The sequence below is a fragment of the Acidobacteriota bacterium genome, from assembly GCA_016716905.1.
Classification (GTDB): Bacteria; Acidobacteriota; Vicinamibacteria; order Vicinamibacterales; family SCN-69-37; genus SYFT01.
On the sequence record JADJUS010000004.1, the window covers coordinates 1729444 to 1786197 of the forward strand.

Sequence of the window (56754 nt, forward strand, 5' to 3'; positions counted from 1 at the left end):
ACATCGAAATCGACGACCGCTGCTTCAAGCTGCTGGCGCTGCATCAACCCATGGCGGGCGACCTCCGCTCCATCGTCGCCGCCGTCAAGATCAACACCGACCTTGAACGCGTGGGCGACCTGGCGGTCAACATCGCCGAGGCGGTGCGTCGCTACCTGCAGCACCCGCCGGTCAAGGAACTGATCGACATCCCGAAGATGGCCGAACTGGCGCAGGTGATGCTGCGCGACTCGCTGGACGCCTACGTCCGCCACGACCTTGGCCTGGCCCGGAAGGTGCTGGGGCAGGATGACGAGCTGGATGCACTCAAGACCCATGTGTTCCGCGACCTGCTGGCCTGCATGCTGCGCGACGCCGCCACAATCGAACCCAGTCTGGACCTGATCCTCATTTCGCGTCACCTCGAGCGGATTGGCGACCACGCCACGAACATCGCCGAGGACGTCATTTTCATGGTCTCGGCGAAGGACGTCAGGCACCAGTAGTCGGCAGCAGGCGGCATTTCGCGCATAATACCCCCTGATGTCGGCCCGGCCTGTGTGCGTGCAATGCCGCCTGCAGCCTGCGGATCCCCGGTGGCGGCCCTTTTGCAGTGAACGTTGTCAGTTGGCGGACTTGAACCGCTGGCTGCAGGGCGACTACCGGGTTCCTGGGCCGGCTATCGATTCCATCCCCGACTCGCCCGACAATGATCCGTCCACGTGAATTGTTTTTATGGCCGACACGCTCACCATCACCGACAACCGCACCGGCAAGCGATGCGAAGTTCCCATCGCTGAGGGCACCATCCGCGCGATGGACCTGAGGAAGATCAAGGCATCACCCGAAGACTTCGGGCTGATGACATATGACCCGGCGTTCCAGAACACCGCGTCCTGCCGCAGCAGCATCACGTTCATCGACGGCGACAAGGGCATCCTCGAATATCGCGGCTACCCCATCGACCAGCTCGCCGAGCACAGCTCCTACCTGGAGACGGCGTACCTGATTCTGTTTGGCGAACTGCCCACCACCCCGCAGCTCGATGCCTGGAGCCATGAGATCACGCTCCACACCATGCTGCACGAGAACATCAAGAAGTTCATGGACGGGTTTCAGCACGACGCCCACCCGATGGGCATCTTCCTCTCCACGGTCGGCGCGCTGTCCACCATTTATCCCGACGCCAAGGAAGTGGGCGACGCGGACGGAAGGCGGCTGCAGATCCTGCGCCTGATCGCCAAGGTGCCCAGCATTGCGACGTATGCCTTCCGGCACTCCATCGGGCGGCCCTACGTCTACCCCGACAACGACCTGAGCTTCACCGGCAACTTCCTGAACATGCTGTTCAAGATGACCGAGCTGAAATTACCGTCCGCACCCGGTGCTGGAGCGCGCGCTGGACGTGTTGTTCATCCTGCACGCCGACCACGAACAGAACTGCAGCACCAGCGCGATGCGCGGCATCGGCAGCTCGCAGGCCGACCCCTACTCCTCGCTCGCGGGCGCCGCGGCCGCGTTGTATGGCCCGCTGCACGGCGGCGCCAATGAAGCCGTCCTGCACATGCTCAAGGAAATCGGGTCGGTCAACAACGTGCCGGCGTTCATCAAACGCGTCAAGGGCGGCGAGGGCCGGCTGATGGGCTTCGGCCACCGCGTCTACAAGTCCTACGACCCCCGGGCCAGAATCATCAAGCAAACCGCCGACCTGGTCTTTGAGGTCACCGGACGCAACCCGCTGACCGACATCGCCCTGGAGCTCGAACGTATCGCCCTCGAGGACGAGTACGTTGTGAGCCGGAAGCTGCACTGAACGTGGATTTCTACTCGGGTCTGATTTACCAGGCGATGGGATTCCCGCTCGACATGTTCCCCGTGCTGTTTGCCATTCCGCGCACCGCGGGCTGGCTGGCCCAGTGGGACGAAATGCTGCGGGATTCCGACCAGAAGATCGCCCGCCCGCGTCAAATCTACATTGGCGCGAGCCGTCGCGACTACGTCCCGCGCGAGGCGCGCGGATAACCGGGGCGCTTGCCGCCCATCGCACAGGAGCCTGGATGCTGCTTCGTCTTCTCGGGTCGGTCGGCGTCATCAGTCTGGCAGCGGCCGCTGTCGTGGCCGCAGGACACGTGAGCGTGCCTGACCAGGCCAAGGGCCCAACATTCGACTCCGCGCGCTCCTGGGAGCATCTGAAGGCCATGGTGGACCTCGGCCCGCGGCCGTCGGGCTCGGCCGCGCTGCGCCAGACCCGGGCCTACATCACCCGCCAGGTCGCGGCGATGAACCTGACGGTCCAGGAACAGACATTTACCGCCACCACCCCGGCCGGGTCGGTGGAAATGACGAACCTGATCGTCACCCTTCCGGGTCAACGGACCGACCGCATCCTCTTCACCGGCCACTACGACACCAAGCTGTTCAAGGACTTCCGGTTTGTCGGCGCGAGTGACGGCGGCTCAAGCGGGGCTTTCCTTATCGAACTGCTGAGGTCACTGAAAGACCAGCCCCGCGAGTTCACCTACGAGTTCGTCTGGTTCGACGGCGAAGAGGCCGTGGCCGCCTGGGACCCGAACACCGACTCCACCTACGGCAGCCGCTTCTACGCACAGCAGGGTCGGAAGGCCGGCACCCTCTCGCAAATCAAGGCACTCATCCTGGTGGACATGATCGGCAGCAAGTCGCTGAAGATTGAGCGCGACAGCTACTCCGCCGGCTGGCTCAACGCCATTGTCTGGGCCACCGCCAAGCGGCTGGGCCATTCGTCGAAGTTCGTGGACGTGGACACCACGATCGAAGACGACCACCTGCACTTCGTGCGCGCCGGCATTCCGTCGATCGACCTGATTGACCTGAACAACTTCAACGCGCTCGGGCACTGGCATACGGCGAGCGACACGCTCGAAAACGTCTCTGCCGCGTCGCTCCAGGTCGTGGGCGACGTGCTCCTCGCCGCGCTCCCCGACATCGTCAACTACCTGCGGAAGTAGAAGGCGTCGGGGTCCTGGAGTCCAGAAGTCCCGGGGTCGCCAGCAACGCGGTTTCGCCGGACGACAGCCCCACGGGAACCATCAATGCGGCAGCGACATCATTGGGCGACAACATATTGCGTCCGGCTGACGCCAGCCGTCAGTCGCGCCGACGCCAAACATTTTACGCGTCGGCGCCGGCTGCACGGCGTGTTAGCTGGCCCCTATGCCACGACTACCACCGGGGCTTGACAAGTTCAGAGCATTGAATGCGCCGCGGGAATAACGAATAACTTCTAGTGCTTCGGAAGTCGATACCTCAAGTCCATGCACAGCGCGATTGCAGACGTCGATGACGTACCGCAAGGACTTCCAAGCCTCATCGGTCCCAACTTCGTGTCGCCGGAGCAGTTCGATGAGCCTCGATGCCCCTGGGCGTTCCGGCACCGCTAAATTGCGCTGCATCGCCAAATGTCGTAACCGCTGCTCGATTACCCGCCTGAGGTGTGCGAGTCCATCCCAAACGGCCCCATCGAGAACTTTATATTCGATCGCTAGGAGATCGGCGTCGGGCGAGGCATCTCGCGGGAAAAGATTGACGGGGGGCGGCGCGGGATCGACAGCGATCCGAACCCCATCCGCCTTGCCAACAAACTCCTCTACGCAAGCGAGAAACATATTCACTCGACGCCGCACTTTGTCGTTCTGTCCATATTCGGCGACGGAGAACTGGCCGACTGCGTTATCCAAGTAGTCACCGAGATCCGTCAGGGAGTCGGACGACAGAACACGCAGGAACTGTGCCTCCTCGGCGGACTGCAGCTTCTGCCTCGCTCGGTACCAAGTGAACAATTCCCTAAGCGCGACTGTGAAGAGACTGGTAAATGCTCCAGCCAGCAGACCAATGAGGTCGATCATTTCCGCTCCAGTTCCTGCCGGTACTTGTCAAGAAAGGGTGCGATCTTTCGAATTTCGCCGAGCAGGGACTGCGCCGCCAAGTAGGACCGATACGCACGGCCGGTCAGTATTAGCATGGTGATTCCAAGCACCGCCAAAGCAGCGGCTGCCACCATTGCGCCAAGAGCCCACCAGGCAGGAATCGTCTTGCCAAATTCTTCGCGGAAGTACCCTACTGCCAGAGGCACGAAAAGAGCGATTGCTGCCGCCAGAATCCACTTAACTAGTTCAAGTCGCCGCGCATGAGACCATTCGTACGCCTTCTCAAGTCGTGCCTCTGGATTCGGCACGCCCGAGGCGACAAGGTCGATTAAGTCGCGAATTGACAGCTTAACCATCGTATTCCTTGGGTCAGCGCCCGGCTTCAGCCGCGGCGGAATTGAATGCTCGCACCCTCCGCCGGCGGCTGCAAGCCGATGATTCTCATACAGCCCTCCTCCTGCTCCACCGTGACGGTAGGCTCGTAGCAGGGTGAATGCGCAGAGCGCGCAGAAGGAGGACCAAATGCGATTCTACAACCAGACACACGAGCACTATTGCGGGATCGATCTCCACGTGAAGACCATGTACGTGTGCATCCTCGATGCGGCCGGCAAGGTCTTGGTGCACCGGAACATGCCATCGACGCCGGAGGCGTTCCGCGACGTCGTCGCGCCCTATCGCCAGGGCCTGGTCGTCGCGGTCGAGTGCATGTTCACGTGGCACTGGCTGGCCGATGTCTGTGCGGACGACGGCATCGCGTTCGTGCTGGGGCACGCCCTGGCGATGAAGGCCATCCACGGCGGCAAGGCCAAGAACGACAAGATCGATTCCCACAAGATTGCCGTCCTGCTGCGAGGCGGCCTGCTGCCGCAAGCGTACGTCTACCCCGCCACGATGCGATCGACCCGCGACCTGCTTCGCCGGCGGCTCCACCTCGTGCGGAAGCGAGGCGAGCTCCTCGCGCACATTCAGAACACCCGCGCCCAATACAATCTGCCCGTGTTCGAGAAGCGCCTGGCCTACGCGGCCAATCGCGACGGAGTCCCGGACCACTTCCCGGATCCCAGCGTGCGCAAGAGTGTCGAGGTCGACCTGTCGCTGATCGATCATTACGATGAACTCATCACGGATCTGGAACTGACCATCGTCCGCGAAGCGAAGCGGCACGATGCCGACGCGTTTCACCGGTTGCGGTCCGTGCCGGGCATCGGCAAGATCCTCGCGCTGACCATCCTCTACGAGATTCATGACATCACGCGCTTCGACCGCGTGCAGGAGTTCGCCTCGTATGCCCGCCTGGTGAAGGGCCGCCACGAATCGGCGGGCAAAGTCGTCGGGGGTGGAGGCGCGAAGCAGGGCAATGTCCATCTCAAGTGGGCGTTTTCAGAAGCGGCCGTCACGTTTCTGCGTCAGAACCGGGAGGGCCAACGGCTCAAGGCGCGGCTCGAACGGCGCCACGGCAAGGGGAAAGCGCTCTCGATCCTCGCGCACAAGATCGGACGCGCGGTCTACTACATGCTCGCGCGCCACACCGTCTTCTCGATGGAGAAGTTCCTCGCGGCGTAGCGAGGCGAGGGTGGGACGAACCAGACGTCTAAGTGGAGCCACTCGGGACTGAGTCCCTCAGGATCGTGCACTCGTGCGTCCGAGCGCCGCCGCATGATCATGGACCCCAAGTCCGGCAGCCCCCGCCGATGATGAGACGCTCACCTTCGCCTCGCTGCATCGCGCGGCCCCGATTGCCGCGGCCCCTTCCCCGAGCCTGGAGATAACGGACGCACCGCACGGTGACGTCGCCCGTCATGAGGAGGCCGGTACAAGGGCACGACTGAGTTTCTAGGCCGCGAGCGCGCGCGCTCGCACTCCGCCACGCGGAGGCTGAGCCTCAATAGGTGTTGGGTGCCGTCGCAATCTGACGCACCAGTGTGAGAAACGAAGACCGCGACGACGGACGGCCGCGACCGTAACGACCTACTTCACTGGGACACGCGACGCACCCGGTGACGATACGGGTCTGTCGTCTTGACAACCGGAGGGCTGATAGGTGTTAGGTCGTCTTCCCAGCCTTCTGAGGGGCCCTGCCTTCGCTATCGCGCTTCCAACAGTTCGCCTAGGACCACCCGAACGAGATCCCGGAGGCGCAAAACTTCGTCGATATCGGTGGGCGTGTGGGTGGAGACCGAAGACCGTGTATAGACCGAACGAACAAACGTACCCAGCGCTTCATCGATGGCTGCAGTCGCATCTTCCGTGGTGGCTGCCGTCGCTTTCGATTGGCCACGATTCCGGAGCATGTACCGCACCTTCTGCTTCATCGTGGGGCCGTTTGTATTCGGTTCCTGTTTGTAGCCAGCCGCCCCCAACACGTCGTTGTCAGGCGCGAGATGGTCCAAAGTTTCTCGCAAGGCTTCACGGAGATCTGTTGCCGGTCCTCTCCAAGAGAGCCTCTCGCCCGCGGACAGGTCCAGAAGTGCCTGTTCGTACGACAGACCCGCGCTAGGAAGCAGCGCCCTCAGGGTAGTCACAATGCGAATGTCCTGGTTGTTTCGGTCGTCTCCGCCCTGCCTGCCCGCCCGAGCGACAATACCAGAATCCAAATGGATGAGGTGGCCCTTGGCTTGCCGGAGAAGGTCCCTGTATTTCTGGACACTTCCCTTCTTGTGGCACAGTGACAAGAGCGCCTGCATTGCTGCGTCCACCCCTTCGATATGCTGAGAAGTCGTTGGATCTCCTGCGACGGAGGGGCGCACCTCATTGAAATATCGTTCGACAATACCTCGCAAGGACTCGCGGGCCCTTGCTGAGTGCAGTTGGGGATTCTTGACTCGATTCAGCGCAGAGCGCTCCCTCTCCACGTCTGCAATCAACGACGTGACATGAGACGGCATCTATGCGGTCTCTGGCTTAGGGGGAAGGCTATGGGCAACCAAGTTGTAACCGACCGCGTTCAGCTTGTACTCGCCTCTGGCGGCAGAATCGAAATACCCAGAGCCTTTGGCATCTGGAAGAACCTGCGCCATGCGCTCGGGCAGCTTGAACTGAGCGTGCTTAAAGTACTTGTCAAGATCGGCAGATGAGACGGCATCTTTGCGCTCTCCGTCAGCAGCTAGTTCCTTGAGAAAAAAGGCTACGACGCAGGCCATCTCTTTCGCGCTGCGCGGCTTCTTCTCGTTGCGAAACGATCGGATATCCCCGCCTGATCGAGGGGATGCTAGAGGAGCGGGCGAGCTGGCCGGCGGCCGAGCCTGAACCGCCGCCCGCTCCTCTCGATTCGGTGAACCTGGCGGCTGCACCTGTCCTGTCGAGGCAACCGGAATCTTCAGGTGTGAGCAGGCGGTTGCCACAACGGTCGCGCGGGCGTCCCCATCAAGGGGTTCCAGCGCTGCGATGACCTTATCGATGGCCTGTCCGAGTGTCAGTTTCTGGTCTGCCATTGCGTGTCCTTCTCGAACCTCTAATCGACCTAACGCCAGCGTTCACCAGCGACGGCCCATCCTTGCACCGGCCGCCGTCGGTGCAACGCGATGTTAGACGGCAACATGACCAGTTTACTCAAAAGCCAAAAGGCGGCCCCGGCGCACCCTCACTCACCAAGAACCAGATTGCCATTGCAATCATGATCGGACCCTGGAGGAAGGTGAACCAGTCCGAGGGCCGCATCTTCTGACCTCTCCTACGCTTTCTGAGGATCATCCATGGCCCCATAACGGTCATGACTGCGCCAATCCCGCCCATCATGTACGTTGGAAGCTGACCCTGCCAAGTCAGTCTGCGCGAATACTGTTCGTCCGGAGTCGAAATCTGCCTCGCATATTCCAGTTGTACAAGTTGTGGCTGGCCTTCCAAGACAGCCCGCGCCTCCAGTTCAACAGCTTCGTTGCCAGCGTAGACCAGCTGCAGAACGCCACCATCGTTCTGCTCCAGGATGCTCCAACGTATCTCGACTTCTCCAGAAGCCATTCGGGACGAATCAAGCACAACCCCCGCAACATCGCGGCTAGTCTTTCTAATTCTGGCTTCAAGAATTCGCTCGCCGTTGCCAGTTCGAATGACGAGGGGGCTCAAGATCGCGCTGCCGCGGATAGGCCGTCGACCAGCGTTCCAAAATGCGATTTGTGTGGCGGTTATGTCGCTGCGCAGAACTTGCCCGTCGAACTGCACCGACAGACCTGATGCCTGACCGGTACGAACAACCGCGGCTTTCACGGGATGCACAAAATAAGTGAGCTCAGGGGTCTCGCTAGATGCCAGGAAGAAGTAGACAGAGAGACCGATGCTAATGATGCTGGCGACCGATCCTGCGATGCCAACCTCTGGCCGGCGGAAGAAATCCATGATTGCCGAGGAACCGCTGTCGTTCTCGTTGCTCATCTCAACTGACCTCGATGCCACTGCCGTCTAACTTCAATATGGGTGGAACGCGCCAATCGCAGACTGGCAACCTTGGCTGTCGGGCTTGGGCTCGGAACCACCCCCAACTCGCGGGCATTATCTGTCCCCATCTGGTCCCGGCGCAAATTCCTCTGCCCACGCGACTCGCCTCAGCTCAACACCACCTGAACACCGCATTGGCGCGTGCGCCAAGTTGACCCCGCCGACCGACTTGGGCGGAATGAGCTAATCGTCGATCCGCCCGACCGCCGTTGCCAGCTGTCAGCTGGCCCTCGTTGTGACTCGGACAGACACCAGGCATGCAGTTGTGTCTTGCGGTGGTCTGCTGATGCAGACTCCCCTGGCCGCCCGTGAGGGGACCGGGTGGAGCCGACTCGGAGTGTCGCGACACGCGTGAGCGCGAAACCGTCGCGAGGGGAGCGCGGCCTGCGAGGGCCGGCTCCGCCGTGTGCGGAGCGGCCCGTGGGCGAAAGGTCGCAGGCAGCGCGGACGCAGCGAACGGTTTCACGCGGCAGCTCCGCGGAGGCTCCACACGGTCCCCTCACGGGCAGCCAGGGTTCCACGGTCCATAGGGCGGACCGTATGTTTCGCCTTACGCGGATACGACGGCATGCGCCGGATAGACCTCGGGCTCGCCGTCGATTCCAATGGCCTTCATGATCGGCATCAGCACCTCACCAAACCGCTGAAATGCCTCCTCCGACTCCCACACATCGACGACCCGGAATCCGTTGGGGCCTTGCCCTGCCACATGAACGAGCAGCCCCTTGACCGGCCAATCAGCCAGCTTATCCATGCGCGAGCGGCCACCCGAGAGTAGCCGAACGGATTCTTCGTACGAGGCCTGGGTGAGAGTGGGCGACTGAAACACTGCGACAATGGCCATTGCAATCTCCTTTTAGGTTGGGGCGGACGATCAATTGCGAATTGCCGGCGGGCATTATGCTGCCCCACTGGTCCCGGCGCAACTTGCTGGTGTCTGCTGAGGAAGACCGCCCTGGCCGCACGTGAGGGGACCGTGTGGAGCCGACTCGGAGTGCCGCGACACGCGTGAGCGCGAAACCGTCGCGAAGGGAGCGCGGCCTGCAAGGGGCCGGCTCCGCCGTGTGCGGAGCGGCCCGTGGGCGATAGGTCGCAGGCCGCGCGGACGCAGCGAACGGTTTCACGCGGCAGCTCCGCGGAGGCTCCACACGGTCCCCTCACGGGCGGCCAGGGTTCCAGACTAAGACGGCGCGGCTGACCGCCTCTGCCAAGGCTACGGCGAGTCCGCCGAAGCGTTCGCGGAGGCGGAAGCCACGCCCTACGGACCGGGGAACGGCGCGGGAAGCTCCGCAAAAACAAGCGGCGACTGCAGGTGCAGCCGCCGCGAGTTTTCGTGAATTCGATCCGATCTACTTCAGGTGCTTGCTGACCAGCTTGGTCATCTCGAACATGTTGACCGTCGCCTTGCCACCGAACACGACCTTCAGCTTGTCGTCCGCCTTGATCATCCGCTTGTTCTTCTGGTCCTGCAGGCCGTTCTTCTTGATGTACGACCACAGACGCTTCGTCACCTCGGTGCGCGGAATCGGCTTGTCACCCACGACCGGCGCGAGGGCCGCACCGATGCTGACCGGACGCATGAACGCCGCGTTCGCCTTGCGCGCGGTCTTCTTCTTCGCCGCCGGCTTCTTCGCCTTCTTCACGATTTTCTTCGCGACTTTCTTTGCAGCCTTCTTCTTCGCCATCTCGTCTCCTTGGAAGACGCACAACGCGTCGCGGGTTAGTTTCGCACAATTGCGCTCATTTTCAGAGGAGAAAACGCATCCGTCCCCTCTGGGACGCGTCGGGGCGCCCTGCTACGGCTCGACGAGCGCTCGGATCTCTGCCTCGCCGAGCACGCTGGGCGCGTGTTTCGCCGCTGCGAAGATCCGCTCCACACGCCCCTCGGTGGCCTCGATACCGCGTCGCTCAAGCCAGTAGACGACGTTGGATTTGCCCGACATCGGCCCCACCTCGATGACCTGCTCGCGCCCCACGAGGCTGGCCGGCACGCCTGAGTAGACGGCATCCATCAGCTCTGCCTCATTCTTGCGGGCGGCCTTGATGACGGCGGCGGCGTGGACGCCGGTGGCCGTCCGGAAGGCGTCACGCCCCACCACCGGGTAGTTGGGCGGCATGGGCACCCCGCACGTGCGCGCCACCAGTTCGCAATACTCGCCCAGACGCAGGAGGCTGTCCTTCCGCTGGCCCATGAGCACCAGGTTCACCAGCAGCAGATCCATGGGTGTGTTCCCCACCCGTTCCCCGATACCCAGCGCTGCGCCGTGGAGGCGCGTGGCCCCCGCTTCCCAGGCCGCCAGCGAGTTGATCACGGCCAGATCGCGGTCACGGTGGCCATGCCAGTCGATGCCGACGCCACCCCCGCAGTCATCCACAATCGACTGCACAAACCGGACGACCGCAGCCGCGCCAGTGGGCGTGGCGTGCCCCACGGTGTCTGCGACACACACCCGCGTCGCCCCGGCCCGAATGGCCGCCGAGTAGAGCCGCCGGAGTGACTCGGGGTCGGCGCGCGTGGTGTCTTCGGTGACATACATCACCGACAGGCCCTCCTTCACCGCAAACCCCACGGCTTCCTCGGTGAGCGCGACGAGACGGTCGAGCGTCCAATCCTCCGCATACTGCCGGATGGGGCTGGACCCGATGAACGTGCAGCATTCAATCGAAAGGCCGACCCGCTGGGAGATTCGGGCGATCGGGATGATGTCGGCGAGCACGGTGCGCGCGGCGCAGTTGGCCTGCACCCGCAGTCCACTCGTCACGATTTCGCGCGCCAGCCGCTCGACATCGCCCGCCACCTGCGCCCCGGCGCCGGGCAACCCGATATCGGCGGTTTCGATCCCCAGCGAATCGATCAAGTGCAGGATGCGAATCTTGTCGTCAATTGAGGGCGTGGTCACCGACGGGGATTGCAACCCATCCCGCAACGTCTCATCGTCGAGCATTACGGGACGGTCCGGCGGGGCGGGGCCCCGACCTGGTTCCAGTCGTAAATCAGGGGGTGCATTACTTCCTCGCGCGCAGGGTGAGCAAACCTGCGCCAACAATCACGGCGGTCCAGGCCGACGCGCGAAGTGCGCCATCACGGACCGCGTCGCTCATCATCTCGGCCATGACCGGCTGGGGCCCGCGGCCCAGTTCCCACGCTGCCTCGCGGACGAGGTAATCACGCTGCGCAAGCACCACCCACTGGTCGAAGGCCGTATTCCACACGAGCACCGCCAGGCACAGCCAGAGCAGCAGCAGCGCGCGGGTGCGGGTCATGCCGCATCCGCGCCGCGATACCGGATGACCATCGCGGTGATGTCGTCTCCCTGCGCCGTGCCGTGGGTAAACTCGCTGACGGCGGCAAAGATGTGCGCGACCAGGTCTTCAGCGGTCGTCGAGGGCGCGGCCTGAATCGCGGCCAGCAGCCGATCGTCACCCAATTCGTCGCCTTCCGCGTTCATCGCCTCAGACACACCGTCGCTGAAGACCACCACGGTGTCGCCTGGCTGCAGCTTCAGGGTCTCCTGGCCGTACGGCGCGAACTCCAGGAGGCCCACCACCGGACCGCCGTCTTCGAGACGACGCACACCGGAGGGCCCCACCACAAAGGGCGGGTTGTGCCCGGCGTTGGTGTACGTGAGTGTGCCGTCCGAGCCGAGAATGCCGAACATCAGCGTGACGAAACGCGACTCGATCCCGCGCTTGCACAGCACCTGGTTCGCGATCGTGACGAGCTTCGCCGTCCCATCCACGCCAGTCACATGCGAGGCGAACATCCCCTGCATCAGCGCGCTCAGCAGCGCCGCGGGCGGGCCCTTGCCCGCCACATCGCCCAGGGTGAAACCCAGGGCCTTGCCGCCGAAGTCGAGGTAGTCAAAGAAGTCGCCGCCGATTGATCGACAGGCGATGGACGCCGCCGCCGCTTCGGCAAACCGCAGGTTCGCCAGCGGCTTCGGCATCAGCGCCTGCTGAATCTCGGCCGCGATCTTCATCTCGTGCTCCATCCGCGACTTCTCCACCTTCTCGCGGTAGAGCTGGGCGTTCTGGATGGCAGACGACGCCTCGGACGCCATGGTGGCCAGCGCCTTGCGCGTGGACGTGGACAGCAGCGTGCCCTTCTCACGGCTGTCGAGATACAACACGCCGATGCGGCGATCCTCGGTGTTGGCGTCGGCCGAGTCCACATACAACACGGCGTTGAGCGGCACGCAGACAACGTTGCGAATGCCGAGGGCCACCGTGCCCTGGTGCACGTCGGCCAGCGCGCCGTCGAGCAGGTCCGCCATCACCTGTGTCTGACCGAGGCGGAATACTTCCTCGGGAATTTTCCGGCTGATGCTGAACGTGGCGTCGTTGAGCGTGACCTTCCCGCGCCCTCGACCGAGTTTGAATTCCAGCACGTCACCCGCGCCGGCCAGCATGATGAACGCGCGTTCGGCTCCCGAGACTTCCACAGCCGCGTCAAGGACGAGCGTGAGCACTTCCTGGAGCACGCGGCCCGAGCCAAGCGATCGGAAGTCTTCGAGCAGCGCGGTAATCTGCCGCAGATCGTCTCGCGCCCCGGTCATCGAACGCGACGAGGCTGAGGTCGCGTCGCCGAAGTGGCACACCATGTCGGCGCCACCGCCCCTGCCAAGACGGATGCGATCGCCCGACTTCAGCGGCTGCGACGTGAGCGGCTGATCGTTGACCGACGTGCCGTATCTGGATTGCAGGTCCCGAATCGTCCACACCCCGTCGACGCGCTCGATCACGATGTGTTCACGCGACACTTCGCTGCCGCCAAGCCGGAGATCGTTGTTTTCACGACGGCCGATAGTGAAGGGCGAACTGTCAACGACCACGGTGCGCTCGCCTTGAGCGTCCGTGACTTCCAGTCTGAGGGGTTCGAGGGGGGGCTGTCCGGTGCTCATCTCCGAAGCATCTTACCGGAACCGGAGCCGCGAATCAGCCGAACCGTGACGTAGGTCACGACCGGCAGCGCCGCCCACGCCGCCCACCGCATCCAGGTGCCCTCCGGCGTCATCGGCACGAGCCAGGCACCAAGGGCGGTGATGACCACGGCGGCCAGGCCGACCGCCACCCGCGACCGCGGCCGCAGTCGCACCCGGGTAGCGACCTCCGGCTGTTCCATGGTCGCCATTCCGCACTTGTAACAGACGATGGCCTTGTCAGCGATGAGGGTTCCACACGATCGACACGTCACGCGAGATTCTCCGTTACGATACTTGCCGTCTCAGTATGCTCTTTCCGCTTCGCGACGTCATACCGTCGCGCACCACTCCGCTGGTCACATGGCTCCTGGTCGGGTCCAATGTGCTGCTGCACGTCTGGCTGTGGCTGGTGCCGGGCGGCGCAGACACACGGGACGCCACTTTCGCCACCTGGGGCGTCATCCCGGCGTCCTTTTCGTGGGTGTCTGCCGTGACGTCGATGTTCCTGCATGGCGACCTGCTGCACCTGGGCAGCAACATGGTCTGCCTGTGGATCTTCGGCGATAACGTCGAAGACCAGATGGGGCACGGCCGCTTCCTGGCCTTTTACCTGCTGTGCGGCGTCGTGGCGGCCCTGGCCGAGACCTGGGCGAGCCCGTTGTCGCTGCTCCCGATGGTGGGCGCCAGCGGTGCCATTGCCGGTGTGATGGGCGCGTACTTCGTCATGTTCCCGGGCTCACGGGTGCTGGTGCTGCTCTTCCTCGTGGTCTACATCAACGTGATCGAAGTGCCGGCCCTGTTCTTCCTGGCGTTCTGGTTCCTGCTGCAAGTGCTCGGAGGCCTGGGACGTTCCGCCGAGACCGCCTCCACGGGCGGGGTCGCGTTTTGGGCACACGCCGGGGGATTCCTCGCCGGGGCGCTCGGCGCGCGGCTCTTGCGCCGCCGCGAACGCGCCAATTGGGACTGGCGCGATGGCGGAACCGCGTAATGGCGAAATGTCACAAATGTCCGAAATGGCGAACTGCGGACAAACCAATGACGGCAGAATGTCGGAATGATCAAGGCGCACAATGATCGAATGACCTTGGAGCTGCAGATTCAACCATTAGTCACCAAGGACATTCGACCATTCTTCCCTGCAATGGTTGTCCGCATTGGTTTGTCCGCAGTTCGCCATTTCGGACATTTGTGACATTTCGCCATTAACAGTGTTCAGAATGCGCCGCCGCCTTTCGCGCGAATCTCGGCCCCGATAGTCGCGAGCTCGATCATGAGCTTTTCCCAGGCGGCGGTGTACTCCGCTTCAGGCATGGTGGCCTTCTTACGCTTGAGCTCGTCAATCTGTAGCGTCAGGAGTTCCTGCTTCTGAAACAACATCTGCAGGGCGGGGTCGGTGGCTTTGGTTTCGACGCCTGCATCCAGGTACGTCATGGTTGCGAGCGTGCCGTCTTCGCCCGTGGCTGACATCGCCTCGCGTCCCACACCATCGCCGTTGTCTTCAAGCAACGCGCGTTCGGTGACCAGCAGCCCCTTTTGCTCGAAGTACTGCTTCACCACTCTCGAGGCGAAGAAGAAGGCCTCCCACATCGAAACCCGCGTGTTTTTGTCAAGGTCGGCGGCCGGGGCATTCAGCGCCTGCACGAACCCATCAGCGAACACCGTGGCGTACTTCTGCGCGGGCGTGCTGGTGGACGTGATGATGATCCGCCGGTCGCCGGTGAGCCCGGCGGCGAACGGAAAACTCGCGCTGGAGCTGTTGACGAAGACCACCCGTGACCGGATGGGTGTCAGCACGGCCTTCCAGTCGGCCACCGTGAGGTCGGGCCCGACGAGATTAAACTTCGCCGTCGTCCCTTCCGCTGTGCCGTGTCCAATCAGCATGACAAACAGGACGTCCTCGGGCTTGAGGGTCTTTGCCAGGCGGTCGAACGTCGCACGCACGTTTTCGGCGGTCGCGCGCTGCTCGCCTTCGCCGGCTTGCTCGGCCATCACAGTCAGCTGCGACGCGTCCATCTTGAACTTCTCGCGGAATGTTGTGGCCAGCTGATCGAGCCACCCCCGGTGCTGCTTCGCGAATGTCGGTTCACCCGACGCGCCCTGAATCAGCACGGCGTGGCGCGCGCCCTGCGCAGAGGCCACGCCCGGCAGCAGCGCGACGAAACAGAGTCCGACAAGTGCTCGTGTCATGAGTGGTTTCACGGATCGTTTCACCGATGGGCTCACTTCCGAATCGCCGCCAGCAGCAGGTCCTGCGCGCGGGCAAACGTCGGAGCCTGCTCCAACGCTTTGAGCGCCTCGGCCTTGGCCTCAGCCTTCCTGTCGAGCCCAAGGTACGCCTCGGCGAGGTCCGCGTGCGCTTCGGCACGATTGGTCGGGCCGAGCGCCAGCACGGCCTGCAGTTCGGCCAGCGCGCCCGCATAATCCTTCTTCGCAAGCGCCCGGCGCCCGAGTTGCACGTGCGCGTCCACGTCGTACGGATCAACGTCGGCCACCACACGGAGTGCGAAGTCTTCGTTCGCCGTGTCCGCCGCCTCACGCGCCATACCGGCGAGTTTTCGCGCCGTCGTCAGGTTGTCGTGATCCCACGTCAGGAGTTCGCGCAACTGCTGACGTGCTTTGGCTCCGTCACCCTGCTTCTCGAAGATCTCCGCCAACAGCACTCGCGGGTTGTCCTTCTCGGTGGCCATCGGCGCCAGTGTGATCGCGCGTTCGAGAGCTTCGGTGGCCCCGGCCACGTCCCCGTCGTCGAGCAACGCCTGCCCGAGCGACCACTGGGCGATGTAACTCCCCGGTACCTTCGCGGCGAGCGCCTTGTGCCCCTCCACAGTCAGTGGCTTGCCGCGCTCAGCCGCCGGACGAGGCTCGGACAGGGCCCGGGCCAACGCGCCGTATTCCTTGTCCACAAACGCCTTGAACGACGCGTCAACTTCGTCCACGGTTTTCGCAAACGCCTTGGAGAACGCCTCGGCATCTTTCGCGCCCTCGGCATACGCTGCCAACAGGCGACGCAACCCTTCGTCGCCGTGCGTGGCCACCAGGTGCTCGGTCAGCAGTGACGCTTCGAAGTACGCGAGGGAAATATCCGGAAGCCGCTGGAACGCGTTCGGCAGGCCTTTGACGCCAAATGTCCGATTCGCGGCAAGTGCGCGGGCGAAGTCGATGGTCTGCTCGCGGCCCCACGCCTTGTTGTAGCGGTGTTCCTCGAACACCGAGATCCCCTCGGTGAGCCACCTGGGCACGCGGTAGTTCGACGCCTGCAACGAGAAGACGTGGGCAATCTCGTGCCACAACGTCGCCTGCCAGCTGAACGTGCCTGGCGGCCTGGCCTTGGGCGAATCCATCGTGATGACGCGCCCGAAACACGCACCCAACGCGAACTGGATGCCGCCGAACCCATGCGTCCGCACCGCAAAGTCATCGTGCTTGGAAAACACCTCGACCAGAATCGGCCCCTTCGGCGTGAAGCCGTAACGGGTGGCGAACGTCTTGTAGGCGAGGTCGGCCAGCGGCAGCGCGTACGTCTTGAGTACCGCTGCCTCGTCCTTGGCGAACTTAAAGATGAAATCGCCGGAGGGCACGCTCTCGAAGCCGTCCACCAAATCCAGAGACAGCAGCAGGTTGTATGTGACGCTGTTGAACGGGTCCATCTTGAACGCCGCTTCCAACGCCTGACGCGCGGCCGTTTCATCGCCCGCGCGCATCAGGTAGGTGCCCAGCTTCGCGAACCCCTCCGGGTCCTCCGGATCCACCGTCGTCGCCCGCCGGGCAAATACCACCGCGTCATCAAACCGGTAGAGGCGCTCGGCCTGCTCGCCCATGATCCGATACCCGCGCCCGAACAGGGGATTCACGGTCATCGCGCGAGCGAGTGCACTGTCGACATCTGCCGTACGCCCTTCGGCGTAGGCCAACGCCGCGCGGTACGCCAATTCCTCGGCTGTGCCCGGCCGCACAGCCGCCACACGATCGAGCGCCGCCGCCACAGCGCTTTTGTCGTCCTCGTTCAGTTCGTGCTCTGCCGTCAGCAACCAGACATCGGGATGCGCGGGCGCGAGTTTGCGAGCGGTCTCCATCGCGGCCGTGACCTCGGCCGGGTCCATGTCCACGAGATCCGGGATGGCGCGCGCCAGACCGAGGTAGCCGGGAATCCAGCCCGGATCGGCCTCAAGGGCCGCGCGATAGCTGCGCAGCGCATCGGCGTTCTGGTGTTTCTCGAGGAACATGTCGCCCCACGACGCTTCCATGTCGGCCTGTTGCAGCGGCAACTGCCCGATGCGTTGGAAGATCGTGTTGGCCAGCCTGAAGTCGCCACTCGCTGCGGCGGCGCGCGCCATGCGGAACGAGTTCTCCGGCGTCATGTCGTACGACTGCTGGAGCATCTTGCCGAGGCGGGCGCGGCCCTCGTCGCGCTTGCCCTGCCGGATATCGATCAACCCGAGTTCCAGCAGCGCATCACCCATGTCACCCGCGTCCACGAGCGGCGTGAGGCGAGTGCGGGCAGCCGCGTCCTTCCCTTCAAACACTTCGATGAGCGCCAGGGCAACAGTCTTTGCGTCAGCCGGCGCGGTCACCGTGGTGGCAATGGTGCGGGCGCGATCCAGATTGCCGCGCCCGAGCGCCCTGCGCACATGCCGCACCATCGTCTCGGCCGTCGGCGCTTCTTCCTGCGCGGCCTGCGACCACGGCGCGGCCATGGGTCCGGAGGCCAGACACAGGAACGCGATACCGGCAAGGAGCCACGCGCGCTTTGACATATGCGCTCAATTTATCACTAGCGCAGCGCACCCGTCTCTATCCGCAGGCGCGCGCGCAGCGCGATTCCGAACAGCAGGGTCATGACGGGCCCACTGATCCAGGCCGACATCAACAAGGCCATGCCTGCCAACTCGCCGAAGACCGCGATGTAATTGGGATGGTCCACGTACCGATATGGCCCCGTGCGCACAAGCGGGACGTCTGGCAGGACCAGCACCTTGAAGGTCCATCGCTCACCGAGATTCGCAATCGCCCAGTACTTCAGCGCCTTGCTGGCCACCAGTAACAACAGACCGGCCACCCACCACGAAGGTGCCGTCGGATCAACCGCGACGCCGGCGACTCGCCCAGCGCGCCAGACGCCTTCGCCCCCCATCAGCAGGAACGCCGCCGGATAGATCACCGAGAGCCAGAGGTACACGTCGCCTTTGGGTTCAATCGCCCCGCGCGCGCGAAGTGCCGCCTCGTTTCGCATCGACAAACGTGTCTCAGCGAGGAGGACGCCGATCACCACCGCGACCACGAACACCACCGCTGACACCGTCATGCCGCATCTCCGGCGAACCGCACCAATCGCGTGACCATCGATGGCGCCATCCGGGCGCCGGCACCCACCACGTTGATCGCGGCCGTTGAACTGACGAGTCTGCGCATCCACCGATTAAACCGCAGCTTCGACCCGAGCGCCGCCGCGCGTGCGGCCGTCAGTGTGCCCGCCGCCACGGCCATATCGCCCGATGCGAGGGCCTCCAGTGCTGCCTCTGCGGCAAGCACGCCTCCCTGCATCGCAATGTGCATCCCATCCCCGGTCATCGGATCAACGAATCCTGCGGCATCGCCGGCCAACAACAATCCCGGCAGCCCCGCGGCGTCGCAGTCAACGGCCAGCGGGCCCAGCACTTGCGGTGACGCCGCCAGCCGCCACGCGTGCGTGCGCTCGCCCAGTCGCGGGTCTGCCGTCAGCGCCCTCCGAATCACGTCTTCGGGTGTGCGGCCGACCGGCTTCCTTCCGGTGACAACGCAGATATTGGTAAGTCCGGCGCCGATCGGCGCGAGACCCACGTAGTGTCCGGCGCGCACGTGCATCTCCCCCATCGAAGACATACCGTCCACGTCGGTGGCATACGCACCAAACGCCCATCGTCTGGGCTTGGCTGGGTGTCGGCTGAGATTCGCCGCGCGCGCGAGAACTGAGCGCCGTCCATCGGCGGCGATCGTGAGCATCGCCGGCATGCGGATGGTCTCGCCGTTGTTCCGCCGCAAGGACACGCCGGCCATGGCGGCTGGCCGACCGGGTTCGGTGCGCCACACCGGGCCGAGGACCCGCACTCCACATTCGAGATGGGCCCCTGCGGCTATTGCCGCGTGCGCCAGCCAGTGGTCGAACTCCACCCGCGGCACGGCGAGCGCCACCTGTCCACTCGGATAGGCACCACGCACGGCCACACTGGGCGTGGTCACCAACATGCCGGTCATGCGCTCGGCCATGTCGAGTGGGCCGCCTGACAGGCCCAGGCCCTGCAGCAGGCGGACGGCGCCTGGGTTGAGGGTATCCCCGCAGAGTTTCGGGCGCGGAAGGCTATCCCGCTCGACCATCAGGACACGCACGCCAGCCCTGGCCAGCACCAACGCGGCGACGCTGCCGGCGGGGCCTGCGCCAACCACGAGCACGTCGATCATCTGGTCCTCATGCCCGGCGAAGGACCAACGCGCTGTTCTTGGACCCGAACCCAAGACAGTTGCACAGGGCGACATCGACGTCCACCCGACGCGCGACATTCGGAATCACATCAAGCGGGCATTCCGGATCAGGCGTTGTCTGGTTGATGGTCGGGGGCAGGACGCCTCTTGCCAAGGCCAGTGCCGTACTCACAACACCTGCGGCGCCGCTGGCACCCTGCGGATGTCCAATCATCGACTTGAGCGACGAGCCCGGTACGTCCGCAGCCCGCGCGCCGAAGACGCGACGGACGCATTGCATCTCCACCGCGTCATTGAGTCGCGTGGATGTGCCATGGTAGTTGACGTAGCCGACGGCCTCGGGCGCAACGCCGGCACGCGTCAGGGCGAGCCGCATGGCGCGCATAATCTCGGTCCCCTCCGGGTCCATCTGCACGCGGTGATAGGCATCACACGTGGCCCCATACCCTTCGACCGTCGCGTACACCCGCGCGCCCCTCGCTCGCGCGCGATCGAGCCGCTCAAGCGTCAACATCCAGGCGCCTTCTCCCAGCACAAATCCATCCCGGGCAGCGTCGAACGGCTTCGAGGCTTCGGCGGGCCGATCGTTGCACGCCACCGACAGCACCCGCATGCGCGAAAACCCCATCATCATTCCCGGTGTCACACACGCGTCAGCGCCGCCCGTCACAAGCACATCGGCATCGCCGCTGCGAATCAGACTCGCCGCATAACCGATGGCATCGGTCGAACTCGTGCAACCGGTGGACACCACGTGACTGATGCCCCGCAAGCCAAGGGCAATGGAAATTTCGCTCGAGACCATCCCCACGGTGGAGACGGGAATCGCGTAGGGTGACACACGGTGGTGATGGCCGCCGAAGAAGTCTCCGTAGTGGCGTTCGGCCACGTCGATGCCGCCTGCACCGCTGCCGATAATCACGCCCGCGTCGGGCAGCGCACCACTCAGGCCCGCGTCCGCGACGGCTTCACGCGCGGCCAACACGGCGATGCGTGACACTTTCGCGTAGCGACGCTCATCACCCCGCGCTTCGAGTGGCGCCAACGCCAGGGCTTCCGCGATGGCCGTGTCGGGCACAACCGCCGCGACACGGCACGACAGTGACGATGCGTCGAAGTGATCGATGGCGCGGGTGCCGCTGCGGCCGTCACTGACAGCGTTCCAGAAGACTTCCCGCCCCACCCCGAACGGCGACACCACACCAATCCCGGTGATGGCCACGCGGGGCAACGAGTCGGGCATACGCCTATAGTATGGTGCCGTTGTGACTCCCCCATTGCGCGCAGGTCTGGCCGGCCGTGGTTTTGCCCTGGCCGGCGGACTGATCTTTGCGGTGTCGCTCGGATATTTCCTGTATGCCTACTGGCAGTACGGCCATGTTGCCGGCCCGTGGACCACCGACGGCTGGCCCGCGGTTGCCACCAACGTCGCGATGTTCACAGTGTTTGCGTTGCATCACTCGGTGTTTGCCCGCACCGGGATCAAATCTGTCATCAGCGCACACGTGTCGCCGCCGCTCGAACGCGCCACCTACGTCTGGATCGCGTCGCTGCTGTATCTGTTCACGCTCTGGGCATGGGCGCCCGTGCCCGGTCTTGCCTGGCAGGTGACGGGCGCAGCGGCGTGGCCCCTGTATGCGGGCTGGCTCGGGGGGTTCCTGCTGACCGCCGTCGCCTCATTCGCGCTCGACCCGCTCGATCTCGCGGGCGTCCGCCAGGCGTTCGGCCATGCCCCACCCGGCGAAGTGATCCTCAGCACCACCGGCACCTACGGCCTGGTACGGCATCCGATCTACCTCGGCTGGGTCCTGCTCGTGTGGAGCGTGCCGGTCATGTCCGGCACCAGGCTGGTGTTCGCAGCCATCAGCACGCTGTATCTCGTGGTGGCCATTCCGCTCGAGGAACGACAGATGCGCCGCACCCTGGGCCCGGCCTACGACACCTACGCGCGCGCTGTCCGGTGGCGCATGATCCCGGGCGTCTACTAGCCGGCAGGGTCATTCACCATGAAGTTCCATGAAGATCCATGAAGGTTCACCGAATCTTGTTGAGGCTGTGAGAAGCGCGAGGTTGGGGGCCCGGCTCCCGCCGGGCTGCGCGAGTAGAGGGGTGCCCTGAATGAACGCACCGCTGTTGAAGCCCGGTGTGTTCACTCAGGACACCCCTCTACTCGTGCATGCCGCCGAAGGCGGCACCCAACCTCGCGCCTTCATGGACCTTCATGGCCCTTCATGGTGAAAAGGGACAGCGCTAGTCGTCGAGGAAGATCATCGACTGGTGCGACGGAATCTCGAACCGGCGGCGGCACTTGTTGCAGTTCACCGTGTCGTCCACCCGATACAAGTGATCGCGCAACTTCTCGAACAGCGCCCGATCCCGCTGATCGCCCCCGCCCGGCATCCGCTCCTTCTTCTCCCGCAGCAACCACTTGATTTGGTAGTCGTCGCGATGCCCACATTGCGGGCACCGGAGCGACATCGCCTTCATTTCGGTGCTCTCCGTGAAACAGTCCCGTTCGTTCAGCGCCATGCGCGGCATTGTACGACTTTCGTAGACTTAGGAGGATGCCCCTTCGTCCCGCCGTCGTCTTCTACGTCTCCGGTCACGGCTTCGGCCACGCGTCGCGAGAAATCGAGGTCATCAACACCCTCGGCGCCGCCCGACCCGACCTCGCCATCGTCCTTCGCACGGCCGTCGCCTCGTCACTGCTGACGCGCACACTCCGCGTCCCGGTGACCCGCCTCGATGGTCCCTGTGACACCGGCGTCATTCAACGCGACAGCGTCACGCATGACGATGAGGCGACGGTGCGGGAGGCGGTGGCGTTTCACCAGACGATGCCGGAGCGGACGAAGGCTGAGGTCGAGCGGCTCGCGACGTTTGATGTGCGGGCCATCGTCGGCGACATTCCCCCGCTGGCGTTCGAGGTGGCGGCGGCGATCGGCGTGCCGTCGATCGCGATCGGCAACTTCACGTGGGACTGGATCTATGAGTGGTATCCAGACGCACTACGGCAGGCGCCGCATCTGCTCGAGAACATCAGACGCAGTTACCGCCGCGCCGCGCGCGCACTCGAGTTGCCCCTCTCAGGGGGGTTCGACGTATTTCCCTCGGTGACCGCCATCCCCTTCATCGCGCGCCATTCGCGATGGACGCGCACCGACGCGCGACGTCATCTCGGCCTGGATCCGGCACGCCCCATCGCGCTGCTTTCATTTGGAGGCTACGGCCTGCAGCGCCTGGATATCTCGCTTCTGGATTGCCTGACCGACTGGACGATCCTGCTCACCGATCGGATTACCGAGGCGGGCGGCCGAACGCCGGAAGGCGTGCGTTTCATTTCCGAGGAGTCATTCGCCGGCGACCTTCGCTACGAGGACCTGGTGGCGGCGGCGGATGTCGTGGTCACCAAACCCGGCTACGGCATCATCAGCGAGTGCGTGGCCCATGGCACGGCCATGCTCTATACGTCGCGCGGGCATTTCCGCGAATACGACCTCATGGTTGAAGAGATGCCGTCACTGCTCCGATGCCGATTTATCAGCCAGGACGACTTGTTCGCGGGTCGATGGAACGAGGCGCTCGCGGCGTTGATGCAGCAGCCCCCTGCGCCGCGGCGGTCTGGCACCAATGGCGCCCACCACGCGGCGGTGGCTATTCAGACCGAGGTGGACACGTATAGTGCGCGAGGGTCCAAATCCTCGGCCGATTGACCTTCTCGGTCCAGTCGGGCACAAACCCGGCGTGCGAGAAGAGCGCCGGCATGTCCACGTCGGCTTTGAATCCGATGTGCACCGTAAACGGCGATATCCACTGTTCCACACGCGAGAGCAGCGGATGCGCGCTGCGGAAGTGGTTCAGCACCACGATACGGCCGCCCGGACGGCATACCCGCCGCATCTCGAGCAGGACCTTCACCGGATCGGGCACCACTGAAATCAGGTACGGCGCGTAGACAATGTCGAAGCTGTCGTCTGAAAATCGCAGGTCTGCGGCATCCATCTGGAAGAGCCTTGGCCGCAGGCCTTCGCGCACCACGCGGGCCTCGGCCCGGTCGAGCATTTCAGAGGAGTAGTCGATGCCGGTGACGTCGGTGCCGGCCTGATACAGCGACAGGTTGAGTCCTGTGCCGACGCCGACCTCCAGAATCCGCTGCCCTGCCGTGTCTCCCATGGCGGCAACAGCCCGACGCCGGCCGCCCTGCAGCACGGGGCCAAACGCCAGGTCGTAGATGGCCGACAGGTTCGCGTACACCCGCGCCATCACGTCGTTTTCGACCTCTGCCACCGAGAGGTCTTGCGGAGACTTCCCTGGACTCATTGATGGCGCCATGTGAGGACAAACGCGGGTGGAATATTGCGCCACACCATGCGGCGTTCCGGGCTCGAGCCCATGCGTGCACTCAACGCCCGGCGAAACGACTTGGCCAGGGGCGTCGGGTAGCCGTTGACGTACTGAAACGTGGTGAAGGTGCCGCCTGGCCGCAACGACGCGGCGACGGCGTCGAGAATCGCGGTGGTGACTTCGCCAGGCAGGCTGGCAAACGGCAGGCCCGAGATGATGTGGTCGGCCGGGAACATGTGGCGCGCGTGCAACAGCGCTGGAAGGTCGGCCGCCGACGCACACACGGCTTCGATTCGTGGAAACCGACGCGCGATCGCCGCCACAAACTTTGGTTCGATATCAATCGCGAGCGCATGCGCGTCTGGCCCGAGCTGCGCGGAGATGGCGCTCGTCACAACACCTGTGCCCGGGCCTAATTCCACGACGGTTGTTGGTCCGGTCAGGTCGAGGCCGCGCACCATTTCGGCGGCCAGCGCACGGGAACTCGGCGCCACAGCGCCCACCGTTCTCGGGCTCCTGACAAACCGGCCCAGCATCAGCAGGTGCGCGTTCATCGTGCGGGCACTATACCTTGAATGGGCGGGGGAACGGCCAGCGCAGAAAGCAACCGTTCGCCGGCCTCAGGGCTGCCGTGCAGCGTGCTGATACGCAGGCCCTGCACCCGGTCCCTCAGCGCTCGGGCAATCGACACGCTGAAGTCGTGTCCGGCCGCGCTTGCGTCGGCCGACAGGCGCATCTGGTCCAACAGGGCCTCGGGGAGCTTGACGCCCACCACTTCGCTTGCGTGGAACTCGGCCTGCCGGACGCTTTCGAGTGCGACCACGCCGGCAATAATGGGCACTCCGGCAGCTCGCAGCCTCGGCAACACGGCATCAAAGGCGTCGAGGTCAAAAATTGGCGGCGTCAACAGGTACTCGGCCCCGGCCTCGATCTTGAAATCGAGCCGGCGCCACTCGGCGTCCGGTTCAGGCGAAAACGGATTGACCGCCGCCCCGATGTAGAACTCGGTGGGGGCCCCGAGCGATCGGCCGCCGATGTCCAGCCCATGATTGAGCCGAGACGCCATGTTCAGCAAACCAATGGCGTCCACCTCGAACACCGACGTGGCGTCGGCGTAGGCCGTCTGCGGCGCCGGGTCGCCCGTGGTGAGCAACACGTTGCGCACCCCCATGGCGTGCGCGCCGAGCAGGTCCGACTGCAGCCCCATGAGGTTGCGGTCGCGGCAGGAGAAATGCAGCACCGGCTCGACGCCACTCTGCTGGCGCAGCATCAGTGCCAGCGCCAACGCGCTGACTCGCGCGCCGTTGCGCGGATAGTCGGGCACACTGACGGCACAAATACCTGCCGCCTGTTGCCGCCGGACGCCCGCCACCACGGCGGCCAGGTCCAGCCCCCGGGGAGCCGCTGCCTCGCCAAGCAGCGCGAACTGGCCCGCATCGAGGACACGGCCGAGCGTTGAACGCAACGCGCGGGGCACCGGAGTAATGGCCGCAACGGGGTCTGCGTCGGCCGCCACACGCGTGCGTGGTGTGGCGGGCGCGGAGGCCCGCACGCTCGCGGCAATCTGCCGGATGTGGTCCGGCGTGGTGCCGCAACACCCGCCGACCAAGCGCACACCGGCCCCCACGAAGCGCCTGGCGTAGCTCGCCATGTATTCGGGGGAACACAGGTAGAGGTTCCGGCCATCCACGTCGCGCGGCCGGCCGGCATTAGGCTGCGCCGACAATCGCCGCGAGGTCAGTCGCGCGATGCGCTCAATCGTCTCGAGCATGGCCGCCGGACCGACGCTGCAGTTGATGCCAATGACATCCGCTCCGGCCTGTTCGAGCGCAGGGGCAAAGGTCTCGGGCGGTGTGCCGTCCAGCGTGTTGCCGTCATCTTCGGTGGTCATCTGCGCCACGATCGGCAATTGGCTGACCTGCCGCACACCCTTGATGGCCGCGACGAGTTCATTCACATCCCGGAACGTCTCGAGGATGAACAGATCCACGCCACCCTGAGCCAGCCCAGCGGCCTGCTCGCGGAACACGGCTTGCGCCTCGTCCACTCCGGTGCGGCCCCACGGTTCGATGCGCACGCCCAGCGGCCCCATGGCCCCGGCCACAAACACCTCGTCGCCCGCCGCGCGACGCGCCAGCGTGGCGCCGGCGACATTGATCGCATGTGTGTCTTCGGCGAGCCCGAACGTGCCGAGCTTGACGCGATTGGCGCCGAAGGTATTGGTTTCGAGCACGTCAGCGCCGGCACGCACATACTCCGCGTGCACGCCGGTGACCAGGCCCGGCTGCGTGAGGTTCAGTTCATCGAAGCAGCGATTGAGGAAGACGCCCTTGGCGTACAGCAAGGTGCCCATCGCGCCGTCGCAGACGAGCACGCGTTCGGACAGAGCTTCGAGGAAGGTGCCGCGCACTTCAACGAGCCGGGTGTGTTGATTCAGCGACCAACAGCTCCGACTTGTCCCAGATGAAATCCTTGTTGCTGTAGACGGCCAGCTCGTAGTCCTTGCCCATGAAGATGGCCGACACCGGGCAGGCTTCTTCGCAGTAGCCGCAGAAGATGCAACGCGTCTTGTGAATCTGATACAGCTCGGCGTAGCGCGGGCCGGCTTTCACCGTGCCGTCGTTCTCCCCCGCTTCCAGGTAGATCGCATCCGCCGGACACGCCACCGCGCACAACCCGCACGCCACGCACTTCTCAAGGCCGTCTTCGTCGCGCATCAACACCTGTTTGCCCCGATACCGGGGGAACACCGGGACCTTCTGGTCGGGGTAATTCACGGTGTTCGACGGCTTGAACATGTGCCGGAAAGTGTTGGCAAAACCTTTGATAAACGGCCCAATCATGGGTTTGATGATACCAAAGGAGCCCCGCCAGTGCCTTTACTTGTGTCAAACTCTCCTCTGGGCACGTGGCCCTAAGCCATCAGCAAAGGAGATAGTGCCTTGGAGCATTCAGAACACGAGCCCGTAAAACCTGCGCCACCGGAGTGGCCGCGCCAGGTCGATCCCGAGTCCGACGAGGCCTGGGAGTTCCTGGGGATGCCACGGCAACAGGTGGAGCCGCCGCGCCCGGCTGAAACGCCTCAGCAGGGGCTGCAGGCGCGCCAGGTCCGCCGCTCGGCCGTCATCTCCCAGGTGCGCGAGGAAGTGTTTGCCTGGGTCAAGACCCTGACCTCGGCGGCCGTGTACGCCACGCTGATCGTCACGTTCGGCTTCCAGGTGGCCCGGGTCGAGGGCATGAGCATGGCGCCCACCCTGCAGGACCAGGACCGCTTGATCGTCAACAAGCTCGCCTACCTGCTCGATTCGCCCAAAGTCGGCGACGTCGTGATGCTCATCTATCCGAAGAGCCCCGACAAATCCTTCGTCAAACGGGTGGTCGCCGAACCGCTCGACACGGTGCGCATGGTCGAGGGCAAGGTCTTCGTCAACGACGAGGTGCTGCCCGACGATTTCATTCCCGAGGAATACCGGTCAACCGACGACCTGCCTTCCGAAGTGGTGCCCGAGGGGTATTACTTCGTGATGGGCGACCATCGCAACAACAGTTCCGACAGCCGCCACTGGGGGTTTGTGCCGAAGAAGTACATCCTCGGTCGCGTGCAGCTGCGCTGGTGGCCGTTCAACCACGCACGAGTCTTTTGATCGACCCCGGGCCCCCGGGACTCCTGGACCCCGACAGGTGGGTTCCACTCCGACCACCGGATTTCGCCGTCACGCGTATCGCGCCAATCTCCATGGTGCGATCGATGGCCTTCAACATGTCGTACACCGTCAGCGCGGCCACGCTCACGGCAGTCAGCGCTTCCATCTCCACCCCGGTTGGGCCGGTCGTACGCACCGTGGCGCTGATGGCATAACCCCACCGCCGGGGTGTCAGTTGCACGTCCACGGCAGTGACCGCCAGCGGATGACACAGGGGGATCAGGTCGGACGTGCGCTTGGCCGCCATGATGCCCGCAAGCCGTGCTGTCTGCAGTGGGTCGCCCTTCTTGACGGCCCCGTCGCGAATGGCACGCACAGCCGCGCCGCTCATCCGTATTTCGCCGACCGCAGTGGCCTCGCGCACGGTCTCTGCCTTGGCCGTGACGTCAACCATGCGCACGTGGCCCTTCGCGTCCACATGCGTCAGGCCGCCCGCCTTAGTCCTCGTCTTCATCCGACTCTCCCCTCGCGAGGAAAAATGACAGGCTCTCGAGCGACACGGTCAAATCCACGTTCTTGAGCTTCACGCCCGGCGGAACCTTTAACGCGCCCGGGGAAAAGTTGAGCACCGCACGAATGCCGGATGCCACCGACACGTTGACCACATCCTGCGCCGCCGACGCCGGTACGGCGAGCACAACGATGCCGATGTTCTCGCGTTTGACCACCTTGCGGAACTCCACCATGTCGAGGATGCGCACGCCACCTCGTGACTTGCGTCCCACCTTGCTGCGATCAGTATCGAACAAGGCGGCGATCTCGAAGCCCTCCTGGTGAAACCCCGGGTAGTCGGCAAGCGCAAGGCCCAGATTACCGGCGCCAACCACCGCCACGCGCACGCCGCGATCGAGCCCGAGAATCACACGCAGGTGACGTTTGAGTTCGCGCACGTGATACCCGACACCACGCACCCCGAACTCTCCGAAGTACGCCAGGTCCTTCCGAATCTGCGCGGCGTTGAGATGGAACTGCTCTGCCATCGTTCGTGAAGACACGGCCTTGACGCCGGCCACGTCGAGCGTGTTCAGGCAACGCAGATACACCGACAAACGGCTCGCCGTCAGTTCCGATACCTGATCGCCGCCCTTCGCCATTTTGTCGCGGCGACCGCCGGCCTTTTGTCCCAGCTTGTTCTGTGCCGTCACAAGGTCACGATTCTAGCGCGGATCGACGGGGTGGACTACCATCGAACCATGCGCTTCCGCCTGTCTCTCACCGTGGCTGCAGGCATCCTGGCTGCGGCGCCGATGACCGTGGGCACACAGACCATGTCGCGAACAGCGACGACGCTCGCAGCCATTACGAGATACCCCGCGTTTTATCACGACAAGGTTGTGGCACTGGTCGGTACGCCGGTGGAAATGGTGGAAGGCGCGCTGACCGGACTGCCGCTTGAAGCACCGAGACAATTTGTCATTGCGCCGAAGAGCGGACGAGTGCCCCTGCGTCCGCTCGAGTTGCGAGGCCGCCTGCTCGACATCGGACGCTTTGCGTCAGATGACTCAAGGCTGGGACCGCTCGACGTGAACAAACTCATCACGCTCGCCGCAGGAGACCGGTGGCCCGCGCGCGAACGCTTGCTCATCCTGCACGGTACGACGTGGATCGATCGCGACCCCGTACTGGCGCCGACGATGCGAAATCTCGCGCTGCAGCCCGAGCGACTGAACGGACAGACCGTTGTGGTGCGAGGGCGGTTTCGTGGCCGCAACCTCTTCGGCGACCTGCCGGCCTGGCCCCGGCAAAGCGAGTGGGACTTTGTGCTGCAAACCGCCGACGCGGCCGTGTGGGTGGTTGGCAAGCGCCCCCGCGGCGACGGCTTCGACCTGACCACCACGACTCGCACGCACACCGGACGCTGGCTCGAAGTCACGGGAAGCGTGAAGATCGTGGACGGCTTGGCGCTCATCGTGGCTGACCGGTTGCGTGCGGCCGAGCCCGAAGCCGAACCGGTACCAGAGGAAGACCCGGCTCCGGTGCTGCCGAGCCCCGAGGTCATTTTCTCGGCCCCCGCGCAGGACGAAACGGGCATTGCCCGCGACGTGCTCGTGCGCCTGCAGTTTTCGCGACCCCTCCGGCCCGGCTCGCTCCAGCCGAACATCCGTATCCGGTACGCGGACGGCGTCACCGAGACGCTGCCATCGTGGACGGCCACCTACAGACCGGGACCGATGGCCGTTGAGATTCGATTCGAGGCGCCGCTCGCGGGCGGCGTCGGAGTCATCGTGGAACTGGGCGCGGGCATCCAGGCGCCAGATGGGGTGGGCCTGACGCCGATCACCCTGCGGTTCACGACGTCAGCCGGACTGCGGTAGGCGCACGGCAATCGCCTCGCGCACGGCGGCGACCACCGACGCCCGGTCGGCAAAATCCAGCCCGGCGGTTTGTACCGGCGGCGCGAACTCCACCTGCAATGTGGCCGCCTGAATCACCATGCTGCCACGCCGCATGGCGGCGCTGGCGCCCGACACGGCCACCGGCACGATCGGCACCTGGGCCTGAATCGCCATGATGAACCCGCCCTTCTTGAAGGGCAGCAACTCCCCGGTCCGGCTGCGGGTCCCCTCGGGAAACACCACGAACGACCGGCCGGCCGTCAGCGCCTTCGACGCCGCGTCCACCGCCGGCAGGCTCTGCCCGCGATTGGCGCGTTCGAGGGGTACAAACCCCGCCGCATCAAACACCCACACCAGGATGGGCACCTTGCGCAGTTCGGCTTTGTAGACCACGGCGATATGGGGAAACAGCGATCGCAGTGCGAAGAAGACCGCGGGCGGCTCGAGGTTGCTGGCGTGATTGGCCGCGTACACCGCCGCGCGCCCCGTCTGGATGTGCTCGGCGCCGACCACATTGACCCGGATGCCGCAGAGCGCGAACCCGAGACGCACTCCGAGGCCGCCCACGCGATACAACACGCGCGCATCCCGGGACACGATAGTCCACAGGAGAGTTGGCAGCCCAACGATCAGGAGGTACGCCGACAGGCCCGCAAACGTGGCGAACGTGCGAACCGCTGCGACCAACGCTCTTACGAGGCGCGTGCCGCGCGACGGGGAGCAGCGGCCACGGCCGTTGCGGCCGTAGCGGTCGTCGCCGCCGTCTTGGCCCGTGTGGCCTTGGCGGCCACCGACCTGGCTGTGTTACGGGCTTTGGTGGAGAAACAGCGCTCAAGCGCCTGTTCCACCCGCTCGTCAATGACGACGACTTTTTCGCCCATCACTTCAGAAATTTCGGAAACCACCAGGAACTTGGCCCGGTCCAGCATCCGCTTTTCCCGGAACGAGAGGCTCTTGGACCGCGCGAGGTGGCTCAGGCTCTTCAGCACTTCCACCACGTCGTAAATGGAGCCGGTCCGCATCCGGTCGGAGTTGTCCTTGAACCGGCCTTTCCAGTTCTGGTGGCTCTCGATTTTGCCGTCCCCCAGCAACGAAAACAGCCGCTCGGTCTCATCGTCGGTAATTGCGCGTCGCAGGCCTACGCCATCGACGTTGTCAACCGGGACGAACACAGTGGTTTCATTGGCCATACGCAGCTGGTAAAAGCCGCATGTGGTGCCCATGATGGTCTTGGTTTCGATGCGCTCGACGATGCCGAGCCCGTGATTTGGGTAGATGACCTTGTCGCCGATCTCAAATGCCACGAGTCCCCCGGTTTTATTGACTGCGGACGCGCAGGCTGACTGGCGCGTTGCCTGAATGAACCGTCATTATACCTCAGACGGCCCATTCCGGCAACGGCGGCGACGATAAATTGCTGCGTGGCAATGACTTAGCCCGTTCGGCTCAAGTCATTGCCCGCTCAGGTCGGAGGCCCGCTATTTGCCCCCGATTTTTCCCACGTGCCCTTTTCCGGTGCGGGCGCCGAGGTTGTCTCGCACCAGCGGCTGTTCCCGATTGGCCACGTTGAACCCCGCCTCATAGACCATCTGGGTAATCCGCTGGAGTTTCGGGAAGAGGATCTTCTCCACTGAATCCGACGCCTGGTGATAGTCGGGATGTGTGCCGGTGAAGAAAAACGCGATGGGAATGCCCTTGGTCGCGTAACTGTAGTGATCCGAGCGCGTGTAGAAGCTGTTGGGGTCGCGCGGATCGTTGTATTCGTAGTTGAGCTGCAGCGGCTCGCGGGTGCCGAGGTTGGCGTCCACCACCATGTTGTGCAGCTCAGTGGAGATTCGGTCGGCGCCGATGACGTAAACCGTGCTGGCCTCACCGGGGAGGTTGTCGCGGTTGCGGCCAATCATGTCGATGTTGAACTGGGCCTGGATGGTGTCGATAGGCACCACCGGAAAGTCGGCCATGTACCGCGAGCCCTGAAGTCCCGATTCCTCGCCCGAATGCCACACGAAGATCGCAGACCGCTTGGGCTTGGGCCCGGTGGCAAACGCCTTGGCGATGGCCATCAATCCCGTCGATCCCGACCCGTCATCGTCTGCCCCGTTGTTGATGAGGTCGGGCACGGTGCCGGGGGCTGCGGCTCCACGGCCACCCGCGGCCGGCGCTGCCGTGCGGTAGCCGGTGTGATCCAGGTGCGAGCCGAACATGACGTAGGTCTTCTTGAGCACCGGGTCGGAGCCCTCCACCAAGCCCACCACGTTTTTGGTGAGCTGCGTGGAAATGACCTCGTAGTTGTTGTTCATGTTGACGGTGACCTTCACGCCGGGCACCGAAAACGTCGGCAGAATGTCGCCTTTGTCGGACGCCGCCTTCAGCGCGGCGAAATTTGTGGGTGCCGACGCAAAGATGGCTTCGAACAGGCGGTCGTCGCCGGTGATCTGCGGCGTGACCAGTGCATCAACGCGCTGGACGGTGGTGAGGTCGGCCGGCGTGGCGGGCGCTCCACCGCGTCCTCCTCGTCCACCAGCGGGAACGCCGCGGCCGCCGCGGCCGGTGCGCGCCGCAGCCAACTGCGCCTGTGCCTGCGTCACGGCCAGGTTGGCCTGCTGCAGTGCCGCCTGGGCCTCGGCAAGGGCCACTTCGGCCGGAGTCATCGGTGCGGCCGTGGGTGCAAAGCCGAGCGCCGCCTTGGCGCCCATCGTCTCAATCGCGTAGCGACTGCGGGCTCCAAGCACGCGGGCGGCGCCGGTCAGGTTGGCCGGGCCGTTGCCCATCCACACCACCAGCTTGCCCTTGGCGTCGCGGCCCTTGTAGTCGTCGTGCGCGGGCTCGGCCATGCTGATGCCGTAGCCCACAAACTCGACGCCATCAAAAATCAGCGACTGTTTTCCGCCGGTGTTGGACGGGAATGTGACGCCCTCTCCGTGTTTGAAGGTGACGGGCGCCTTTCCTGGCGCCTCAACCGTCACCGACGAGTTGTTGGTGATGCGATAGCCCTTCTGCTGCACGTTCTGGAAGTACGTGCCGTTGTCGCCCATGGGCTTCACGCCCATTTCGCGCAAGCGCTCGGCCACAAACTGCGCCGCCAGGCCGTAACCTTCGGTGAAGATCTGCCGTCCCTGCAGTTCGTCCGATGAGAGATACGTGAGCCAGTCGCGCAGGTCTTTCTCCTGGATGACCGCCCGGCGGTTGCCCTGCGCAAAGACATCGACGCCGAGCGTCGGCCACGGCAGCGTCGCCGCCCCGGCCCACACCGCCGTCAACACGCCCACTGCCACCCATCGCCGCCACGCCGATTTACGAGCCGTCATCGCATCCCTCCAAGTCACTCCCGATCTTCGCAAGCATACACCCGCAGATCGCTCGAAGGGGATGGGCTTTGGCCCGTGCCAAGTCCTATCGCCGGCTGTCTTTTCGCGAGTCGCCCTGCAGTGTCTTCGTAATCACCGCGCTCACCAGGCTGATCAGGATGGCGGCGACGATGGTGGTCAGGATGCCTCGGACCTCGAAGCCCGCCAGAAAGTACGACGTGAGCCACAGGCAGAACCCGGAGACCACGAAGTAGAACAGGCCCAGGGTGAGGATGGTCACCGGCAGGGTCAGGATGACAAGGATGGGTCGCACAATCGTGTTGACGATGCCCAGCACGGCGCCCGCGATGAACGCGTCCTGCGTCGTCGCGACGTTCACGTCGTCGAACAACCAGGCGACAAAGAGGATGGCCAGGGAATTGCCGATCCAGCGAAGAAGAAGTCCGGTCATATCCCCTGTTATACTCTCTTCTTTCCCCTCCTGCCGGAGTGGCGAAACTGGCAGACGCGCGAGACTCAAAATCTTGTTCGCTTAACGGCGAGTGTGGGTTCGATTCCCTCCTCCGGCACCAATTTGAATTAGGAAATTAGGAACTGGGGAACTGGGGAACTTACCGCGCGGGCAGAGTTCCCTGCTCGACGAGGAAGCGCGCGAGTTGTTCGGCCACGAGCTGATGACCGACCTCTGAGAGATGTGTGATGTCGTCGAAGCCCGAACGGCGGCCGAGGAAGAGGTCGGGGCCGGTGTGGCGGCGAAACTCGGGCAGCACATCAAGGCACGCCAGACCATTCTCGCGGCACTGCTCCGCGATCACCTGCTGCGGCAGGTACGGGTAGGCCGGGGCCAGCTGGTACGACAGCGGGAGGATGACGGCCAGCGGCGCTGCACCCTCGCGGCGCACGGCCTCCGCAATCTGGCCGTACATCGACTTCAGCCACAACATCCGTTCCGACGCCGGGTCGAGCAGGCGCTCGATGCTGAGCGTGTCCTCTCCGGTAATCCGGACGAACCGGCCCACGACATCGATGGGCCCGCGCGGTGGCCAGATCCGATTCACGCGCGTGTCGATGAAGTTGTGCAGGAACGACTTGCGCCACAGTGATTGCGCCTGCCGCCGCCGTGCCTCAAGCTGGGACCGCGCGTGGGTACGGTTGTACGTCTTGTCCGGGATCGCGTCAGCCGGGATGTTGGTGAGCGCCAGATTCGTGGAATACGTCCCGGGCCTTGAAGCGGCATCCCAATTCCAATGCAGCTCGGGGTCGGCGACGTCGTTCATGCAGAACGTCACGATGACAATGTCGGCGGCAAAGGCGCGGCCCTCGGACAGGAAGTACTGCCACTCGTTGTACGGCGTGTATCCGTTGACACCGGCATTGATCACTTCGACGCGGCCATCGGTGCCGTCGAGCGCGGCTTCCAGTCGCTTCGCGAATGTCGCCTCGGCGTCAACGCGGAACCCATAGGTCGTCGAATCGCCGAGCATGAGGATGCGCAGGGTGCCTGGCGGTTTCGGAATCGCATACTCGCCGCCGCGAAGGCCCTGTGCGCTCACGTCGGGTCGATCGGGGTTCATGCGGTAGAGCATTGGACAGTCACCACAGGTCACGAACTGTGGCATCGCCGTCGCCGACCCGCGCCGCCATTCGACGACGCGCAGCGCGACCTCGAGAGCGGCCAGTGCCAGCACCACACTGGTGAGCACCATGGCCAACAGAACGAAGCGACGCGCGGGTCTGGGCATTCCTCTCGAATCTCCAGCCCTTGTATACTCCATCGGCATCCGCACCTCCACCGGAGACGTCATGGCATCTCATCGACAGACACTCGTGACACTCACGGCCCTGGTCCTGGCGGCGGTGGCGTTTGCGCCGGCCCTTGGCGCCAGACAGTCGCCGTCGTCCAAAGCACTCGCCACAGTCCTCCAGGCGCTTGAACAACGCCAGGCTGACGCGCGCCAGTCGGCAGCCACGCGGACGCTGGCGGATGACACGTCGCTCTCGCTGGCAGCGTCGGAACGCGCCGCGGCCGAGGCAAAGACGTTTCTGGCTCAGCTCGACGCCATTGACCTGGCGGGCCTGACCCACCAGGAAGACCTGTCACGCGAAGTCCTTCGCTGGAACGCGTGGGTCACCATGAACCAGCCCCCGCAGTTCTGGTTCCACTCCGCCGTGATGCCCACGACGGGATCGCCGCTCACGTCGATCCTCACGGGTGCACCCGAACGAACGTTCGCGAATGACACAGACCTCGCCAGCTATCTTGCCGGTCTTGATCGGCTGGTCGAGACGATCGCGGCGTCGCAGGCGAAGGAACAGGAACGCGCCACGCGCGGCATCATCCTGCCCGATGAGCAAATCGATCGATCACTCACGTACCTCGAGCCCTTCGCCGCCCCATCATCGTCCAGCCCGTTTGCCATAAGCGCTGACAGGCTCAAGGCGATTGCGCCTGCAGCAGCCGCAGCGTTCTTGGCGAGCGTGACCGCTGCCATCGATACTCGTGTTGCGCCTGCGGGCAGGGCGCTCAGAGAGATGCTGATCGCACTCTCGCCCAAAGCGCCGAACGTGGTGGGCTGGGGGCAGTACCCGGGGGGAAAGGATGCCTACCGCATTGCCGTCCGCCAGATGACCACGCTGGATGTGACACCTGAAGAAGTGCATCGCATCGGCCTGGAGGGCATCGCCGAGACCGAAAAGGCGATGGCGGATTTGCGGCGCCAGATCGGGTTCACCGGCACGAAGGCCGAGTTCCACGACCAGTTGCGCCGCGACCAGCGCTTCTACGTCAAGACGCCGGACGAAGTGGGCGCCGTGTTGATGTCGCACATCAGGCGCATCGAGCCTAAGGTGAGCCAGTTCTTCACGCGGTCGCCTGAGGCCATCTACGGCGTGACGCGACTGAATCCCACGCTCGAACCCTCACAGACGTACGGCTTCTACTCCATACCGACACGAACGGAACCGCGCGGGCTCTACAACTTCAATGGCAGCACGCTCGAAGATCGATCCCTGCTCGCCGGCGCGGCGCTCATCTTCCACGAACTCGTGCCCGGCCATCACTTTCAAATCAACCTTCAACTCGAGAATGCCGAACTGCCGGCCTTCAGGCGGTCGAGCATGTCGGCCGGTTACACCGAAGGCTGGGGCGAATATTCATCGTCGGTCGTCGCACGCGAGATGGGGATGTACACCGACCCCTACGATCTGTACGGCCGGCTGGTGTTCGACAACTTCTTCAACGTGCGACTGGTCGTGGACACCGGCATGAACTACCTTGGCTGGTCACGCCCGAAGGCCATGCTCTACATGCGCGAGCACACACTGGAGTCTGACGTGCAGATCGACTCGGAGACCGTGCGCTACTCTACGCGGTCACCCGCACAGGCGCTGGCGTACCGCATGGGACGCCAGACATTCGTGCGCCTCCGTGAGCGCGCCACTTCCCGGCTCGGCGCACGCTTCGACATTCGCCGGTTTCACGACGCGGTGCTCTCGGTGGGCTCGATGCCGCTGTTCGTGCTCGAACGCCACATCGACTGGTGGATTACGCAGGAACTCGCCCGCTGACATCTTGCCGGTTCTAAAAGACCCGGCCTCCTTCAGGACAAGTCCGGCCTCGTTCAGGACAAGTCCGGCCTCGATCCGGATGGAGGCCGGGTCTTCAGACCCGGCAACAGTGGCTACAATCGTCGTGTGTCTCGCATTACCCGCCGCGATCTGCTGAAGGCCGGCCTGGCTGCCGTGCCCGGCGCGGCGCTTGCGCGCTTCGGCCAGGGCCAGCAACCCACCGGAGGCAACGCCTATGCGGGATTTCCGGATCCCGCGAGGCAGTGGCGCGGCGATTCCTCCGTTCGAGCGGCACTCAGGTCGGGAAAAGTCCCCGCAGGTTCGGCGCTTGGCGCAGTCGAACAGTCCTTGCGGCAACCGCTGCAGGATCTCCCCCGCTTCGATCCCCGCACCGGCGAACGCATCATCCCCGAGGGCTTTGCGCGGGCACGCGCGTCTGAATCCGCGGCCGCCCTGCGCGCAACGTTCCCGAATCTGCGCCGGCACTTCGTGTTCGAGTACTACCCCTGGTACGAAACCAACCCGTATTTCCACTGGTCTGAAAAAGGTTCACAACCTCCCTACGGCATCGCCTCCACCATGATGCCGGCGCTGGGGCCGTATCACTCGATGGATATGGCCGTGGTGGAGCAACATGCGCGGTGGATGGCCGAAGCCGGTGTGGGCGCCATCGCCATCAGCTGGTGGGGCCAGGATTCAAACACCAACCGCGCAACGCCCATGATCATGGACGTGATGCGCGCGCACGACATCCACGTCACGTTCCATCTCGAGCCCTATCGCCCGGACCGCGCGCTCTTCTACGCCTCCGACATCAACTACTTGCTGCGCGAGTACGGCGAACGACGCCGGTGGGATTGTTTCCTGCTGCTCGACCACGGCACCGGACCGGCCACGCCCGTCCTCAAGACCTTCCGCACCATCGTTCCCCCCACTTCTGTCGATTGCCTGGGCGTGGTGCGCACCGTGCCCGACTACACGGCGGATGATGTGTGGCGGCGGCAGACGGATGCAGTGCGCGAAAATGTGCGGCCCGTGTTCGATCGGATCGTGCTGTTGGCAGACTCGCTTGATCTCGGGCGTACAGCGGCTGGTGGATTTGACGGCATCGCGATCTACGACAGCTTCGTGCGCCCGACGACGTGGCCGAAGGCGGCGACTGACTTCGGCGGCAACAACCTGCTGTATTCGTTTGCGATCAACTGCGGCTTTGATGGCTACGTGCCGGTCACGCCTGCCGGGGTGTGTGACGTTCCGCAGCCGTTTGAGCCACCGGTGGGCCCCATCGACTGGCTGTCGGCTGCCTCGCGTGCAACAGCAGAAGCCGCCTCGCGTCAGCGCGTGCTTGAAAGTCTCGAGACCACCATGCAGTTGCAGGCCGACCCGCGTCGCAACAATTCGGCACGACGGTTCTTCCTGACCTACCTGACCACGTTCAACGAGTGGCATGAAGGCACATCGTTCGAACCGGCGAAGGACCGCTCACAGCTGTTGCCCCAGGAGCGGCCGTTTAATTACCACAACCCGGAGAACGGGGCATGGCGCCTTGAACTACTGCGCTCACTTCTCCGCTCAGTCACGCAGGGTAGGTAGCCAGTCGGGGTCCTGGGGTCCCGGGGTCCCGGGGTCGCTCGGAAAATGATGAGTACCAGGGTCCTGTCGTTTCACGCGGAGTACGGGTGCAAGCATCGAGGGCGGTGCTGTTCGTCGGGGTGGCCGATTGCCGTAGAACCTGTCGAGCTCACGCGGTTGCGCTCCGGCGGACTGATGCCGGCGGGCCCAGAACCGGATGAGCCGACGTTGCTGGAGAGCGCACACGGTGAGTGCGTGTTTCATGACCGCACTTCGGAGGGCGGTTGCCGGATTCAGCGTGTGATGGGCCATGCGGCGTTGCCGCTCGCATGCCGGCAGTTTCCGCGACAGTCGGTGCACGATCCCCGTGGCGTGTCCGTGACTCTTTCCCACTACTGCCCAACCGCCGCGGAGTTGTTGGCCGCGCCTGCAGGACCAATCGCGATTGCCGTTGACGCGCCCGCCTTCCCTGCCGCGGGCGAATACGTCGGCCTCACGGCAGACCCGGCACTGCCGCCGCTGTTGCATGCGCGACTGGCGATGGACTGGGAGAGCTGGTGGCTGTTTGAAGATCTGGCGGTCGCGCTGATCAGCGATGCGCCCAGCCCGCTAGAGCAACTCGCGCTGGTTGTTGAGGACGTGCGCGGGTGGAAAGTCGGGACACGACCACTGATGGAGCACGTCGGCGACGCGTTTCGCCGCGCGCGCGAGCATCCACCCGTCCCGGCGAGGCTGTCCGCAGCGGTCGTGGCCCAGTGTTGTGCCGATGCCATCGCTGCGGTCCCTGAGGCGTGGCGCGCACAGGCATTGGACGCGCTGTCGCCCAGCCCGTCGGCTGCGGTGGAAGACGTGGTGATGCGCCGATATCTCGCAGCCCACACCTTTGCGAACTGGACCGCGTATCAGGGAGAAGGGCTGCGCGCGTGGTATCGCGCGGTGGAAACCGCCGCGTGCCTGCTTGCGCACACGGCGGATCCCGGCCGCGCCGATCTCATTCTTCGCCACCTGGCGGATGCTGGCGCGCTGACGGCCCGATGGAATCGGGCCGAGCGCCCATAAGCCTCGGGCTTGAGGAACAGCCCGAGTACTGCTGTCCTACTCAGCGCCCATGAAGGGGTAGCTGTGGTCGGTGGCCGAGACGAACGTCTCTTTGATCGTGCGGGTGCTGACCCACCGATTCAGGTTCGACCGTGAGCCGGCCTTGTCGTTGGTGCCCGAGGCCCGTGCGCCGCCGAAGGGCTGCTGCCCCACCACCGCGCCTGTGGGCTTGTCGTTGATATAGAAGTTGCCCGCGGCATTCCGCAGCGCGCTTGTGGCTTCGCGCACGGCCGACCGCTCGGTGGCAAACACCGCGCCCGTCAACGCGTACGGCGACGTCTTGTCAAGAATGTCCATTGTCTCGTGCCACTTCGCGTCCGGGTAGACGTACGCGGTGACAACGGGTCCGAAGATCTCCTCGCACAGGAGGCGGTACGCCGGATCGTCGGTCTGAATCAGCGTGGGCTCAACGTAGTAGCCCTCTGACGCGTCGCAGCCGCCGCCCTGCAGCACCTTCGCAGTGCCCTTCGCGTGCTCGAGGTATCCGCTGATCCGGTCGAACGCCTTGCGATCGATCACCGCGCTCAGGAAGTTGCGGAAATCGCGCGGGTCGCCCATCTTGATCTGCTTCATCATGCTGATCGTGCGGTCGCGCACTTCGGACCAGAGCGACTGCGGAATGTAGACGCGACTGGCCGCCGAGCACTTCTGTCCCGAGTACTCAAACCCGCCGCGGATAATGGCCACAGCCACCGCCTGCGGATCGGCCGACGGGTGCGCGATGATGAAGTCCTTGCCGCCGGTTTCACCCACCAGGCGCGGATAGGTCTTGTAGTTGGCGATGTTCCCGCCCACCGTCTTCCACATGCTCTGGAAAACCTCGGTGCTGCCCGTGAAATGAATGCCCGCCAGATCCGGCGAGGCCAGCACGGTATCGGTGATCGCGCTTGCGCCGCCGGGCACAAAGTTAATCACGCCTGGCGGCATGCCGGCCGCCTCGAAAATCCGCATCACGTAGTACGCGCTCAGCATCGCCGACGACGCGGGCTTCCAGACCACGGTGTTGCCCATCAAGGCTGGTGCGCTGGAGAGGTTGCCGCCGATCGCGGTGAAGTTGAACGGCGACACCGCGTAGATGAAGCCCTCGAGCGCGCGGTACTCCAGCTGGTTCCACACGCCGGGGCCATTGGCGGGCTGCTCGCTGTAGATTTCCTGCGCGTACTGCGCGTTGAAGCGCCAGAAGTCGATGAGTTCACACGCGGCGTCGATCTCCGACTGAAACGCCGTCTTGGCCTGGCCCAGCATCGTCGCCGAATTGACCGTGGCCTTCCATGTGGTGGCCAGCAGTTCTGCGGCCTTGAGAATCACCGCCGCGCGGTCTTCCCAGGGCCACGCCGCCCATTCCTGGCGCGCTTTGAGCGCCGCGGCAATGGCCTGCTGCACATGCTCGGGCGAGGCCATGTGGTACTCGGCCAACACGTGGCCGTGTTTGAAGGGCATCACCGACTGGCCGGTCTTACCGGTCCGGATTTCCTTGCCGCCGATGATCAGGGGGATTTCGACCCGCTCGGTCGACATCGAGGTCAGGCGAGCCTTGAGCTCGGCGCGCTCCGGAGAGCCAGGAGCGTAGGACCTGATCGGTTCATTGATGGCGGGTGGAACACGGCGGGCAGCACTGAGCGAAGCAATGGAAGACATGCGGATAATCTTACCCGACCCGGCTACAATAGCCGTTGCAGCTATGGAAATTCATACCTCACTCGACGGCCAGGTGGCCATCCTGCGGCTGGTGGGCCGCCTCACGGTCGGCGAAGAGCCCGGCGCCCTGAAAAAAGCCACCGCGGATGCCGTGGCGAGCGGCGCCACAACGGTGGTCCTGGATCTGTCAAAGGTCCCGTACATCGACAGCACACGGCTCGGCGAACTCATCGCCGCCCACGTCACGGTGTCACGGCAGGGCGGGCGTCTGGTGCTGGCCGGCGCCACGGCCCGCATCACGGACCTGCTGACCGTAGCCGGCCTCGAAGGCATCTTCGAGATGTTCCCGTCGATCGAAGCTGCGCTGGCCGCGTTCCGCGGCTAGAGTCCAGAGTCCAGGGTCCAGAGTCCTGGGTCCTATGCGGCCGGCGTCGGTTCGGCGGCGCGGGCGCCCAGTTCCCGGTCGAGATCGAGAAGCGACGAAGGGTCGTCCTTCACCATGCGCAGCTTGGCGACAATTTCGCGGATGGTTTTTTCCTCTTCGACCTGCTCAGTCACAAACCACTGCAGTTCGGCCATCGCGGCAAAGACCTTCTCGGTAAACGCCAGCTCGTAGAGCCCGTCGATCTGGCGGCTCACGGCCTGTTCCTGCTTCTGGGCCGATTCAAAGACGTCGAGCAAGGACCCGAACTCGCCGCGGGGCGATTCGATTCCGGTGACGCTTGCCTGATAGTTGCGCGCCAAAACAAAGTTGAAGAGCTTCATCGCGTGGGTATGCTCTTCCTGGCTCTGCACCCGCAGCCAGTGTCCGGCGCCGGTGAACTGATGGTGCTCACACCAGGCCGCCATGGCCAGGTAAGAAAACGACGCAGAAAATTCGTTTGAAATCTGTTTGTTGATCGCTTCGAGGACAGTCGGAGTCATAGCCTCTATTGTCGCACTTCGGTGGGGTGTCGGCCTATTATGTGCGGATGGCGAACCTGTCTCGCATTCCCTCTCGATTTCTGGCCGCGTCGCTCGTCACCGGCCTTCTTGTCATTTCCACCTTCGTCGCGACGCGCGCGCAGTCTGGTCCAACCGCACCGGCGGACCGCTGGCGGCAGGCCGTCAACGACTGGGAAGCCGGCGACTACCACCTGGCGCTGCCCCACCTGTTGGCGATCATGCGTTCACCGGCCGCCGCCGAATACCTGGAACGGGTGGCACTCCTGACCGGTGAGTACTACCCGTCGGTCACCATCGCGAATGACGGCCGGGTGCCCCGCCTGTCAGCCGACGGGCGCCTCGCCATCTTTGAAACGGGGCCCGCCACCGCCCCCATCACCCGAATCGTGCGCGTGCCCGATGGCGCCGCCGCACCCGCCCCGGCGGCTGAGCTCCAAGGCGTCGGCGTGGCGGTCAACCCCGCCGGCACACATGTGGTGTGGATTCGCCCGCCGCAGAACGCCGAATGGACGGCCGCCCAGCAGGTGCTGGCCGCGCCCGGCCCCAATACGCCTGAACGACAGGCGGCCACGCTGCAGGCGGCATGGTTGCTGGCGACCAGTGGCGACCTCGTGGTTCGAGAGCTCGCCTCTGGCACCGAGCGCGTCATCGCCACGGCGGGACTTGCCAAGGCCTCTCCCGCGTTTGCGGCAGACAACCGCTCGATCTTCTTCATCGGCGCGGACGTTGCCGACCTGTCCCGGTCCGACATCTATCTGGTGAGCGACGCCGCCGCGCCACAGCGCCTGACCGAGGACGCGGGATTCAAGACGCTGCTCGCTGTTGATCCCAAGGGAGCCGCACTCCTCTACAACACGGGCGGTGCCGCGCCGTTCCGCAGACCGCCAACCGCCCCAGCCCCTGCTGCGCCGGCAGGACAGGACGGCCAGGGCGCGGGTCGCGCCGGCGGTGCGGGCCGTGCCGGTGGTGCGGGCCGCGCCGGAGGCCCCGGCGGCGCTTCTGCGTCGTTCGCGGTGCTGGACCTCGCCACGAAGAGCACCCGCATCATCACTGGGACGGCGCCGACGTTGTCTGCTGATGGCAGCACCATCGCCTGGATTAACCGCACCGCCGATGCCTACACGCTCAACACGTCGCCCACCCTGTCCGACAACGTCACCGTGGTCCGCACGGGACGCGAACGGCTGGAGGCGCCGTCACTTTCGCCCGACGGCCGCCGTGTGGCGTATCAGTTGATGCAGTTCACCGACTGGGAACTCTACATTTCGGAAGGGACCACGCACACCCGTGTGACGCGCGACATCCAGCACGACATCCTGCCGCGTTTCCTTACAAACACCACACTCATTGGCATGATGGGTGAACCGCGCCACCGCCGGTCGCAGGTCTATGACCTGACCACCGGCACACGGCGCCGCCTCTTCCACAACAACACCATTCGCACCGTGGTGCCCGAATACTCATGGCTGCCTTCCGCCGATGGTTCGCGTGTGTTGATCGTGGCCGATCGTGATGGCGACACCGTGTCACCGGAGCGCGGCATCTACGTGAGCGACTTGTCGCGCACGATCAACGTCAACGAAGTCATCGCCCGACTCACGGCCAACCTCGCACACGAGACCGAACTGCGTGACCGCACCACAAAGGCCTTCGCGCCAATCGCCGCCGCGGTTCGCACGGTCACGAGCGCAGGCTCAGTGACGCGTGTCTTCGAACACGCCAAGGCGCTCTACGACTTCGACTCGAAACACATCTCGCAGCCTGGCAACGCGAAGGCCATCGACTACCTGATGCGCGCGTATGCGTCGTTCGGCTACACACCCGAGCAGCAGAGTTTCACTCAGGCCAACGCGCTCGGCGGCAAAACCGCCAACGTCCTCGCGACGCTGCGCGGCACGGTGGATCCAGACCTGATCTATGTGGTCAGCAGCCACTTCGACTCGGTCGCCATCGGTCCAGGCGCTGACGATGACACGTCGGGGACAACAGCCCTGCTCGAAGCCGCGCGGATGCTCGCGCGCACGCCGATGCCGGCGACGATTGTGTTTGCCTCGTTCACCGGTGAAGAAGCCGGCCTGCTCGGCAGCCGCGAGTTTGTGCGGCGCTCGGCGGAAGCCAAGTGGAACGTGGTGGGCGCGCTCAACAACGACATGATCGGCTGGGCCGGCGAGGGACCGCAGCTCAACAACACCATTCGCTACTCCAACCCCGGCATTCGCGACATCCAGCACGGCGCGGCGATCCAGTTCACCGACATCGTGTTGTTCGACACGAAGTACTACCGGGGCACCGACGCGCAGGCGTTCTACGACGCCTGGGGCGACATCGTCGGAGGCATCGGGTCATACCCCATCCTCGCAAATCCCAACTACCACCAGGCGACGGATTACCTGGACACAATTAACCAGGCGCAGGTCACCGAGACGGCGAAGGTCACGGCCGCCACGCTGATGTATTTGGCGTCGAGCCCGTCGCGACTCAAGGGTTTGGCGGTCGCAAAGACCGCGAGCGGCGTGTCACTCACCTGGACCGCGTCACCCGAAACGGGCGTCCGGCGTTACATCGTGGCGTATGGGCCCGAGAGCGACCCGCTGCGCACCAGAGTGACCGTGACCGAACCCCGCGCGACTCTTCCGGCGCTGCCCACAGGCACGCGCATCGCCGTCAAAGCCATCAACGACAAAGGCCTCGAGGGCTGGGACTGGGCCTGGGCGCGAGTGGAGTGAGCGTTTGCCGTCGCCCGCCCGGCGTCAACGGAGGAGAGCCGGGCGTAGTATAGGGAGACATGGCTTTCGAAGACCTGCCACTGTCCCGCACTCCCTCCTGGGAGCCGCCCGTGCCGCCGCGTGTGCCGCCCGGTGGCGGGTCCCCCACGCGATGGATCGGCGTCGCGGCGCTCGCGCTCGTCGCGGGCGGTGGGCTGGGCTTCTGGTGGATGACGCGGTCGCAGCCCGAGCAGGTGCCGCCCCCACCCACTGAAGCCACGGAAGGGGCCGTGAAGTCGAACCGTCCGCAGCGACAGCCCTGGGAGTTACCGGCGCTCGACGGATCGGATGCCATCTTTCGCGAGGCGGTGGCCACACTCTCCAAACATCCGATGCTGGCGCGGCTGCTGGCCACCGACGGCTTGATTCGCGCCGCAGTGCTCGCCGTGGTGCAGATTGGCGACGGCAAAACGCCTGTAGTGCCGCTCGCCGTGCTCCGCCCCACCACCCGCCTCACCATCGTGGGCGACCCACAGGGCCGGCTCGACAGCGCCAGCTATCCGCGCTGGAGCGGCCCGACAAACGCGCTCGTCTCCGTGAGCCCGTCTGATGCCGCGCAACTCTACGTGAACGTGAAGGATCTGTTTGATGCGGCCTATGCCGACCTGGGCCACCCCGGAGGCAATTTCGACGAGGCGATCACGCGCGCGATCGAAGTGGTCGTGGCCACACCTGTCGCCACAGACCCGCCCCTGTTGTGGCGCCGGCCCGGTTATTTCGAGCACACCGATGCCGCGCTACGATCCCTGAGGCCTGTGCAAAAGCAGTTGATGTTGACGGGCCCCGAGAATCAGCAGCGACTGGTGACGTGGCTGCGGGAGCTGGCCGCGAAGCTCGATTTGAAGATTCGTTAGTGCCAAAACGACCTCTGAGGTCGTTTTGCCTCACCGCATCGCCGTCAGCACGCGGAGCACGCGCGAGTAACTCTGCACACCGTCGGCCACACGATTTGAGCGTAGATATCCATCGTAGACCTTGAACGCCGTGTCGCGAACCACGGGCTGCTGTTTGGTGAGCCGTGCGGTCAGCGCATCCAGATCACGAATGACGCCCGGGTCGAGTTGCGCGCGAACATCGCGCCAGACCGGCCGAGGCATCGCGCCGGCCGTCTCGATCACGACGAAGAAATGAGCGCTGTAGGCGAGGTCAGGGTCGCCGAGTGTGCAGGCGAGCCACCCCACGGCTGAGGCATCCGCCTCGTCCGCAAACCCCGCCAGGTGCGCCCATTCGTGGGCCAGCACCATCGGCCGCTCAAACGGCAACAAGTCAGGGTGCACAATCGATTCGAGCACGAGTGGATTCACCATGCCCGTCACGCCGGCTGCCGTGAAGAACGGCGTGAGCACAACGGATGACTTCGGCCGGCCGGTCGCCGTCGCCGGCATGCCGAGACGTTGCAGTGCCTGCTGGAACGGACCGGCCAGACGCGCGGCCACCGAGGCGTACGACCGATCTCCCCCGCCCTCATCAGGCGGGCGTGTCACGCGGGATCCGATCACGGCCGCATCAGCCAGCGCGCGAATGTCGGTGGCCGAGACCGCCACACTCGTGCCGCCGCGCAGAGTGGTTTCAAGCGGCACGCGCCGGTAATTGAGGCCCCACACCGCCAGGAACACCAAACCGAGCAGCGCGCTGGTCCGCAACAGGCGACGTGTCAGCTCCCACAATCCAGACACGATGCCGCGCTCACGAGATCGTGTGAAGGCTCCCACTAGGAGCCACAACACGTAGACGACCGCCGCCACGAGCAGCACATCGATGATCGCCCAGCCCACCTGATTACTGGCGCCGGTCACCATGCGCTGCAAGAGTGGGTAGAGGCGGCGCGAGTACACAGCCTCAATCAGCCCAGAGGGCCACGGCATGGCCATCATCGCCAGCGCGAGCAGCGAAACCAACCACCAGCCGCGCACGCGCACGCGGCTCATGGCGTTTCTTTCGGCGGATCGGTGATTAGCCGCACCGCACGTTGGTAGGTCAGGTACGACACCGCCCACTGCAGCAGCACTGAGAACCGGTTGCGGAACCCGATGAGTTGCATGAGGTGGATGAACAGCCAGGCAAGCCAGGCGGGATACCCCTTGAGCTTGATCCACCCCAGATCACCGATGGCCGAGTGCCGGCCGATCGTGGCCATGTTTCCGTAGAACCGGTAGCGGAACGGTGTTCGCGGGTGCCCGTCGAAGATCGCGACGGCGTTCCTGGCCGCATGCACACCTTGCTGCATCGCCACCTGCGCCACCCCCGGCAGCGTCTGGCCGTCTTCGGTCCGGAATGTGGCCAGGTCGCCAATGACAGAGACTTCGGGATGACCAGGGATCGTGAGGTCCTGATTCACAATCACTCGCCCGGCGCGATCAAGCGGCACACCCAGTGACGCACCGAGAGACGACGCCATCACGCCGGCGGCCCACAGAATCGTGCCGGCTTCGATCACCTCGCTGCCCACATGCACGTGCCCGGCATCGATGCGAGTCACGGCGCTGCCGGTCCACACCGCAACGCCCAGCTTCTCAAGCGCGCGCCGGGCGAACGTCGGAAGCGGCGCGGGATAGGTCTGCAGGACCTCGGGGCCGCCTTCCACCAGGATGATGCGCGCCGCCTCTGGATCGATCGAACGAAAGTCGTTCACGAGCGCGTGCCGGGAAATTTCTGCCAGCGAGCCGGCCAGTTCGACACCCGTCGGCCCGCCACCCACCACCACAAACGTGAGCAGTCGCCGCTGCGCCGCCGCATTGGGCTCCCGCTCCGCCAGCTCAAACGCCGTCAGCACGCGCGCGCGAATGGCCAATGCGTCTTCCAGTGTCTTGAGTCCGGGCGCGTGAGGCTGCCAGTTGTCGTGACCAAAATATGAATGTGTGACGCCGGCCGCCACAATGAGGGCGTCGTACGCCACTTCGTGAGGGCCGTCAGCCAGATGCACCACGCGGCGCTCCACATCGATGCGCGTCACGTCGGCGAGCCACACCTGCGCATTCCGCTGGCGCCTCAGAATCCATCGGATGGGCGACGCGATGTCGCCCGGCGACAACGCGGCCGCAGCTACCTGATACAGCAACGGTTGAAAGACGTGGTGATTCTTCCGGTCGAGGACCACGACGTTCACGTCGGCGCTCGAGAGCGCTCGGGCCGCGTTCAGCCCACCGAAACCGCCGCCGATGATGACAACCCGCCGCCGCGACTTCTCTGCCATCACCGATCAGTGCACCTGGGTGGCGCCGATTCCGGTCAGATACACCACGGCCACAGCCACCAGCCAACCGAGCAGGCAGACCAGGATGGCCCTGAACGTATCGTCGTAGTCGAGCGCCTGGCGCACCGCGACAAACGTGGCGGCGATCACCCAGCATCCGACGAGAAATGGGACGAAGAGCCCAACCACCGGAACGATGACCAGCAAGCCAAACACGCCCGGGGCCTGCGCGAATCCGACCGTCCGCAGCAACTGCCCAAGCGTGGCTTCGGTGTCCTTGCCCGGCAGGATCCGGGTGCCGATAAACCACAACACCGCCGAACCGGCCAGCCAGCCTGCAAGCGCCTGCAGCGCGCCTTGCACAATCAACCAGCTGCTGCCGATCCCGAAGTACCACGCCACGCTGGTCGTCATGCTGGCCACCACCACCACGAGGGCGGCTTGTGGCGTGGCTGTCGCGTCGTGCTCCACGTCTTCGTAGGTGTCGGCTGAAAGACGCACAGCGCCCATGAGGCGCCGTTGGAAGCTGGCCATGGCTCATCGTACACTCATCTTCCATGGCCGACACCGACGTCAGACCGCCCGCCTCCTGGGGGCGCTCCACTGTGCATACCGCCTGCCCGCTTGATTGTCCCGACTGCTGCAGCCTGGCGGTGACCGTGGAAGGCGGCCGCATCCAGAAGATTGACGGCAGCCACGCAGCGCCGTCCACCGACGGTTTCATCTGCGGCAAGGTGCGCAAGTTCGACCAGCGGGTCTATTCATCTGAGCGCGTGCTTTATCCCGCCGTGCGACGCGGGCCCAAGGGCCGTGGCGACTTCACCGTGGTGCCGTGGGCCGAGGCACTGGACCTGGTGGCCGAACGCATGCAGCAGGCGCGTACAGAGTTCGGCGCCGAGTCTGTGCTGCCGTTTTACTACGGCGGGTCGAATGGCTTTCTGACAAACGACCTGGAAGACGCCCGGCTGTTTCGCCAGTTTGGCGCGTCGCGGCTGGCGCGCACCGTCTGCGCCGCGCCGACAAGCGCGGCCGCCACCGCGATGTACGGCAAGATGGCCGGCGTCTCCTACGAAGACTACGCCCACGCCAAACTCATCGTCGTCTGGGGCGCAAACCCACCGGCCTCGGGCATCCACCTGATGAGCCACATCAAACAGGCGCAGAAGAATGGCGCGCGCCTGGTCGTCATCGACCCTCGACGCACGCCGCTGGCACGCACCGCAGACATCCACCTTCCAGTGAAGCCGGGCACCGATCTCGGCGTGGCCTTGTCACTCATTCGCGACTTGTTCGAGTCGGGACGCGCGGACCGCACGTTCCTCGATGCGCACACGACGGGCGCCGACAGCCTGCGGGCGGCCGCGGCGTCATGGACCTATGCACGGGCGGCCGCTGTCGCCGGGATCGACGAAACCCAACTGCGCCTCCTCGGCGACTGGTACGCCAACACATCACCGGCGGTGATTCGTTGCGGATGGGGCCAGGAGCGCAACCGCAACGGCGGCGCCGCCACGATGGCGATTCTTGCGTTGCCGGCCGTCGCTGGAAAGTTCGGCGTGCGCGGTGGCGGTTACACGATGAGCAACTCGGCCGCGTACGGCCAGGCCGCCGAGAGCTGGATCAAGTCGCCGGCGCCGGAGACTCGCGTGGTCAACATGAATCAGCTTGGCCGGGCGTTGACCGAATACAACGACCCTCCCGTGAAGGTGCTGTTCGTCTACAACTGCAATCCGCTGGCGACGATGCCCGACCAGAACCGGGTGAAGCGCGGTCTCGAGCGCGAAGATCTCTTCACCGTAGTCTTTGAACAGACGATGACGGACTCCGCCAAATACGCCGATGTCGTGTTGCCGGCCACCACCTTTCTGGAGCACTACGACCTGGCCAGGGGGTACGGCGCGTATCACTTCCAGATCGTCCAGCCGGTGATCGAGCCCGTTGGCGAAGCGCGTCCGAATCACGAAGTGTTCCGTGAACTCGCCGTGCGACTGGGACAGCACGAGGCTGAGGAAGACCCGCTCGGCCAGACCGAAGCCTTGCTTGAGGTGACGGCGCAGTTGCCCCGAGAGATCGCCGCCATCATTGGCGACGGCGGTGTGGCCCGTGGCCCCGCCAATGGCGCACCGATTCAGTTTGCGGACGTCCACCCGAAGACGCCCGATCAGAAGGTGCATCTGTTTCCCGAGGACCTGCCCACCACTGCGGGCCTCTATGCATTCCAGCCGGACCCGGCCACCGACGCCTACCCGCTCGCACTGATCTCGCCGGCAAGCGCACACACGGTGTCGTCCACGCTCGGAGAATTCCGTCCCGGCATTGCTCGGCTGAAGATGCACCCCGACGACGCGAGACCGCGCGGGATCGAAGATGCCGACCCGGTGCGCGTGTTCAACACACTCGGCGAAGTCTGGTGCGAAGTTACGATCACGCCCGAAGTGCGCCCCGGCGTCGTGTCACTGCCCAAGGGCCTGTGGGCGCGCAGCACTGAAAACGGCGCGTCGTCAAATGCGCTGGTGCCCGACACGTTGACGGATCTCGCCGGCGGCGCGTGCTTCAACGACGCAAGGGTGGACGTGGCCATTCGCAAGGTCGTGAACTAGGAGACGACAAAACGACCTCTGAGGTCGTTTCGCCAGCATCGCTCATCGAAACGACCTCAGAGGTCGTTTTGGGTACCTAAAATCCCTGAACGATCCCCAGTTGCCACTTGAGGGGACGGCCGACGCGATCGATGGCGCGTGAGGCGGCGAGTTCGAGCGTGAGGAAGCCGAAGATGTTGGCGCGCAGGGCGGCGCCGTAGCTGCGCACAAGATCGCGGTCACCGCCAAAGAGTGTCGGCTTGGAGCCTGCCGACCACGCGACTCCAGCATCAAAGAACGCGGCGATTTCCAGCGGCACGTACGACCCGTAGTCCATCTCCCCACGGAACAAACCCAGCAGAGGCGCGCGCACTTCCGCATTCAGGATCAGCACGCGACTGCCGGCGAGGCGATCGAACACGGCACAGGTCGTCCGTTCAAACGCGCCGCACTCGCCCGGCTCAAACGCCCCGAAGCCATACCCGTGCACAAACGACTGGTGGCCGGCGTAGTACTTGGCGAGTTGCACGTTTTCGCCGTCGCGGCCGTACCGCCCGATGTGGAGGCCGCGCACCGCGAACGTCACCGGTCGCACCGGCATCGAATAGCGCCGCCAATCCGCCACCGCCGTGGTGAAGTGAAGTGAGCCACGCGTGTTCCGGACCTCGAAACGTGAGCGGGCGCCGAGGATCGGGCTTGTGGCGCCAAAGAACGACGTGTCATGCACGATGGCCGCACGCACTTCACCCAGATGCAGCGAATCGGCCAGCCGTTCGTTGGAGTCTGATCGGCTGATTTCCGTCTGGCCCTCGATGTCGTATACCCGTTCGCGCACCTGCCGCTTGAAGGCCACCGTATTGGCGCTGCCGGCAATCTCGAACCGCGTCGATCGACTGAACGGAAACGCGGCAATGAGTGAGCCGCCTCGGTAGATCTGCCGGTTGATCACTTCCCGGACTGTGGTGGTGGTGCCGTCCTCACTGTCCACGAATTCGAGGTATCCGGATCGATACGGCTCGGCGCGCAATGACGCAGCCCAGTTCCATCGGTGGCGCCGATTGATGTAGGTGAGCCCGGCGCCCAGGTCGTCCACGTTGCTGTCCACGGCCGCGTCCACAGCAAGCACGCGATCGCCCAGCATGTCGCTGAACAGCGCGGCGATCGAACCTCCGCCAAATCCTCCGAACGAGTTGACGCCGGCATACACCGTGGGCTGACTGACCACGTCGAGTGTGAGCTTGCGATCGTACACCGTGCTCTCGCCCACCGGCCCCTGAGGCGGAAGGCCCGGCACGGGGTCGCCCAGCAACCGTGCGACGTCACCGGTGGCGCGGCTCATCAACGCGAGCGACGGGACGTCGGGGGTAATGCGCGCCGCCTGCCGAGACGCCTCGGGCGGCACCATGGCCACCGCGTCCTTCTCGTCGAGTACATACACGGCATGACCGTCGCGCTCAAACACGCTGAACACCCATCGGCCCGTCTGCGGTGCCGAGGACAACGCCGGACTCGTCGACGTGATGCCCGCGACGCCGGTGGCAAACGCCGTGAGGCGCGATACCGGGCCGCCGTCAATGGCAATCTGATAGAGATTGCTCACGCCATCGGGGTCTGAGATGAACGCGATCGTCCGTCCATCGGCGCTGACCTGAGGGCTCAAGTGTTTGCCCTGCAAGAACGCCTGAATGGGTTGAACCTCGCGCGTCTCGATGTTGACTCGCGCCAGCCTGAGTGCGCCAGGCCTGAGCAACTCCAGGTCCGTGCTGAACCGCTCCGTCACAAACACGATGGTCTTGCCGTCGGGCGTGAAGATGGGCTCGAGGTCTGCGAATGGATCTGATGTGAGCGCTGTGGCTTCGCCCGTGGTCAGGTTCACCAGGTACAGATCGGTCAGCCCTCCGCGGTTGCCGCTCACCACGAGCGACTGGCCGTCGGGCGCCCACGCCGGATTCATCGCATCGTCCAAATCCGGCAACACGAGCTCACGAATGATTCGCGCGTTGGTGGGGTCCACAAACGCCAGCACCGGTCTGCCGCCGCGAACGGCGGTGATCACAAACTGCCGGCCGTCGGGACGCCAGGCGCCGGCGGAGTTGAGGAACTGGAGGCTGTCGAAGTGTGGGTCGGTGGCCGACTCCACGAGCTTGCGCTCGATGCGGCCCGTCTCGGTGCTCGCGAGATAGAGATCGATCGAAAAGCGATCTTTCTCCGAAAAGAACGCCACCTGCTTTCCATCGGGGCTGACGCGCGGCCCGATATTGATGCGCCCCGCGCCGTTGTCCTCACTGATGAGCAACCGGGGCTCGCTCGTGAGCGACGGCAGGTCGGCCTGCATCGCCTGAATCGTCTTGCGAATGGACGTGTGCCAGGCTTCCGTCAGCGCGTCGGGGTCGGTGCCCAGTTGCAGGGCAAATCCCGTCATGTCAAACCGGGGGTTGGCCGCCGATCGCAGCAGCGACGCCACCGCGCGGTCCCCATACGTGGCGCCGATGTAGGCCCAGAACGCGTGGCCCCAGCGGTACGGAAACAACCGGGGGTTATCCAGGTCTTTCACATGCGGCAGACGCTCGCTGATGGCCGCATCGCGCAGCCACATGGCCGTCTGGCCATCCACGGGGCCGATCGAAAGGTACTCGGCCATCCCTTCGGCAAACCACAGCGGATATTGCAGAATGCCCGGCAACGTGAACTCGGACTCGCGCGGGTCGGAGCCGGTCATATCGAACTGGAAGGCATGCACCAGTTCGTGCCCCAGCACATGATCGGTGTCGGCGAGTGAGCCCGCCATCGGCAACACGATGCGCCGCTTCAGCGCTTCAGTGGCGCCGCCCGTGCCTTCGCCGACAAGGCCCTCGATGGCGTTGGTCTGGCCGAAATGCGCGGGCGCCGCATACAAGATCAGGGCCTGCCGGCCCCGCAGGTTATGACTGAAGAACCGCGTGAGCCGCCATCGCCACCGCTCGGCCATGCGGCCGACGATGGCCGCGCTTTCGGCTTCTTCGGGATAGTAATAAACGTCGAAGTGTTCGGTGGCGAGTACCTGGAACTTGAAGGAGCGGTACTGGACTTTGTTGCGACCAAAATACTGGGCCTGCGCCAGGGCCGGCAGGACGAGCAGGATCAGGATGACCGCCGCCAGGGTGTAAGATGCGGACGGCCTATGACGCCTGACGAAATTCCGCCACGCACGGTACATTGCGTGAAACTCCTTCGTGACCTTCCCGCTCTGCCTTCCCCTCCCTGGCCCGGCGAACTCGGCCGGCGCATCTACGACCAGGTCTCGGCCGAAGCCTGGGCCATGTGGGAAGAGCAGATGAAGATGATCCTCAATGAGTATCGCCTGTTGCCGTTTCAGAAGGAAGCGCAGCAATTGGTGGCGAAACACATGGAGGAGTATTTTTTCGGCACCGGCGCCGCGGCCCCGCCCGGCTTTGTGCCCGAACCGAAGTAATATCCGCCAGCGCAAGCCTTTTGGAAGGACTGACACGTGGCAAGCACCGACACCTCATTCTTCGGCCACCCGCGTGGCCTCTCCACCCTCTTCTTCTCCGAGATGTGGGAACGCTTCAGTTATTACGGGATGCGGGGATTCCTGCTCCTGTACATGGTGGCGACCGTTGAAGACGGCGGGTTGGGCCTCTCTGTCCCCGTGGCCACGGCCATCTACGGCACCTACACCTCAGCCGTCTACCTGCTGAGCCTGCCCGGCGGGTGGCTCGCCGACCGGCTCATTGGGCCGCGGCGCGCGGTGCTCTACGGCGGCATTCTCATCGCATCCGGCCACTTCTCACTCGCGTTCCCGTCCACGGCCACGTTTTATCTCGGCCTGTTGCTCGTGGTGCTGGGCACGGGCCTCCTCAAGCCGAACATCAGCGTGATCGTCGGCCACCTCTACGAGCAGAAGGATCTGCGGCGCGACGCCGGATTCTCGATCTTCTACATGGGCATCAACCTGGGTGCCTTCATTGGTCCGCTCATCACCGGTTACCTCGTGCAGAACGCGGGCTTCCGTGGCTGGCTGACCGGCATGGGCATGGACCCGAATTCTGCCTGGCACTGGGGCTTCGGCGCAGCCGGCATCGGCATGACCCTGGGCCTCATCCAGTACATCGCGTCGGGCCGCCTCCTGGGCCAGGCCGGCATGGACCCGTCACCCGCCAAGTCCCCGGAAGCGTTTGCGCAACTCAAGCGCACGGCCACGATCTGGTTCGCTGTCTTCGTGGTGGCGCTCGTGGGCCTGGGCCTCGCGATGTCGGGCGGGTCGCTCACGATCACTCCGGAGCAGGTCACCAATGGCTACCTGTACCTCCTCATCGCCGTGGTGGTCGGGTTCTTTTCCTGGCTGTTCATGGGCAATACCTGGACGACGGAGGAGCGTGGGCGCCTGTGGGTGATCACCGTCATGTTCGTGGCGGCGGCCCTCTTCTGGTCGGTGTTTGAGCAGGCGGGTTCCACGCTGAATCTGTTTGCCGTGGACAAGACCGACAACACGCTGTTTGGCCTCGCCTTCCCAAGCGTCTGGTTCCAATCCCTCAACGCCCTCTTCATCGTCGCCTTTGCGCCGGTGTTCGCGTGGCTGTGGGTGAAGATGGGCGACAAGCAGCCGGCGAGCCCGGTGAAGTTCTCGTTCGGCCTGATTGGCGTCGGACTTGGGTTCCTGGTCCTGGTGCCTGCGGCGAACCTGGCCGCCGGCGGGCTGGTGAGTCCGCTGTGGCTGTCGGCAACATATCTCGTTCACACCTGGGCGGAATTGTGCCTGAGCCCAATCGGGTTGAGCTCAATGACCAAACTCGCGCCGACGCGAATTGTCAGCCTGATGATGGGCGTCTGGTTCCTTGGCGCATCGGTGGGCAACTACATGGGCGGTGAAATGGCCGGCCTCTACGCGTCGATGCCCCTGCAGAACCTCTTCGGCGTGGTCGGCCTCTTCGGCATTGTGGCCGGCGTCATCATGCTGGTGTTCTCAGGCAAGCTCACGAAGATGATGCACGGCGTGAAATAGCGGCTCGTGGGCCTCAAGAAGTACCAGGAGAAGCGGAACTTCGCAAAATCGCCCGAGCCGAAGGGTGATGAAACAAAGGCGCTTCGCCGCAAGAAGACGAAGACGCTCTTCTTCTGCGTCCAGAAACATCTGGCGAGCCATCTGCACTACGACCTGCGGCTCGAACACCAGGGCGTGTTGATGTCCTGGGCGGTGCCCAAGGGGCCGTCGCTGGATTCGAAGATCAAGCGGTTCGCGCAGCAGGTGGAGGATCATCCCATCGAGTACGGCACGTTCGAAGGCGTGATTCCCGAAGGGTACGGCGCGGGCATCGTGATGTTGTGGGATTCGGGAACGTGGACACCCGAATCGCCGGATGTGGACGCCGCCCTGGCGAAGGGTGACCTCAAATTCACACTCGACGGCTACAAGTTGAAGGGGTCGTGGGTGCTCGTGCGCACCCGCGGCTACGCCCGCGAGGGCCAAAAAGCGGCGGGACCGAGTTGGCTGCTGATCAAACACAAAGACGAGTGGTCCGGAGACCTGGACATCGCGGAATTTGCGCCCCTGAGCGTCAAGTCTGGCGAGGATTTTCCTGCCATCATGGCCGCACAGGATCCCGAGTTGTGGCTGACCAACCGGCGCGCCGCCGGGGGCGCCACCGGTGCTATGCTTCAGAGGATTATCGAACAGGCGGCGGAGTTGAAACTCGCCGAACTGCAGAAGAAGAAAACACCGCCACCCGGGCGCCGTGCCCGCACAACCAAAGCCTGACCCGAGGAGAGGGTTTGTCATGAAGCACTCAATCACCGCCGCCATCGCCGTCGTCGTACTAGCCGGAGCCGCAACGCTGTCCGCCCAGGCTCCGCCTGCTACGGCGAAACCTGCGCCACAGGCGGCAGCGCCGCAGACCGCCGCGCCCACCGCCAAAGCACCGGCATCACCGGCCGGCAAGTGGGTGGTGAACCTTGAGAGCCCGCAGGGCGCGATGGCGCTGAACCTTGAAGTGAAGCTGGACGCCGCGAACA

Annotated in this window: 53 protein-coding genes, 1 tRNA gene and 2 pseudogenes (2 of these 56 cut by a window edge); 22 read left to right on the forward strand and 34 right to left on the reverse strand. The window is 64.5% G+C overall.

Annotation, left to right across the window (positions count from 1 at the left end):
• The 4 genes and pseudogenes from phoU to IPL75_11715 all read left to right on the forward strand — a co-directional run.
• On the forward strand, positions 1-485 hold the 3' portion of the coding sequence (phoU, locus tag IPL75_11700; protein ID MBK9240902.1) for a phosphate signaling complex protein PhoU. It extends 175 nt beyond the left edge of the window; the window shows 485 of its 660 coding nt (coding positions 176-660); its start codon lies beyond the left edge, outside the window; its stop codon occupies positions 483-485.
• 37 nt (positions 486-522) lie between these two features.
• A complete protein-coding gene (gene yacG / locus IPL75_11705) occupies positions 523-705 on the forward strand; it encodes a DNA gyrase inhibitor YacG (protein ID MBK9240903.1) in 183 nt (60 codons plus the stop codon).
• 9 nt (positions 706-714) lie between these two features.
• A pseudogene (locus tag IPL75_11710) lies at positions 715-2001 on the forward strand (citrate synthase).
• 35 nt (positions 2002-2036) lie between these two features.
• Positions 2037-2966: a M28 family peptidase gene (locus IPL75_11715; protein ID MBK9240904.1), complete on the forward strand. Its 930-nt coding sequence runs from the start codon at positions 2037-2039 to the stop codon at positions 2964-2966.
• Between the two features lie 192 nt (positions 2967-3158).
• Here IPL75_11715 and IPL75_11720 read toward each other — a convergent pair whose 3' ends face one another.
• Positions 3159-3863 carry a hypothetical protein gene (locus IPL75_11720; protein ID MBK9240905.1) on the reverse strand — a complete coding sequence of 235 codons (705 nt, stop codon included), beginning with the start codon at positions 3861-3863 and terminating at the stop codon, positions 3159-3161.
• Positions 3860-4240, reverse strand: coding sequence for a hypothetical protein (locus tag IPL75_11725; protein MBK9240906.1), 381 nt, complete (start codon positions 4238-4240; stop codon positions 3860-3862). The genes IPL75_11720 and IPL75_11725 overlap by 4 nt, the downstream gene beginning before the upstream one ends.
• A 166-nt stretch (positions 4241-4406) precedes the next feature.
• On the opposite strand from IPL75_11725, the gene IPL75_11730 reads away from it, so the two are divergent.
• Positions 4407-5450 (forward strand): IS110 family transposase, encoded by a 1044-nt coding sequence (locus tag IPL75_11730; protein MBK9240907.1) that lies wholly within the window; start codon positions 4407-4409, stop codon positions 5448-5450.
• Positions 5451-5971: 521 nt separating this feature from the next.
• On the opposite strand, the gene IPL75_11735 is transcribed toward IPL75_11730, so the two are convergent.
• The 9 genes and pseudogenes from IPL75_11735 to IPL75_11775 form a co-directional block, all read right to left on the reverse strand.
• Entirely contained in the window at positions 5972-6751 is a 780-nt protein-coding gene (locus tag IPL75_11735; protein ID MBK9240908.1) for a hypothetical protein, read from the reverse strand.
• Between the two features lie 21 nt (positions 6752-6772).
• Entirely contained in the window at positions 6773-7318 is a 546-nt protein-coding gene (locus tag IPL75_11740) for a hypothetical protein (GenBank protein ID MBK9240909.1), read from the reverse strand.
• A gap of 118 nt (positions 7319-7436) precedes the next feature.
• Entirely contained in the window at positions 7437-8255 is an 819-nt protein-coding gene (locus IPL75_11745; GenBank protein ID MBK9240910.1) for a hypothetical protein, read from the reverse strand.
• Positions 8256-8868: 613 nt separating this feature from the next.
• The gene (locus IPL75_11750; GenBank protein ID MBK9240911.1) at positions 8869-9162 is read right to left on the reverse strand and encodes a hypothetical protein; all 294 of its coding nucleotides are present in this window, start codon (positions 9160-9162) and stop codon (positions 8869-8871) included.
• A 505-nt stretch (positions 9163-9667) separates the two neighbouring features.
• Complete coding sequence (locus tag IPL75_11755) at positions 9668-10003, reverse strand: hypothetical protein (GenBank protein MBK9240912.1); 336 nt, start codon at positions 10001-10003, stop codon at positions 9668-9670.
• Positions 10004-10114: 111 nt separating this feature from the next.
• Positions 10115-11325: pseudogene (locus tag IPL75_11760) on the reverse strand (2-isopropylmalate synthase).
• Positions 11325-11582, reverse strand: a complete 258-nt coding sequence (locus tag IPL75_11765; GenBank protein MBK9240913.1) for a hypothetical protein — start codon at positions 11580-11582, stop codon at positions 11325-11327. Before IPL75_11765 ends, IPL75_11760 begins: the two are co-directional and overlap by 1 nt.
• Complete coding sequence (locus tag IPL75_11770; GenBank protein ID MBK9240914.1) at positions 11579-13219, reverse strand: SpoIIE family protein phosphatase; 1641 nt, start codon at positions 13217-13219, stop codon at positions 11579-11581. Before IPL75_11770 ends, IPL75_11765 begins: the two co-directional genes overlap by 4 nt.
• A complete protein-coding gene (locus IPL75_11775; GenBank protein MBK9240915.1) occupies positions 13216-13512 on the reverse strand; it encodes a hypothetical protein in 297 nt (98 codons plus the stop codon). Before IPL75_11775 ends, IPL75_11770 begins: the two co-directional genes overlap by 4 nt.
• 35 nt (positions 13513-13547) lie before the next feature.
• Here IPL75_11775 and IPL75_11780 point away from each other — a divergent pair, with 35 nt between their 5' ends.
• Positions 13548-14228 carry a rhomboid family intramembrane serine protease gene (locus IPL75_11780; GenBank protein MBK9240916.1) on the forward strand — a complete coding sequence of 227 codons (681 nt, stop codon included), beginning with the start codon at positions 13548-13550 and terminating at the stop codon, positions 14226-14228.
• Positions 14229-14452: 224 nt separating this feature from the next.
• On the opposite strand, the gene IPL75_11785 is transcribed toward IPL75_11780, so the two are convergent.
• Genes IPL75_11785 through IPL75_11805 form a run of 5 tightly spaced genes read right to left on the reverse strand, consistent with a single transcriptional unit; the run spans position 14453 to position 20939 of the window.
• Positions 14453-15427, reverse strand: coding sequence for a caspase family protein (locus IPL75_11785; GenBank protein ID MBK9240917.1), 975 nt, complete (start codon positions 15425-15427; stop codon positions 14453-14455).
• Positions 15428-15459: 32 nt separating this feature from the next.
• A complete protein-coding gene (locus tag IPL75_11790) occupies positions 15460-17994 on the reverse strand; it encodes a tetratricopeptide repeat protein (GenBank protein MBK9240918.1) in 2535 nt (844 codons plus the stop codon).
• A 17-nt stretch (positions 17995-18011) separates the two neighbouring features.
• Entirely contained in the window at positions 18012-18542 is a 531-nt protein-coding gene (locus IPL75_11795; GenBank protein ID MBK9240919.1) for a hypothetical protein, read from the reverse strand.
• On the reverse strand, positions 18539-19675 hold the full coding sequence (locus IPL75_11800; GenBank protein ID MBK9240920.1) for an NAD(P)/FAD-dependent oxidoreductase: 1137 nt from the start codon (positions 19673-19675) through the stop codon (positions 18539-18541). Before IPL75_11800 ends, IPL75_11795 begins: the two co-directional genes overlap by 4 nt.
• Positions 19676-19682: 7 nt before the next feature.
• The gene (locus tag IPL75_11805; protein MBK9240921.1) at positions 19683-20939 is read right to left on the reverse strand and encodes a beta-ketoacyl-[acyl-carrier-protein] synthase family protein; all 1257 of its coding nucleotides are present in this window, start codon (positions 20937-20939) and stop codon (positions 19683-19685) included.
• 22 nt (positions 20940-20961) lie between these two features.
• Between IPL75_11805 and IPL75_11810 the strand changes: the two genes are divergently transcribed.
• Entirely contained in the window at positions 20962-21684 is a 723-nt protein-coding gene (locus tag IPL75_11810) for an isoprenylcysteine carboxylmethyltransferase family protein (GenBank protein MBK9240922.1), read from the forward strand.
• Positions 21685-21946: 262 nt separating this feature from the next.
• Here the strand turns inward: IPL75_11810 and IPL75_11815 are convergent, their stop codons facing one another.
• Positions 21947-22225, reverse strand: a complete 279-nt coding sequence (locus tag IPL75_11815) for a hypothetical protein (protein MBK9240923.1) — start codon at positions 22223-22225, stop codon at positions 21947-21949.
• 35 nt (positions 22226-22260) lie between these two features.
• On the opposite strand from IPL75_11815, the gene IPL75_11820 reads away from it, so the two are divergent.
• The gene (locus IPL75_11820) at positions 22261-23409 is read left to right on the forward strand and encodes a hypothetical protein (GenBank protein MBK9240924.1); all 1149 of its coding nucleotides are present in this window, start codon (positions 22261-22263) and stop codon (positions 23407-23409) included.
• Here IPL75_11820 and IPL75_11825 read toward each other — a convergent pair.
• Genes IPL75_11825 through IPL75_11840 form a run of 4 tightly spaced genes read right to left on the reverse strand, consistent with a single transcriptional unit; the run spans position 23351 to position 26883 of the window.
• Positions 23351-23983: a methyltransferase domain-containing protein gene (locus IPL75_11825; GenBank protein MBK9240925.1), complete on the reverse strand. Its 633-nt coding sequence runs from the start codon at positions 23981-23983 to the stop codon at positions 23351-23353. The genes IPL75_11820 and IPL75_11825 overlap by 59 nt on opposite strands.
• 29 nt (positions 23984-24012) lie before the next feature.
• On the reverse strand, positions 24013-24594 hold the full coding sequence (locus IPL75_11830; GenBank protein ID MBK9240926.1) for a methyltransferase domain-containing protein: 582 nt from the start codon (positions 24592-24594) through the stop codon (positions 24013-24015).
• Positions 24591-26450 (reverse strand): bifunctional homocysteine S-methyltransferase/methylenetetrahydrofolate reductase, encoded by a 1860-nt coding sequence (locus IPL75_11835; GenBank protein MBK9240927.1) that lies wholly within the window; start codon positions 26448-26450, stop codon positions 24591-24593. The genes IPL75_11830 and IPL75_11835 overlap by 4 nt, the downstream gene beginning before the upstream one ends.
• 1 nt (position 26451) lies before the next feature.
• Positions 26452-26883: an NADH-quinone oxidoreductase subunit I gene (locus tag IPL75_11840; protein ID MBK9240928.1), complete on the reverse strand. Its 432-nt coding sequence runs from the start codon at positions 26881-26883 to the stop codon at positions 26452-26454.
• 99 nt (positions 26884-26982) lie between these two features.
• On the opposite strand from IPL75_11840, the gene lepB reads away from it, so the two are divergent.
• Entirely contained in the window at positions 26983-27684 is a 702-nt protein-coding gene (gene lepB / locus IPL75_11845; GenBank protein MBK9240929.1) for a signal peptidase I, read from the forward strand.
• Here lepB and moaC read toward each other — a convergent pair.
• Both moaC and IPL75_11855 read right to left on the reverse strand, forming a co-directional pair.
• Positions 27662-28198, reverse strand: coding sequence for a cyclic pyranopterin monophosphate synthase MoaC (gene moaC, locus IPL75_11850; GenBank protein ID MBK9240930.1), 537 nt, complete (start codon positions 28196-28198; stop codon positions 27662-27664). The two genes, lepB and moaC, sit on opposite strands and share 23 nt — an antisense overlap.
• On the reverse strand, positions 28182-28889 hold the full coding sequence (locus IPL75_11855) for a redox-sensing transcriptional repressor Rex (GenBank protein ID MBK9240931.1): 708 nt from the start codon (positions 28887-28889) through the stop codon (positions 28182-28184). Before IPL75_11855 ends, moaC begins: the two co-directional genes overlap by 17 nt.
• Before the next feature lie 48 nt (positions 28890-28937).
• Here IPL75_11855 and IPL75_11860 point away from each other — a divergent pair, with 48 nt between their 5' ends.
• Complete coding sequence (locus IPL75_11860) at positions 28938-30059, forward strand: Ig-like domain-containing protein (protein ID MBK9240932.1); 1122 nt, start codon at positions 28938-28940, stop codon at positions 30057-30059.
• Here IPL75_11860 and IPL75_11865 read toward each other — a convergent pair.
• From IPL75_11865 to IPL75_11880, 4 genes are all read right to left on the reverse strand, one after another.
• Positions 30042-30767, reverse strand: a complete 726-nt coding sequence (locus IPL75_11865) for a 1-acyl-sn-glycerol-3-phosphate acyltransferase (GenBank protein MBK9240933.1) — start codon at positions 30765-30767, stop codon at positions 30042-30044. The two genes, IPL75_11860 and IPL75_11865, sit on opposite strands and share 18 nt — an antisense overlap.
• A gap of 5 nt (positions 30768-30772) precedes the next feature.
• Entirely contained in the window at positions 30773-31384 is a 612-nt protein-coding gene (locus IPL75_11870) for a CarD family transcriptional regulator (protein MBK9240934.1), read from the reverse strand.
• A 174-nt stretch (positions 31385-31558) separates the two neighbouring features.
• Complete coding sequence (locus IPL75_11875; GenBank protein MBK9240935.1) at positions 31559-33388, reverse strand: M28 family peptidase; 1830 nt, start codon at positions 33386-33388, stop codon at positions 31559-31561.
• A gap of 85 nt (positions 33389-33473) precedes the next feature.
• Positions 33474-33839: a phage holin family protein gene (locus tag IPL75_11880; protein MBK9240936.1), complete on the reverse strand. Its 366-nt coding sequence runs from the start codon at positions 33837-33839 to the stop codon at positions 33474-33476.
• A 32-nt stretch (positions 33840-33871) separates the two neighbouring features.
• Between IPL75_11880 and IPL75_11885 the strand changes: the two genes are divergently transcribed.
• A tRNA-Leu gene (locus tag IPL75_11885) sits at positions 33872-33960 on the forward strand.
• 39 nt (positions 33961-33999) lie between these two features.
• Here IPL75_11885 and IPL75_11890 read toward each other — a convergent pair.
• The gene (locus IPL75_11890) at positions 34000-35130 is read right to left on the reverse strand and encodes an SGNH/GDSL hydrolase family protein (protein MBK9240937.1); all 1131 of its coding nucleotides are present in this window, start codon (positions 35128-35130) and stop codon (positions 34000-34002) included.
• 61 nt (positions 35131-35191) lie between these two features.
• On the opposite strand from IPL75_11890, the gene IPL75_11895 reads away from it, so the two are divergent.
• The 3 genes from IPL75_11895 (at position 35192) to IPL75_11905 (ending at position 39586) form a co-directional block, all read left to right on the forward strand.
• A complete protein-coding gene (locus IPL75_11895) occupies positions 35192-36955 on the forward strand; it encodes a DUF885 domain-containing protein (protein MBK9240938.1) in 1764 nt (587 codons plus the stop codon).
• Between the two features lie 126 nt (positions 36956-37081).
• Positions 37082-38548 (forward strand): hypothetical protein, encoded by a 1467-nt coding sequence (locus tag IPL75_11900; protein ID MBK9240939.1) that lies wholly within the window; start codon positions 37082-37084, stop codon positions 38546-38548.
• 174 nt (positions 38549-38722) lie between these two features.
• On the forward strand, positions 38723-39586 hold the full coding sequence (locus IPL75_11905; protein MBK9240940.1) for a hypothetical protein: 864 nt from the start codon (positions 38723-38725) through the stop codon (positions 39584-39586).
• Between the two features lie 36 nt (positions 39587-39622).
• Here IPL75_11905 and pruA read toward each other — a convergent pair whose 3' ends face one another.
• Positions 39623-41263 carry an L-glutamate gamma-semialdehyde dehydrogenase gene (gene pruA, locus IPL75_11910; protein MBK9240941.1) on the reverse strand — a complete coding sequence of 547 codons (1641 nt, stop codon included), beginning with the start codon at positions 41261-41263 and terminating at the stop codon, positions 39623-39625.
• A gap of 43 nt (positions 41264-41306) precedes the next feature.
• Between pruA and IPL75_11915 the strand changes: the two genes are divergently transcribed.
• Positions 41307-41648 (forward strand): STAS domain-containing protein, encoded by a 342-nt coding sequence (locus tag IPL75_11915; protein ID MBK9240942.1) that lies wholly within the window; start codon positions 41307-41309, stop codon positions 41646-41648.
• A 32-nt stretch (positions 41649-41680) separates the two neighbouring features.
• Here the strand turns inward: IPL75_11915 and IPL75_11920 are convergent, their stop codons facing one another.
• The gene (locus IPL75_11920) at positions 41681-42187 is read right to left on the reverse strand and encodes a ferritin (protein ID MBK9240943.1); all 507 of its coding nucleotides are present in this window, start codon (positions 42185-42187) and stop codon (positions 41681-41683) included.
• Positions 42188-42234: 47 nt separating this feature from the next.
• Here IPL75_11920 and IPL75_11925 point away from each other — a divergent pair, with 47 nt between their 5' ends.
• The gene (locus tag IPL75_11925) at positions 42235-44934 is read left to right on the forward strand and encodes a M20/M25/M40 family metallo-hydrolase (GenBank protein ID MBK9240944.1); all 2700 of its coding nucleotides are present in this window, start codon (positions 42235-42237) and stop codon (positions 44932-44934) included.
• A 59-nt stretch (positions 44935-44993) separates the two neighbouring features.
• Positions 44994-45827 (forward strand): DUF3014 domain-containing protein, encoded by an 834-nt coding sequence (locus IPL75_11930; GenBank protein ID MBK9240945.1) that lies wholly within the window; start codon positions 44994-44996, stop codon positions 45825-45827.
• 30 nt (positions 45828-45857) lie between these two features.
• On the opposite strand, the gene IPL75_11935 is transcribed toward IPL75_11930, so the two are convergent.
• The 3 genes from IPL75_11935 to IPL75_11945 are packed head-to-tail and all read right to left on the reverse strand — an operon-like array spanning position 45858 to position 48700.
• Positions 45858-46901, reverse strand: a complete 1044-nt coding sequence (locus IPL75_11935; GenBank protein MBK9240946.1) for a DUF3810 family protein — start codon at positions 46899-46901, stop codon at positions 45858-45860.
• The gene (locus IPL75_11940; protein ID MBK9240947.1) at positions 46898-48166 is read right to left on the reverse strand and encodes an NAD(P)/FAD-dependent oxidoreductase; all 1269 of its coding nucleotides are present in this window, start codon (positions 48164-48166) and stop codon (positions 46898-46900) included. Before IPL75_11940 ends, IPL75_11935 begins: the two co-directional genes overlap by 4 nt.
• Positions 48167-48172: 6 nt before the next feature.
• On the reverse strand, positions 48173-48700 hold the full coding sequence (locus IPL75_11945) for a hypothetical protein (GenBank protein MBK9240948.1): 528 nt from the start codon (positions 48698-48700) through the stop codon (positions 48173-48175).
• A gap of 23 nt (positions 48701-48723) precedes the next feature.
• Here IPL75_11945 and IPL75_11950 point away from each other — a divergent pair, with 23 nt between their 5' ends.
• A complete protein-coding gene (locus IPL75_11950) occupies positions 48724-50766 on the forward strand; it encodes a molybdopterin-dependent oxidoreductase (protein ID MBK9240949.1) in 2043 nt (680 codons plus the stop codon).
• Between the two features lie 76 nt (positions 50767-50842).
• Here IPL75_11950 and IPL75_11955 read toward each other — a convergent pair whose 3' ends face one another.
• Complete coding sequence (locus tag IPL75_11955) at positions 50843-53941, reverse strand: PD40 domain-containing protein (protein MBK9240950.1); 3099 nt, start codon at positions 53939-53941, stop codon at positions 50843-50845.
• Here IPL75_11955 and IPL75_11960 point away from each other — a divergent pair.
• The 4 genes in view from IPL75_11960 to IPL75_11975 are tightly spaced (at most 36 nt apart) and all read left to right on the forward strand, a layout consistent with a single transcriptional unit that may run on beyond the window.
• Positions 53906-54196, forward strand: coding sequence for an oxidative damage protection protein (locus IPL75_11960; GenBank protein ID MBK9240951.1), 291 nt, complete (start codon positions 53906-53908; stop codon positions 54194-54196). The two genes, IPL75_11955 and IPL75_11960, sit on opposite strands and share 36 nt — an antisense overlap.
• A 36-nt stretch (positions 54197-54232) precedes the next feature.
• Complete coding sequence (locus IPL75_11965) at positions 54233-55747, forward strand: MFS transporter (protein MBK9240952.1); 1515 nt, start codon at positions 54233-54235, stop codon at positions 55745-55747.
• Between the two features lie 6 nt (positions 55748-55753).
• Complete coding sequence (locus IPL75_11970) at positions 55754-56500, forward strand: hypothetical protein (protein ID MBK9240953.1); 747 nt, start codon at positions 55754-55756, stop codon at positions 56498-56500.
• 19 nt (positions 56501-56519) lie between these two features.
• A protein-coding gene (locus IPL75_11975; GenBank protein MBK9240954.1) for a hypothetical protein crosses the window boundary here: on the forward strand, positions 56520-56754 show its 5' portion. The gene runs 221 nt beyond the window's last position; the window shows 235 of its 456 coding nt (coding positions 1-235); its start codon is at positions 56520-56522; its stop codon lies beyond the right edge, outside the window.

Bases quoted from the DNA above. Each gene is read 5' to 3' on its own strand.
- IPL75_11740 (MBK9240909.1), bottom strand. From the start codon at position 7,318: ATGGCAGACCAGAAACTGACACTCGGACAGGCCATCGATAAGGTCATC.
- IPL75_11860 (MBK9240932.1), top strand. From the start codon at position 28,938: ATGCGCTTCCGCCTGTCTCTCACCGTGGCTGCAGGCATCCTGGCTGCG.
- IPL75_11790 (MBK9240918.1), bottom strand. From the start codon at position 17,994: ATGTCAAAGCGCGCGTGGCTCCTTGCCGGTATCGCGTTCCTGTGTCTG.
- IPL75_11950 (MBK9240949.1), top strand. From the start codon at position 48,724: ATGGCCGACACCGACGTCAGACCGCCCGCCTCCTGGGGGCGCTCCACT.
- IPL75_11920 (MBK9240943.1), bottom strand. From the start codon at position 42,187: ATGACTCCGACTGTCCTCGAAGCGATCAACAAACAGATTTCAAACGAA.
- IPL75_11955 (MBK9240950.1), bottom strand. From the start codon at position 53,941: ATGTACCGTGCGTGGCGGAATTTCGTCAGGCGTCATAGGCCGTCCGCA.
- IPL75_11880 (MBK9240936.1), bottom strand. From the start codon at position 33,839: ATGACCGGACTTCTTCTTCGCTGGATCGGCAATTCCCTGGCCATCCTC.
- IPL75_11770 (MBK9240914.1), bottom strand. From the start codon at position 13,219: ATGAGCACCGGACAGCCCCCCCTCGAACCCCTCAGACTGGAAGTCACG.
- IPL75_11815 (MBK9240923.1), bottom strand. From the start codon at position 22,225: ATGGCGCTGAACGAACGGGACTGTTTCACGGAGAGCACCGAAATGAAG.
- IPL75_11800 (MBK9240920.1), bottom strand. From the start codon at position 19,675: ATGATCGACGTGCTCGTGGTTGGCGCAGGCCCCGCCGGCAGCGTCGCC.
- IPL75_11720 (MBK9240905.1), bottom strand. From the start codon at position 3,863: ATGATCGACCTCATTGGTCTGCTGGCTGGAGCATTTACCAGTCTCTTC.
- yacG (MBK9240903.1), top strand. From the start codon at position 523: ATGTCGGCCCGGCCTGTGTGCGTGCAATGCCGCCTGCAGCCTGCGGAT.
- IPL75_11785 (MBK9240917.1), bottom strand. From the start codon at position 15,427: ATGACACGAGCACTTGTCGGACTCTGTTTCGTCGCGCTGCTGCCGGGC.
- IPL75_11935 (MBK9240946.1), bottom strand. From the start codon at position 46,901: ATGAGCCGCGTGCGCGTGCGCGGCTGGTGGTTGGTTTCGCTGCTCGCG.
- IPL75_11750 (MBK9240911.1), bottom strand. From the start codon at position 9,162: ATGGCCATTGTCGCAGTGTTTCAGTCGCCCACTCTCACCCAGGCCTCG.
- IPL75_11725 (MBK9240906.1), bottom strand. From the start codon at position 4,240: ATGGTTAAGCTGTCAATTCGCGACTTAATCGACCTTGTCGCCTCGGGC.
- IPL75_11745 (MBK9240910.1), bottom strand. From the start codon at position 8,255: ATGAGCAACGAGAACGACAGCGGTTCCTCGGCAATCATGGATTTCTTC.
- IPL75_11730 (MBK9240907.1), top strand. From the start codon at position 4,407: ATGCGATTCTACAACCAGACACACGAGCACTATTGCGGGATCGATCTC.
- IPL75_11890 (MBK9240937.1), bottom strand. From the start codon at position 35,130: ATGCCCAGACCCGCGCGTCGCTTCGTTCTGTTGGCCATGGTGCTCACC.
- IPL75_11765 (MBK9240913.1), bottom strand. From the start codon at position 11,582: ATGACCCGCACCCGCGCGCTGCTGCTGCTCTGGCTGTGCCTGGCGGTG.
- IPL75_11820 (MBK9240924.1), top strand. From the start codon at position 22,261: ATGCCCCTTCGTCCCGCCGTCGTCTTCTACGTCTCCGGTCACGGCTTC.
- IPL75_11960 (MBK9240951.1), top strand. From the start codon at position 53,906: ATGACGCCTGACGAAATTCCGCCACGCACGGTACATTGCGTGAAACTC.
- IPL75_11755 (MBK9240912.1), bottom strand. From the start codon at position 10,003: ATGGCGAAGAAGAAGGCTGCAAAGAAAGTCGCGAAGAAAATCGTGAAG.
- IPL75_11830 (MBK9240926.1), bottom strand. From the start codon at position 24,594: ATGAACGCGCACCTGCTGATGCTGGGCCGGTTTGTCAGGAGCCCGAGA.
- IPL75_11915 (MBK9240942.1), top strand. From the start codon at position 41,307: ATGGAAATTCATACCTCACTCGACGGCCAGGTGGCCATCCTGCGGCTG.
- IPL75_11925 (MBK9240944.1), top strand. From the start codon at position 42,235: ATGGCGAACCTGTCTCGCATTCCCTCTCGATTTCTGGCCGCGTCGCTC.
- IPL75_11795 (MBK9240919.1), bottom strand. From the start codon at position 18,542: ATGACGGTGTCAGCGGTGGTGTTCGTGGTCGCGGTGGTGATCGGCGTC.
- IPL75_11895 (MBK9240938.1), top strand. From the start codon at position 35,192: ATGGCATCTCATCGACAGACACTCGTGACACTCACGGCCCTGGTCCTG.
- IPL75_11805 (MBK9240921.1), bottom strand. From the start codon at position 20,939: ATGCCCGACTCGTTGCCCCGCGTGGCCATCACCGGGATTGGTGTGGTG.
- IPL75_11780 (MBK9240916.1), top strand. From the start codon at position 13,548: ATGCTCTTTCCGCTTCGCGACGTCATACCGTCGCGCACCACTCCGCTG.
- IPL75_11840 (MBK9240928.1), bottom strand. From the start codon at position 26,883: ATGATTGGGCCGTTTATCAAAGGTTTTGCCAACACTTTCCGGCACATG.
- IPL75_11715 (MBK9240904.1), top strand. From the start codon at position 2,037: ATGCTGCTTCGTCTTCTCGGGTCGGTCGGCGTCATCAGTCTGGCAGCG.
- IPL75_11940 (MBK9240947.1), bottom strand. From the start codon at position 48,166: ATGGCAGAGAAGTCGCGGCGGCGGGTTGTCATCATCGGCGGCGGTTTC.
- IPL75_11930 (MBK9240945.1), top strand. From the start codon at position 44,994: ATGGCTTTCGAAGACCTGCCACTGTCCCGCACTCCCTCCTGGGAGCCG.
- pruA (MBK9240941.1), bottom strand. From the start codon at position 41,263: ATGTCTTCCATTGCTTCGCTCAGTGCTGCCCGCCGTGTTCCACCCGCC.
- IPL75_11945 (MBK9240948.1), bottom strand. From the start codon at position 48,700: ATGGCCAGCTTCCAACGGCGCCTCATGGGCGCTGTGCGTCTTTCAGCC.
- IPL75_11875 (MBK9240935.1), bottom strand. From the start codon at position 33,388: ATGACGGCTCGTAAATCGGCGTGGCGGCGATGGGTGGCAGTGGGCGTG.
- moaC (MBK9240930.1), bottom strand. From the start codon at position 28,198: ATGAAGACGAGGACTAAGGCGGGCGGCCTGACGCATGTGGACGCGAAG.
- IPL75_11905 (MBK9240940.1), top strand. From the start codon at position 38,723: ATGCCGGCGGGCCCAGAACCGGATGAGCCGACGTTGCTGGAGAGCGCA.